Source organism: Phreatobacter sp. GW821-FHT04C01 (assembly GCF_059420385.1).
In genome coordinates this window covers 1-55,492 of sequence record NZ_JBWKTP010000019.1, presented here as the reverse complement: position 1 = coordinate 55,492, position 55,492 = coordinate 1, and the positions used below count along the sequence as shown (strand labels likewise).

At 68.4% G+C, this 55,492-nt stretch carries 54 protein-coding genes; 19 read left to right on the top strand and 35 right to left on the bottom strand.

Features of this window, described 5'->3' with window-relative positions; translation table 11 throughout:
* Positions 1-112 precede the first annotated feature (112 nt).
* Positions 113-1,021, bottom strand: coding sequence for an AraC family transcriptional regulator (locus AC07WJ_RS36375; protein WP_494939628.1), 909 nt, complete (start codon positions 1,019-1,021; stop codon positions 113-115).
* 177 nt (positions 1,022-1,198) lie between these two features.
* Here AC07WJ_RS36375 and AC07WJ_RS36370 point away from each other — a divergent pair, with 177 nt between their 5' ends.
* Positions 1,199-1,921, top strand: coding sequence for an SDR family oxidoreductase (locus tag AC07WJ_RS36370; protein WP_494939627.1), 723 nt, complete (start codon positions 1,199-1,201; stop codon positions 1,919-1,921).
* A 145-nt stretch (positions 1,922-2,066) separates the two neighbouring features.
* Here the strand turns inward: AC07WJ_RS36370 and AC07WJ_RS36365 are convergent, their stop codons facing one another.
* The gene (locus AC07WJ_RS36365) at positions 2,067-2,726 is read right to left on the bottom strand and encodes an SdpI family protein (RefSeq protein WP_494939626.1); all 660 of its coding nucleotides are present in this window, start codon (positions 2,724-2,726) and stop codon (positions 2,067-2,069) included.
* Positions 2,723-2,992 carry a metalloregulator ArsR/SmtB family transcription factor gene (locus AC07WJ_RS36360; protein ID WP_494939625.1) on the bottom strand — a complete coding sequence of 90 codons (270 nt, stop codon included), beginning with the start codon at positions 2,990-2,992 and terminating at the stop codon, positions 2,723-2,725. The genes AC07WJ_RS36365 and AC07WJ_RS36360 overlap by 4 nt, the downstream gene beginning before the upstream one ends.
* Positions 2,993-3,192: 200 nt before the next feature.
* Between AC07WJ_RS36360 and AC07WJ_RS36355 the strand changes: the two genes are divergently transcribed.
* The 4 genes from AC07WJ_RS36355 to AC07WJ_RS36340 all read left to right on the top strand — a co-directional run bounded on the left by AC07WJ_RS36355 (position 3,193) and on the right by AC07WJ_RS36340 (position 5,594).
* The gene (locus AC07WJ_RS36355; RefSeq protein ID WP_494939624.1) at positions 3,193-3,516 is read left to right on the top strand and encodes a DUF1330 domain-containing protein; all 324 of its coding nucleotides are present in this window, start codon (positions 3,193-3,195) and stop codon (positions 3,514-3,516) included.
* 110 nt (positions 3,517-3,626) lie between these two features.
* The gene (locus tag AC07WJ_RS36350) at positions 3,627-4,937 is read left to right on the top strand and encodes an SLC13 family permease (RefSeq protein ID WP_494939623.1); all 1,311 of its coding nucleotides are present in this window, start codon (positions 3,627-3,629) and stop codon (positions 4,935-4,937) included.
* 79 nt (positions 4,938-5,016) lie between these two features.
* A complete protein-coding gene (locus AC07WJ_RS36345) occupies positions 5,017-5,325 on the top strand; it encodes a hypothetical protein (protein ID WP_494939622.1) in 309 nt (102 codons plus the stop codon).
* Positions 5,322-5,594 (top strand): hypothetical protein, encoded by a 273-nt coding sequence (locus AC07WJ_RS36340; protein ID WP_494939621.1) that lies wholly within the window; start codon positions 5,322-5,324, stop codon positions 5,592-5,594. Before AC07WJ_RS36345 ends, AC07WJ_RS36340 begins: the two co-directional genes overlap by 4 nt.
* Before the next feature lie 15 nt (positions 5,595-5,609).
* On the opposite strand, the gene AC07WJ_RS36335 is transcribed toward AC07WJ_RS36340, so the two are convergent.
* Together AC07WJ_RS36335 and AC07WJ_RS36330 are read right to left on the bottom strand one after the other, a co-directional pair.
* Positions 5,610-6,236 carry a DedA family protein gene (locus tag AC07WJ_RS36335; RefSeq protein ID WP_494939620.1) on the bottom strand — a complete coding sequence of 209 codons (627 nt, stop codon included), beginning with the start codon at positions 6,234-6,236 and terminating at the stop codon, positions 5,610-5,612.
* Positions 6,237-6,442: 206 nt separating this feature from the next.
* Positions 6,443-6,820: a nuclear transport factor 2 family protein gene (locus AC07WJ_RS36330; RefSeq protein ID WP_494939619.1), complete on the bottom strand. Its 378-nt coding sequence runs from the start codon at positions 6,818-6,820 to the stop codon at positions 6,443-6,445.
* Between the two features lie 130 nt (positions 6,821-6,950).
* Between AC07WJ_RS36330 and AC07WJ_RS36325 the strand changes: the two genes are divergently transcribed.
* Positions 6,951-7,625 carry a DUF4304 domain-containing protein gene (locus AC07WJ_RS36325; protein WP_494939618.1) on the top strand — a complete coding sequence of 225 codons (675 nt, stop codon included), beginning with the start codon at positions 6,951-6,953 and terminating at the stop codon, positions 7,623-7,625.
* A 52-nt stretch (positions 7,626-7,677) separates the two neighbouring features.
* On the opposite strand, the gene AC07WJ_RS36320 is transcribed toward AC07WJ_RS36325, so the two are convergent.
* Positions 7,678-8,163 (bottom strand): DUF2867 domain-containing protein, encoded by a 486-nt coding sequence (locus AC07WJ_RS36320; RefSeq protein WP_494939617.1) that lies wholly within the window; start codon positions 8,161-8,163, stop codon positions 7,678-7,680.
* A 196-nt stretch (positions 8,164-8,359) separates the two neighbouring features.
* Between AC07WJ_RS36320 and AC07WJ_RS36315 the strand changes: the two genes are divergently transcribed.
* Both AC07WJ_RS36315 and AC07WJ_RS36310 read left to right on the top strand, forming a co-directional pair.
* Complete coding sequence (locus tag AC07WJ_RS36315; protein WP_494939616.1) at positions 8,360-9,187, top strand: LssY C-terminal domain-containing protein; 828 nt, start codon at positions 8,360-8,362, stop codon at positions 9,185-9,187.
* Positions 9,188-9,291: 104 nt separating this feature from the next.
* Positions 9,292-10,041, top strand: coding sequence for a hypothetical protein (locus tag AC07WJ_RS36310; RefSeq protein WP_494939615.1), 750 nt, complete (start codon positions 9,292-9,294; stop codon positions 10,039-10,041).
* Between the two features lie 82 nt (positions 10,042-10,123).
* On the opposite strand, the gene AC07WJ_RS36305 is transcribed toward AC07WJ_RS36310, so the two are convergent.
* From AC07WJ_RS36305 to AC07WJ_RS36280, 6 genes are all read right to left on the bottom strand, one after another.
* Complete coding sequence (locus tag AC07WJ_RS36305; protein ID WP_494939614.1) at positions 10,124-11,068, bottom strand: LysR family transcriptional regulator; 945 nt, start codon at positions 11,066-11,068, stop codon at positions 10,124-10,126.
* A 489-nt stretch (positions 11,069-11,557) separates the two neighbouring features.
* On the bottom strand, positions 11,558-12,814 hold the full coding sequence (locus AC07WJ_RS36300; protein WP_494939613.1) for an NAD(P)/FAD-dependent oxidoreductase: 1,257 nt from the start codon (positions 12,812-12,814) through the stop codon (positions 11,558-11,560).
* A gap of 40 nt (positions 12,815-12,854) precedes the next feature.
* The gene (locus AC07WJ_RS36295; RefSeq protein WP_494939612.1) at positions 12,855-13,985 is read right to left on the bottom strand and encodes an enolase C-terminal domain-like protein; all 1,131 of its coding nucleotides are present in this window, start codon (positions 13,983-13,985) and stop codon (positions 12,855-12,857) included.
* A 52-nt stretch (positions 13,986-14,037) separates the two neighbouring features.
* Entirely contained in the window at positions 14,038-14,844 is an 807-nt protein-coding gene (locus AC07WJ_RS36290; RefSeq protein ID WP_494939611.1) for an amino acid ABC transporter ATP-binding protein, read from the bottom strand.
* 8 nt (positions 14,845-14,852) lie between these two features.
* The gene (locus AC07WJ_RS36285; protein WP_494939610.1) at positions 14,853-15,515 is read right to left on the bottom strand and encodes an amino acid ABC transporter permease; all 663 of its coding nucleotides are present in this window, start codon (positions 15,513-15,515) and stop codon (positions 14,853-14,855) included.
* Positions 15,516-15,619: 104 nt separating this feature from the next.
* The gene (locus AC07WJ_RS36280) at positions 15,620-16,465 is read right to left on the bottom strand and encodes a transporter substrate-binding domain-containing protein (RefSeq protein WP_494939631.1); all 846 of its coding nucleotides are present in this window, start codon (positions 16,463-16,465) and stop codon (positions 15,620-15,622) included.
* 573 nt (positions 16,466-17,038) lie between these two features.
* Here AC07WJ_RS36280 and AC07WJ_RS36275 point away from each other — a divergent pair.
* The 3 genes from AC07WJ_RS36275 to AC07WJ_RS36265 all read left to right on the top strand — a co-directional run bounded on the left by AC07WJ_RS36275 (position 17,039) and on the right by AC07WJ_RS36265 (position 21,768).
* A complete protein-coding gene (locus AC07WJ_RS36275) occupies positions 17,039-18,691 on the top strand; it encodes an ABC transporter substrate-binding protein (RefSeq protein WP_494939609.1) in 1,653 nt (550 codons plus the stop codon).
* A gap of 72 nt (positions 18,692-18,763) precedes the next feature.
* Positions 18,764-19,483 (top strand): DUF1028 domain-containing protein, encoded by a 720-nt coding sequence (locus tag AC07WJ_RS36270; protein WP_494939608.1) that lies wholly within the window; start codon positions 18,764-18,766, stop codon positions 19,481-19,483.
* 278 nt (positions 19,484-19,761) lie between these two features.
* Positions 19,762-21,768 (top strand): putative bifunctional diguanylate cyclase/phosphodiesterase, encoded by a 2,007-nt coding sequence (locus AC07WJ_RS36265; protein ID WP_494939607.1) that lies wholly within the window; start codon positions 19,762-19,764, stop codon positions 21,766-21,768.
* Between the two features lie 41 nt (positions 21,769-21,809).
* Here AC07WJ_RS36265 and AC07WJ_RS36260 read toward each other — a convergent pair whose 3' ends face one another.
* The 7 genes from AC07WJ_RS36260 to AC07WJ_RS36230 all read right to left on the bottom strand — a co-directional run bounded on the left by AC07WJ_RS36260 (position 21,810) and on the right by AC07WJ_RS36230 (position 28,980).
* A complete protein-coding gene (locus tag AC07WJ_RS36260) occupies positions 21,810-22,631 on the bottom strand; it encodes an alpha/beta fold hydrolase (protein ID WP_494939606.1) in 822 nt (273 codons plus the stop codon).
* Positions 22,632-22,752: 121 nt separating this feature from the next.
* Entirely contained in the window at positions 22,753-24,396 is a 1,644-nt protein-coding gene (locus AC07WJ_RS36255) for an MFS transporter (protein ID WP_494939605.1), read from the bottom strand.
* Positions 24,393-24,845 (bottom strand): DoxX family protein, encoded by a 453-nt coding sequence (locus AC07WJ_RS36250; RefSeq protein WP_494939604.1) that lies wholly within the window; start codon positions 24,843-24,845, stop codon positions 24,393-24,395. The genes AC07WJ_RS36255 and AC07WJ_RS36250 overlap by 4 nt, the downstream gene beginning before the upstream one ends.
* 12 nt (positions 24,846-24,857) lie before the next feature.
* Positions 24,858-26,822, bottom strand: a complete 1,965-nt coding sequence (locus tag AC07WJ_RS36245) for an amidohydrolase (RefSeq protein ID WP_494939603.1) — start codon at positions 26,820-26,822, stop codon at positions 24,858-24,860.
* Positions 26,822-27,094 (bottom strand): XapX domain-containing protein, encoded by a 273-nt coding sequence (locus tag AC07WJ_RS36240; RefSeq protein ID WP_494939602.1) that lies wholly within the window; start codon positions 27,092-27,094, stop codon positions 26,822-26,824. The genes AC07WJ_RS36245 and AC07WJ_RS36240 overlap by 1 nt, the downstream gene beginning before the upstream one ends.
* 95 nt (positions 27,095-27,189) lie before the next feature.
* Positions 27,190-27,837 (bottom strand): hydrolase, encoded by a 648-nt coding sequence (locus tag AC07WJ_RS36235; protein WP_494939630.1) that lies wholly within the window; start codon positions 27,835-27,837, stop codon positions 27,190-27,192.
* 120 nt (positions 27,838-27,957) lie between these two features.
* A complete protein-coding gene (locus AC07WJ_RS36230; protein WP_494939601.1) occupies positions 27,958-28,980 on the bottom strand; it encodes a LysR family transcriptional regulator in 1,023 nt (340 codons plus the stop codon).
* A 336-nt stretch (positions 28,981-29,316) separates the two neighbouring features.
* Here AC07WJ_RS36230 and AC07WJ_RS36225 point away from each other — a divergent pair, with 336 nt between their 5' ends.
* Entirely contained in the window at positions 29,317-29,928 is a 612-nt protein-coding gene (locus AC07WJ_RS36225) for a TetR/AcrR family transcriptional regulator (RefSeq protein ID WP_494939600.1), read from the top strand.
* Positions 29,929-29,962: 34 nt separating this feature from the next.
* On the opposite strand, the gene AC07WJ_RS36220 is transcribed toward AC07WJ_RS36225, so the two are convergent.
* The 7 genes from AC07WJ_RS36220 to AC07WJ_RS36190 form a co-directional block, all read right to left on the bottom strand.
* The gene (locus AC07WJ_RS36220; RefSeq protein ID WP_494939599.1) at positions 29,963-30,805 is read right to left on the bottom strand and encodes a MipA/OmpV family protein; all 843 of its coding nucleotides are present in this window, start codon (positions 30,803-30,805) and stop codon (positions 29,963-29,965) included.
* Between the two features lie 516 nt (positions 30,806-31,321).
* Complete coding sequence (locus tag AC07WJ_RS36215) at positions 31,322-32,368, bottom strand: tagatose 1,6-diphosphate aldolase (protein WP_494939598.1); 1,047 nt, start codon at positions 32,366-32,368, stop codon at positions 31,322-31,324.
* Entirely contained in the window at positions 32,368-33,288 is a 921-nt protein-coding gene (locus AC07WJ_RS36210; RefSeq protein WP_494939597.1) for a PfkB family carbohydrate kinase, read from the bottom strand. Before AC07WJ_RS36210 ends, AC07WJ_RS36215 begins: the two co-directional genes overlap by 1 nt.
* Positions 33,288-34,805: a tripartite tricarboxylate transporter permease gene (locus tag AC07WJ_RS36205; RefSeq protein WP_494939596.1), complete on the bottom strand. Its 1,518-nt coding sequence runs from the start codon at positions 34,803-34,805 to the stop codon at positions 33,288-33,290. Before AC07WJ_RS36205 ends, AC07WJ_RS36210 begins: the two co-directional genes overlap by 1 nt.
* Before the next feature lie 271 nt (positions 34,806-35,076).
* A complete protein-coding gene (locus AC07WJ_RS36200; RefSeq protein WP_494939595.1) occupies positions 35,077-35,550 on the bottom strand; it encodes a tripartite tricarboxylate transporter TctB family protein in 474 nt (157 codons plus the stop codon).
* On the bottom strand, positions 35,547-36,509 hold the full coding sequence (locus AC07WJ_RS36195) for a Bug family tripartite tricarboxylate transporter substrate binding protein (RefSeq protein ID WP_494939594.1): 963 nt from the start codon (positions 36,507-36,509) through the stop codon (positions 35,547-35,549). The genes AC07WJ_RS36200 and AC07WJ_RS36195 overlap by 4 nt, the downstream gene beginning before the upstream one ends.
* A gap of 300 nt (positions 36,510-36,809) precedes the next feature.
* Positions 36,810-37,727, bottom strand: a complete 918-nt coding sequence (locus AC07WJ_RS36190) for a dihydrodipicolinate synthase family protein (RefSeq protein WP_494939593.1) — start codon at positions 37,725-37,727, stop codon at positions 36,810-36,812.
* Positions 37,728-37,909: 182 nt separating this feature from the next.
* Between AC07WJ_RS36190 and AC07WJ_RS36185 the strand changes: the two genes are divergently transcribed.
* The gene (locus tag AC07WJ_RS36185; protein WP_494939592.1) at positions 37,910-38,743 is read left to right on the top strand and encodes an IclR family transcriptional regulator; all 834 of its coding nucleotides are present in this window, start codon (positions 37,910-37,912) and stop codon (positions 38,741-38,743) included.
* Positions 38,744-38,756: 13 nt separating this feature from the next.
* Here AC07WJ_RS36185 and AC07WJ_RS36180 read toward each other — a convergent pair whose 3' ends face one another.
* Positions 38,757-39,260 carry a hypothetical protein gene (locus AC07WJ_RS36180; RefSeq protein ID WP_494939591.1) on the bottom strand — a complete coding sequence of 168 codons (504 nt, stop codon included), beginning with the start codon at positions 39,258-39,260 and terminating at the stop codon, positions 38,757-38,759.
* A gap of 313 nt (positions 39,261-39,573) precedes the next feature.
* Between AC07WJ_RS36180 and AC07WJ_RS36175 the strand changes: the two genes are divergently transcribed.
* Both AC07WJ_RS36175 and AC07WJ_RS36170 read left to right on the top strand, forming a co-directional pair.
* Positions 39,574-41,262 carry an AMP-binding protein gene (locus tag AC07WJ_RS36175; protein WP_494939590.1) on the top strand — a complete coding sequence of 563 codons (1,689 nt, stop codon included), beginning with the start codon at positions 39,574-39,576 and terminating at the stop codon, positions 41,260-41,262.
* Between the two features lie 106 nt (positions 41,263-41,368).
* Positions 41,369-42,358, top strand: a complete 990-nt coding sequence (locus AC07WJ_RS36170; protein ID WP_494939589.1) for an AraC family transcriptional regulator — start codon at positions 41,369-41,371, stop codon at positions 42,356-42,358.
* A 142-nt stretch (positions 42,359-42,500) separates the two neighbouring features.
* Here AC07WJ_RS36170 and AC07WJ_RS36165 read toward each other — a convergent pair whose 3' ends face one another.
* From AC07WJ_RS36165 to AC07WJ_RS36155, 3 genes are all read right to left on the bottom strand, one after another.
* Positions 42,501-43,997 carry a flavin-containing monooxygenase gene (locus AC07WJ_RS36165; RefSeq protein WP_494939588.1) on the bottom strand — a complete coding sequence of 499 codons (1,497 nt, stop codon included), beginning with the start codon at positions 43,995-43,997 and terminating at the stop codon, positions 42,501-42,503.
* 217 nt (positions 43,998-44,214) lie between these two features.
* Positions 44,215-44,664, bottom strand: coding sequence for a cupin domain-containing protein (locus tag AC07WJ_RS36160; RefSeq protein ID WP_494939587.1), 450 nt, complete (start codon positions 44,662-44,664; stop codon positions 44,215-44,217).
* A 214-nt stretch (positions 44,665-44,878) separates the two neighbouring features.
* A complete protein-coding gene (locus tag AC07WJ_RS36155; protein ID WP_494939586.1) occupies positions 44,879-45,349 on the bottom strand; it encodes an Lrp/AsnC family transcriptional regulator in 471 nt (156 codons plus the stop codon).
* Positions 45,350-45,509: 160 nt separating this feature from the next.
* Between AC07WJ_RS36155 and AC07WJ_RS36150 the strand changes: the two genes are divergently transcribed.
* From AC07WJ_RS36150 to AC07WJ_RS36135, 4 genes are all read left to right on the top strand, one after another.
* Positions 45,510-45,821 carry a hypothetical protein gene (locus AC07WJ_RS36150; RefSeq protein WP_494939585.1) on the top strand — a complete coding sequence of 104 codons (312 nt, stop codon included), beginning with the start codon at positions 45,510-45,512 and terminating at the stop codon, positions 45,819-45,821.
* The gene (locus AC07WJ_RS36145) at positions 45,818-46,366 is read left to right on the top strand and encodes a PPC domain-containing DNA-binding protein (protein WP_494939584.1); all 549 of its coding nucleotides are present in this window, start codon (positions 45,818-45,820) and stop codon (positions 46,364-46,366) included. Before AC07WJ_RS36150 ends, AC07WJ_RS36145 begins: the two co-directional genes overlap by 4 nt.
* Positions 46,359-46,775: a PPC domain-containing DNA-binding protein gene (locus AC07WJ_RS36140; RefSeq protein ID WP_494939583.1), complete on the top strand. Its 417-nt coding sequence runs from the start codon at positions 46,359-46,361 to the stop codon at positions 46,773-46,775. The genes AC07WJ_RS36145 and AC07WJ_RS36140 overlap by 8 nt, the downstream gene beginning before the upstream one ends.
* A 170-nt stretch (positions 46,776-46,945) precedes the next feature.
* Entirely contained in the window at positions 46,946-48,943 is a 1,998-nt protein-coding gene (locus tag AC07WJ_RS36135; protein ID WP_494939582.1) for a metallophosphoesterase family protein, read from the top strand.
* 80 nt (positions 48,944-49,023) lie between these two features.
* On the opposite strand, the gene AC07WJ_RS36130 is transcribed toward AC07WJ_RS36135, so the two are convergent.
* The 5 genes from AC07WJ_RS36130 to AC07WJ_RS36110 all read right to left on the bottom strand — a co-directional run bounded on the left by AC07WJ_RS36130 (position 49,024) and on the right by AC07WJ_RS36110 (position 55,136).
* Positions 49,024-49,911 (bottom strand): dihydrodipicolinate synthase family protein, encoded by an 888-nt coding sequence (locus tag AC07WJ_RS36130; protein WP_494939629.1) that lies wholly within the window; start codon positions 49,909-49,911, stop codon positions 49,024-49,026.
* A gap of 54 nt (positions 49,912-49,965) precedes the next feature.
* Positions 49,966-50,532 carry a peroxiredoxin gene (locus tag AC07WJ_RS36125; protein WP_494939581.1) on the bottom strand — a complete coding sequence of 189 codons (567 nt, stop codon included), beginning with the start codon at positions 50,530-50,532 and terminating at the stop codon, positions 49,966-49,968.
* A 120-nt stretch (positions 50,533-50,652) separates the two neighbouring features.
* On the bottom strand, positions 50,653-52,107 hold the full coding sequence (locus AC07WJ_RS36120; protein WP_494939580.1) for a GntP family permease: 1,455 nt from the start codon (positions 52,105-52,107) through the stop codon (positions 50,653-50,655).
* A gap of 3 nt (positions 52,108-52,110) precedes the next feature.
* Positions 52,111-53,154, bottom strand: coding sequence for a patatin-like phospholipase family protein (locus tag AC07WJ_RS36115; RefSeq protein ID WP_494939579.1), 1,044 nt, complete (start codon positions 53,152-53,154; stop codon positions 52,111-52,113).
* Positions 53,155-53,420: 266 nt separating this feature from the next.
* Positions 53,421-55,136 carry a serine aminopeptidase domain-containing protein gene (locus tag AC07WJ_RS36110; protein ID WP_494939578.1) on the bottom strand — a complete coding sequence of 572 codons (1,716 nt, stop codon included), beginning with the start codon at positions 55,134-55,136 and terminating at the stop codon, positions 53,421-53,423.
* Positions 55,137-55,492 lie beyond the last annotated feature (356 nt).

Below are 55,492 nucleotides of genomic sequence, written 5' to 3'. Positions count from 1 at the left end.
CGCAATGGCCAGCCCCGCCGCACACCCGAGTCAATCCGCCGCACTTCCTCTCCAGAGATATGTGCATGCCGTAGACGTCTTCGTGGGAGAGGGTTTGCGCGCCACTCACCCCCTATAACGACTGTTCCAGTGCGCCCCGGTCGATGGCGGCGCCGCGCAGCCGGGCCGCGTCGCGGGCGGGCGGCGCGCCGAACAGCCGGCGATATTCGCGGTTGAACTGCGACGGGCTCTCGTAACCCACGGCGAAGCCGATGCTGGCGGCGTCCGCTTCATCCGCCAGCACACGCAGGCGCGCCTCCTGCAGCCGGATCCGCTTCTGGAACTGCAGCGGGCTCATTGCCGTCACCGCCTTGAAATGGCGATGCAGCGAGGACGGGCTCATCCGCGCGATCTCGGCCAGGACCTCGATCCGGAGCGGCCGATCATAGTGCTGCTTGATCCAGCCGATGGCGCGGCGGACCTGCGACAGCCGGCTGTCGGCGAGTGCGATCTGGCGCAGCGTGGCGCCCTGCTCGCCGCGCATCAGGCGATAGAGGATCTCCCGCTCGATCAGCGGTGCCAGCATGGCGATGTCGCAGGGCCGATCGATCAGGCGCACCAGCCGCAGCACGGGGTCGATCAGTTCGGCGGTGACCGGACTGACCGTGAGACCCGGGCCCGCGACCGCATCGACGGTTTGCTCGGGCATGTCGATCAGCATGGCCGCGAGCATGGCGGGATCGAGCCTGAGCGCCACGGCGAGATAGGGCGTCGCCTCGCTCGCCTCGGCGATCTCGCCCGATGCCGGCAGGTCGACCGAGGCAATGAGATATTTGGCGGCGTCATAATCGAACAACCGGCTGCCGAAGGTGACGCGTTTGCGCCCCTGCACGACAAAACAGACCAGCGGCTCGTAGAGCCCCTGGGCCGGCGGCGTCGTGACATCGGAACGCATCAGCGACAGGCGCGGAATGATCGTCTGGCTGCGCCCGGCCAGGCAATGGCGCGCCACCAGCGCGCGCAGTTCATGCAAGGGTTCCATCGGATCTCCCAAAGGCGGCGGCCGCGCCTGGCGCGCAAGGCCGCCGCTCCCGCAGATCGGTGCTTTGCGAGGATTGTGCAAGAACCCGCCAGCATTCGGCTCACGCCTTGCGCGCCCACTCTGGCATTGCCTCCGCCCGGCATCGCGCCGTCGAAGCCGGGCATCAGGGGGCAGACCATGGCAAATACCATCAAGACCGCGCTGGTCACCGGCGCCAACAAGGGCATCGGCCGCGCGATCGCCGGACAGCTGGCGGGCCTCGGCTACCGCGTCTGGCTCGGCTGCCGCGACATCGAGCGCGCCGAAGCCGCCGCTCGCGAGATGCGCCAGACCATCGGCGACGTCCGCGTCCTGCGGCTCGACGTCGCCGACGGCGACAGCGTGATGCGCGCGGCCGCGGCGCTCGCCGGCGAAACCCGCCGGCTCGACGTGCTGGTCAATAATGCCGGCATCGCGCTCGACAGCCGGCTGCCACCGAGCGCGGTCGACATGGCGCTGCTGAAATCGACCTACGAGGTCAATGTGTTCGGGCCGGTGCGCGTCACCCAGGCCTTCCTGCCGCTGCTGCGCGCCGCGCCCGCGGCCCGCATCGTGATGATGAGCAGCGGCGCGGGTGCGCTCGCCAAGCTGTCCGACCCGTCCTACGCCACCAATCTGCTCGCCTATAGCTCATCCAAGACGGCATTGAACGCGGTCACCCTGGCTTTCGCCAAGGAGTTCCGCAACACGCCGATCAAGATCAATGCCGCCAATCCCGGCCATGTCGCGACCGACCTCAACGGCCATGCCGGCCCGCTGAGCGCCGCCGAGGGTGCGGCCGTCGCAATCCGGCTGGCGACGCTCGGCGCCGACGGCCCGAGCGGCGGCTTCTTCAACGCCGCCGGGCCGGAGCCGTGGTGAGTGGAATGTGCGAGATCAGGTCGATCCCGTTCGGCCTGACCACGACTTGTTTCGGCCGAAGACATGCGCGGTTCCGCTGACCATGAAGGGCCGGCCCTCTTCAAGCCCTCACCCGCGAGCGGGCGAGGGTTTGCGGCTCGTCGCATCATGCCCCATTCGCCGGCCGGCGTCCGCCGAGGCTGCCGCGAACGGTGCCTGCAATGGCCGGCACGAGAACCGCCGCGACCAAGGCCAGCGCCAGCCATCGCGGGTCACGGACGATCAGCCCGCACAGCACGAGGCCGACGCCGCCGAGCATCATCAGGATGCCGGTCAGCCGCTGCGTGGCTCGCCAATGGGCCGGGTCTGCGCTCATCCAGGGCAGGCGCAGGCCAGCCAGCCGGTTGGGCTGGGTCTTCGGCAGCACATTGCCCAGCAGGATCAGCATGACGCCAATGCCCAGGCTGATGATGCGCACCATCAGGTCGGGATAGCCGATCCCGATCAGCACGATTCCGGCCTGGATCGCCATGGCGAGCCCCGAGACGGCCGGCACGGCGATGGCCAGGACATGCTTGCCGGCAGCCAGTTGTTCAGGTGGCGCGAAACGGCCGGCGATGCCGAAGATCGCCGCGTTGACAATGACCATGGCGGGCGCGACGGCCAGCGCCGCGCTACGCGGCCAGAACGCGTCGGGCTGGCCGTTCAGTCCCCAATGCACCGGCAGGGCGGCGTCCGCCGGCACCAGGACATGGCCGGCGAGCGTCACCAGCGCCAGCGCGGCCCAGAGCGCGAGGTTGAGGCGCGAGAACAGCATTCGGCTCATTGATCCTGATCCTTCAGGCTGAGAAGCCCGGCCAGGGCCTCTTCGAGAATGGAGGCGCTGAGGTGATAGATCAGGCTGGTCCCCTGCCGCTCCACGACGACGAGTTCCGCCTGTTTCAGCTTGTTGAAATGAACCGACAATGTCGGCTTGCTCAGCTCGAAGTGACCGGCGAGGTCGCCGGCGCTCATCGGGCCGGCCTTCAGCAAGGCCAGCACCTTGCGTCTCACCGGATGCGACAAGGCTTCGAAAACTGCGTTGATACCCATGGATCTCCGGTTGGCGCTGGTGAGATCCATATTTAGCAATTTCTCTAATTAGAGTCACGACGAAATTTTCGAGACGGCTCGACCGATCCCGGCATGGCCCTTCCATGACCTCGGACGTCATCGACCCCGTTCCCTCGAACCGCGATGGTGCACCCACGAACCGGCCGCCCCGGCCCGGTCATCGTCCGAGGAAGACCAACATGTCCGCCTATGCCATCGCCCGCCTGCGCAATGTCCGGATGGGTGCAGAGATCGTCGAATATCTCCAGCGCATCGATGCGACGCTGGCGCCGTTCGGCGGCCGGTTCATCATCCATGGCGGCAAGGTCGAACTGCTCGAAGGCAACTGGTCCGGCGATCTCATCGTCATCGCCTTCCCCGATAGACCGAGCGCTCAGGGCTGGTATCGTTCGCCGGCCTATCAGGACATCCTGGCGCTGCGCACCGGCAACTCCGAAGGCGACACCATCCTGATCGACGGCGTCTCAGAGGACCACCGGGCGACCGACGTCCTGGCCGGCTGACGCCCCGGCGCCTGGCTCGACGAAATATCGAGGCAGCCTCGCGCAATTCCGTATTCTCTTTGCCGCCCCCCTCCGGCAACCTCGCCACGCGGCCTGTCGGGGGACATATCTTGGGTGCATTTTCATTGACCGGCGGCCTGCTGCTGCCGGCGCTGGTGACGGCCGTGGCGATCCTGCTGTGGGCGGCCGCCCTGCTGCCGGAATTCCTCACCGCGCTCCTGTTCTTCACCGCCGCCATGGTGCTGCATCTGGCGCCGGCCGATACTGTGTTCTCCGGCTTCCAGTCGCCGGCCTTCTGGCTGGTGCTGAGCGGTTTCGTGCTGGGCGTCGCCATTCGCAAGGTGGGATTAGCCGAACGCTGCGCCCGCCTGCTCGCCGCCCGCCTCACCGGCACCTGGTGGCGCATGGTGGCCGGCGTCGTCGCCATGACCTATGGCCTCGCCTTCGTCATGCCTTCCAACATGGGCCGCATCGCGCTGCTGATGCCGATCGTCATGGCGCTCGCCGACCAGGCCGGCCTCGGCAAGACCAGCCGTGGCCGCATGGGCCTGGCGCTTGCCGTCGGCTTCGGCACGTTCCAGCTCTCGGCCAGCATCCTGCCGGCCAATGTGCCGAACCTGGTGATGTCGGGCGCCGCCGAGACCGCCTTCGGCGTTCATTTCGGCTACCTGCCTTATCTCCTGCTGCACGCGCCGCTGCTCGGCCTGGCCAAGGGCGCGGCGCTGGCCGGCCTGATCGCGCTGATGTTTCCGGCCACGCCCGCGCCTGCCGCTGCCGCACCGCCCGCCGCGCCGCTCAGTCCCGCCGAACGCCGGCTCGGCCTGCTGCTCGCCGTCACGCTGGTGCTGTGGGCGACCGATTCCCTGCACGGCATCCAGCCGGCCTGGGTCGGGCTCGCCGCCGCCTGCTTCTGCCTGCTGCCGCGCGTCGGTTTCGTCACCGGCGACGAATTCGCCAGCGGCGTCAATATTCGCACCTGCATCTATGTCGCAGCGATCCTGGGATTGGCCGCCGTGGTGACCCAGACCGGGCTCGGCGACACGCTCGGCCGCGCGGTCATCGCCTGGCTGCCGCTCGATCCGGCCCGGCCGGCGCAAAGCTTCGCCTCGCTGGTCGGGCTCACCACGCTGATGAATTTCGTGGTTACCGCCAATGGCGTGCCGGCCCTGTTCACGCCGCTGGCGCGCATGCTGGCGGATGCCACCGGCCTGCCGCTCTCGACCGTGCTGATGACCCAGGTGATCGGTTACGCGACGCCGCTGATGCCCTATCAGGCCGCCCCTATCGTGGTCGCCATGGCCATGGCCGACGTGCCGGCACGCGAGGGCCTGAAGCTCTGCCTGGCGCTCGCCGCCGTCACCTTCCTGGTCCTGCTGCCGCTCGACTATGGCTGGTTCCGGCTCACCGGCTGGCTCGGCTAGCGGCGCCCGCCCGGCGCGGCGGGGAACGATCGGCCTGCCGCTGCGTTGCCCTGCTGCATCGACAGCCGGAGGATAACGCATGATCGATCGTCGCGGCCTGGTCTTCGGGATCCTCGCAGCCGCCGTGGCGGGCCCGGCATTCGCGCAGGTGCCGCCCGCCCAGCGCGACGGCGGCCATGGCGGCGCCAGTTCGGCCGGTGGCGCCATGGGCGGCGGCATGAGCCGCGACGACGAGATCGCGCAAGGCGTCGAGGCCGGCGCCGACGGGCCGACCCGGCCGAGGCGATCCAGCCGGTCAGGCGCCGCCGAACGGCCGAGACGCCCTGCCCGGCGCAACCAACGCCGCAACCGGCAGAGCCGCCCGATGCGTGAGCGCCGCCCATCATGAGCCGCGGCAAACCGGCCAACCCGTTCGGGTCATGGTTCAACCTGGCGATGCTCGCCGTCGAGTCGCAACAGGTCATCGGCCTGCGCATGGTCAGGCTTGCTTTCGGCGGCCCTCGCGCCGATGTCGAATCGCGCCGGATGGTGAGCGAGAAAGTCGCGGCGGCGACCGAGGCCGCCGGGCGGTTGATGCTGGGCGCCTCGCCCGACAGCATCGTCCGAGGCTACCGCACCAAGGTGCGGGCCAATGCGCGACGGCTGCGAAAAGGCTGAGCCGCGACGCGCTGGTCAGGCGCCGCGCCGCCGCAGCCGGTGCCACAACACGAAGCCGATCCCGAGCACGCCGAGCCCGACAATGATGACGTCGGCCTGGTGGAAGATCGCCTTGACCGTCGGATTTGTGTTCCATTCGGCGCCGAGCCGGGCGCCGACATAACCGAGCGCGTAGCACCAGATCCACGAGCCGACGAACGTATAGATCTGGAAGCGCCAGACATTCATCCGGGCGATGCCGGCAGGCAGCGCGATGAAGGTGCGCACGACCGGCAGCAGGCGGCAGACGAAGACGGTGACCGAGCCGTAGCGGGCAAAAAAGCGCTCGGCCATGTCGATATCGGCCGAGGACAGCAGGACATAGCGGCCCCAGCGCTCCACCGCCGGCCGGCCGCCGCGCGCGCCGACCGCATAAGCGACCGTCGAGCCCAGATTGCATCCGATGGCGCCGGCAGTGGCGATGCCGAACAGCGTCAGTTCACCCGTCGAGACGAGATAGCCGGCAAACGGCATGATGATCTCGGACGGCAAGGGAATGCAGGCCGACTCGATCGCCATCAGCAGCGCGACACCGGCATAACCCATGGCGGAAATGGCCGCGACGGTGCCCTTGGCGAGGAATTCGATGATCTGATTCAGCATGAACGGGGACGTCTCTCGAGCAAGGGCGACGGGCCATCGGGGACGGCGCGCATGCGGGCCCGGCCGGCAAAGGCGACGCCCCGGCTGACGACCGGCACGCGGGCGCGCTGAAAAAGCCCGCCTTCGGCCCTCAGGTCAAGAGCGCGGCGATGTGAGCATCGCGCCGCGCCCGTGCCACGGCGGTCCGCCGCCGGCCCGGACGCCGGTCACGCCGGCCGGTCGAGCACCGGCGCGCCCATCTTGAACCAGGCCTTGGCGATCCGGCCGCCTTCGACCTCGTAGATCGCGATAACCTCGACCTGGCCCCGGCCTTCGGGGAAATTGCGGGTGACGACCTCGCGGTCGACCACCATGGTGCCGAGAGACATGCGGCTCATCAGCCGGCCGAACAGATCCGGCTCCTGGAAGCGGGTGACATGGCGCGCGCGGATGTCGGCGGCACCTTCGGCCAGCAAGGTCGCGGGATGAGCAAAGAGCTGGGCGTCGTCATGCCAGCACGCCATGAAGGCCTCGATATCACCAGCATTATAGGCATCGAGCTGGCGGGCGACGACGGTTTCGGCATCGGGCGTGGCGGCGGGCATGGCCAGTCCTGGTTCGAGCGGGACTGCACCATAAGCGAGACGATACCGCCCGCAACACCGCCGCGGCCATCATGCGGACATCCGGTTCCGGCATAAGGGCGGGCGCGGAACCGCCGCCGGTCGAGAGCCCATGCCGAGATCCCCTTTTGCCGACGCGCTGGACACGGTGCAGGCGACGCTCGCCAGCCTGTTGAAGCCCGTCGGGTTTTCAAGGCATGGCCGCAGCTTCAACCGCCGGGCGGAGGACGGCCTCGTCCAGGTCGTCAACCTGGAGACCGGCCGGCCGGCGCTCGGCACGGTTCCACCTCTGCCGGCCGATCTCGGCCATCTCGCCCGCGACCTCTCCGGCCGCTTCACGGTCAATCTCGGCATCCATGTCCGCGAGATCTGGGACAATGACAATCCGGTGCCGCCCGGCGCCGTCATTCAGGATCAGCATTGCCAGATCCGGACGCGGCTCGCCGAGCTTTATCGCCTGCCCGACGCCTGGTGGTCGCTCGACCGGCCGACGCATCCGCTGGCCCTCGACATCGGCCGGCGGATGAGCGCCATGGGCCTGCCCTTCCTCGACCGCTTCGGCACGCGCGCCGCGATCATCCGCGGCTGGGTGGCGTTCAACGACGACGAACTGCTGCTGTCGAGCCGGGCCCGGGTCGACGTCGCCTTGCTGCTCGCAGCGCGCGGCGAGCAGCAAGGCGCGATCCGGCTGCTCGCCGAACAGGCGAAGGCGACACCGCTCAGGGGCCACGCCGACTATGTCCGCGCGCTCGCCCGCAGCCTCGGGCTCGACGAATTGCCGGGGTGAGGGGTGGGATACGGGGTTGCGCTTCTTCCGAAGAACGCCGTCCCCCGGTCCCCTACCGCCTGGCCGGCTGGGCGGCCTGCGCCACCATGGTCCGCACGATCACCCGGTGGAACGGCAAGATCGCCGCGAGATAGGCCCGGCCGAGCAGGTTGTGGGTGAGCACCAGGGTGGTCGCGGTGACGCGCCGGCGGCCGGCGGCTTCGGACACGTCGACGATCACCCGGAAATCCAGGTGCTTGTCGTCGAAGCCGGCGACCAGCCGCTCCGGCGTCTGGCTGAGCACCGGGAAGATGCCGATCATGCCGGAGGCATCGGCCGGCGGCGGGGCGGCCGTCTTGAGCCCGAACGGCGCGACGGCCAGATTGCGCAGGGCCAACAGGCCGGTGACCCAGCGCGGCGAGCGCGTGAACATCCGCTCGGCGGCGGTGCGCGCGTCGATCGCGGCATCGTCGACAAGCGTGCTGAAGGCATCGGCGAATTGCGCACCGGCCAGGAACCGTGTGGTGTCGATGGCGGGCTGCACGGCCTGGACCGTCATGATTGAGACCCTCTCGAGCGGCGGCGCATGTTGCACCGCAAGAGTAGCAGGCCGTGCCCGTTCGGGCCAAGGCGCAGCAATGTCGCAAGGGATTCGGCAACCGCCGAGACGGCATCTTGGCCACCAGGCGCCGGCCCGCTAGACTCGGCGCGGGCCGGACGGCGACATTGGCGCCGGAGCGGCGGGATGGCGAGTCATGCTGACAGTGCGTCGGGTCCTCAGGTTGCAATTCTGGGCCACCACGGTTGCCGTTCTCGCCCTGCTCTACGCGGTGCTCGCCTATCTCGCCTTGCCCGAGGTCTGGTCGCATTATGAGCACCAGCCGGGCCTTGCCGGCCGGCCGATGCTGACCACCACCCCCACGGGCATTCCCGGCGACCCGATCAATGTCGGGCTGGTCGGCACGCGCGGCGAGCTGGTCCAGGCCCTGGTCACGGCCGGCTGGACGCCGGCCGACGCCATCACCTTGCGCTCGAGCCTCGGCATCGGCCTCAGCGTGCTATTCGCCCGGCCCTATCCGCAAGCTCCCGTCAGCACCCTGATGTTCGACGGCCGGAGGCAGGATCTCGCCTTCGAGAAACCCGAGGGCGGCAGCGCCGACCGCCGTCACCATGTGCGCTTCTGGCAGGCGCTGGACCGGGGCACCGAGGGCCGGCCGGTCTGGCTCGGCGCCGCCAGCTTCGACCGCGGCGTCGGCTTTAGCCATTTCACCGGCCAGGTGACCCATCACATCGCGCCCGACATCGATGCCGAACGCGATTTCGTCATCGCCGGGCTGACCGCGGCCGGCATGCTCGACGCGACCTACCAGGTCTCCGGCATCGGGCCGACGCTTGCCGGTATCAATGGCGGCGGCGACCGCTATTTCACCGATGGCGAGGTGACCATCGGCGTGCTGAGCCTCAATGCCGCGAAGGTGGCGGAGGCCCCGCGGGAACTCGCCAATCCGCCGGCGGTGGAGGTAAAGCAGGGCGCCTGGCAGGCGGTGGCGCGGCTGTTCAGGTGGTTCTCCGGCGGACGCTAGTGCGAGGGCGATGCCGTGGCCAAGACAACTGACAGCAAGCCGGTGCAATGACGCTATCCCCGCCGCCATGGTATCCCTCGCCTGTGAATCCAGAGATATCAGTCATGCCCCGGCTCATTCAGGCCCTGCTCATTGCCCTGTCGGCCCTGGTCCTGCCCACCGCCACCCAGGCCCACAGCCCCTATTTCACGGAGAGCGTGGAGATCACGCTGCCCGACGGCCGGACCGGCCAGTTGCGCGTGCTGAAGGGCGACGGGATCCTCGGCGCCGACCCAGCCCGCGCGGTCATCCTCGATGCCGAGGGACGCTCGCTCGCGCGCACGCCGAGAACCACCGTGATCCAGCTCGCCTGCGATGCTGCCCGGCGCTGCATCGCGGTCGATCCCGGCAGTTGGACGACCTATGAAATCGACCCCGCGTCATTCCGGGTCGGCGAGGTGATCCGGCCTCGGGAGGACGCGATCTGGGCTCTGGAACATGGACCGGAGACCTGGGGATTCCGCGCCAGGCCGGCATCCCTGCCGGAGCTGATCCGGGCCGAGGTGACACAGGCCCGGGAGCTGGGCACGACGATGCTGCCTTTCGTCGCTATCGGCGCGTTCTTGGGTCTCGCCATGACGATCGGCAACCGGGTACCCGCCTCAAACCGCCCCGGCCGGCGCGTCGCCTTCGTCATCTGGACCATCCTGCGCCTGCTGATATTCATCGCCGCGGCCGGCATCAGCCTGCTCCACGCCTCCATGATCGGCATCACCACCTTGCTCTGGCTCGCGCTGATGGCGTTCGGCGCGGTCATTGCGGCGGCGCCGATCATCGCGCTCTTGCGATGGCGCGACGGCAGGGCCGCAACATAGATCGAAACGCCCGCGCGAACCGGCCGCGCCGGCCGGCGGCAGCGTCACCCGGGCGAATTTCGCCCTGAGCTGGTGGGCCCGATCACCGCGTCTCGTCCAAGGCCCCGTTCATCGCCCGCCGGGCCCGTGCCGAACTCGCCGCCTCCTCGACCAGCCATTTGACGAAGGCGGCGGGCAAGGGTTCGTGGCGCTTGTCGAGCGGCACCACGGCGTAATAGGCGCCGGTGCCCGGCAAGGGCCGGCCGAACAGCACCCGCAACTGGCCTTCGTTCAGCTCGCGCTCGACCAGGAAGGTCGGCACCAGGGCGACACCCATGCCGGCGGCCGCGGCCTCGAGCGTCGAGGCGAACTGGTCCATCAGCGGCCCGCGATAGGGGTGCGGGTGGGCGACGCCGGTCATGGCGAACCAGTGTTCCCAGAGGTTCGGCCGGGTCGCCATCTGCAGCAAGGTGGCGCCCAGGAGGTCGCCGGCCTCTGCGAGGCCGAGGCAGGCGACATAGGCCGGGCTCGCCACCGCCACCACCGCCTCGTCGCAGAGATAGGTCATCTCGGCATGGGGCCAGTTGGGCGCGCCGTAATGGATCGCGACATCGGCCGGCTTCTCGCTGAATTCGAAGGGCTTGGCCTCGGTGGTAATGTTGATGGTGACGCCGGCATGGCTCGCCTGAAACTTCGGCAGGCGCGGGATCAGCCAGCGCGAGGCAAAGGTCGGCAGCACGGCAAGGTTCAACATGTCGCCGGTACCGCTGGAGGCGATGACCGAATAGGTCGCGCCTTCGAACGAGGCCAGCACCTGACGCATCTCGCCGAGATAGGCCTGGCCCGGCTTGGTCAGCACGAGCCGGCCCTTGCTGCGGTCGAACAGCACGACGCCGAGCGTCTCCTCCAGCTTGCTCACCTGCTTGCTGACGGCGCTCTGGGTCAGCGCCAGCTCCTCCGCCGCCTTGGTGAAATTGCCGTGGCGGCCGGCGGCCTCGAAGGCTACCAGCTCCTGCATCGAAGGCATCAGCCGGCGCGACAGCAGCACGCGACACTCCCTGGGGCATTCCAGAATGGCATGGCGTCGGGCTTTAGCATTGTTTGCCGGTGGCGCCCAAGATCTTGGGGGGACCGTTCGAGCCCCGTTCCGGGCAGCCAGCCGCCGCTCGTCGTACCAGGGCTTGCCCCGAGGGACCTTGCACTTGAAGGCGGGGCAAGTCGTGGGTGGCCGGGACAAGCCCGGCCAAGACGCAGTGAGGACGATAGGCGCGCGACCAACGAAAGTGGTCCCTATCGCCTGGCAGATCGGACCGGTTCGTGCTGATTGGGTGCCCCCTATCCTCCTCACCGCCCCCTTTCGTCCTGGCCGGGCTTGTCCCGGCCATCCACGAATTCTCTTGGCCAGAGCGAAACCGAAGATGGCTTGTCCCGGCCAAGGCGACATGAGCCCTTCCTGCAACGCGTTCTCAAACGGACCTTCGGCGCCGCACGCCGCCGCATTCCAGAACGGAATGCGGCGGCCCATACCGCCACACTGTCAGAAACGCGTCGCGGCGAAGGGCTCGAGATCGATGGCGGGTTGGCGGCCGCCAACGAGATCGGCGGCGAGCCGCCCGCTGACCGGGCCCGCGGCCAGGCCGACATGGCCATGGCCGAAGGCATAGACGATGTCGGACGAGGCTGAGGCGAGACCCAGCACCGGCAGGCCGTCGGGGGTGGACGGCCGATGGCCCATCCAGCGTGCCACATCGGGCAAGGGACCTTTGTCGAGCGCGGGATAGGCCGACAGCGCGTGGCGCAGCAGGATGTCGGCGCGCCGCCAGTCGGGTGGCGCATCGACGCTGGCGAGTTCCACCTGGCCCGCCGCGCGCAGACCCTGGCGGGTCATGGTATTGCCCATCTTGCCGTCGCTCGGCATCACCGGGACGCGCGGCCCGGCTGCCGGATCGACAATGACGACGTGATAGCCGCGCTCGCTTTCCAGCGGCAGCCGGTCGCCGGCGGCGCGCGCCAGTGCCTTGGAGCGAATGCCGGCCGCCAGCACCGCGCGGTCGCAGGCGATCGGCCCGGCGCTGGTGGTGACCGCGCGCAGGCGGCCGGCGACGATGTCGAAACCCGTGGCCTCGGCTGCGATCAAGGTCGCGCCCTTGGCGACCGCATGCGCGACGATCGCGGCGACATAGCCGCCGGGATCGACGCAATGGCCGCCGTCCTCGACCAGCACGGCGAAGCGATAGTGCCGGCCAAGCGAAGGCTCGCGCTGGAACAGTTCCTCGGCGCCGATCTCGATCCAGCGCACGCCGTTGTCGCGCCTGAGCCGCCAGGCTAGCGCCTCGGCCTCGAAGGCCGCGCGATCCGGATAGACGTAGAGCAGCCCCTGGCGCTGCACCAGGTCCGGCGCGCCGATCTCGGCGGCGAGCGCGGCGTGGCGGGCGGGAGCATCATGGAGCAGCGACGACAGCCGGCGCGCGGTGGCCTCCACCTTGGGTACCGTCGCGCCGGCGCGCAGGAAGCGGATCAGCCAGGGCGCGAGCCTCGGCAGCATGCGCCAGCGAATGGTCAGCGGCCCGCCGGGATCGAGCAGATAGCCGGGAACCTTCTTCCACAGGCCCGGCATGGACATCGGGATGATCGAGGCCGGGCTCAGCCAGGCGCCATTGCCATAGCTCGCCGCCTGCGGCCCGCCGGGCGCGCCGGGCTCGATGATGGTGACACGATGGCCGTCCCTGAGAAGCTCGATGGCGGTTGAGGCACCGACAATGCCCGATCCGATGACGACGACATGCAGGGGCATCACGAGAACCGATCCGCAATGGATGACATGAGCCGAGGCATCAGGCGCGCTCCGCCAGGATCTTCGCGTTGGCGCGGATCGAGGCCTCGCTGACCTTGATGCCGAGGCCTGGGCCGTCGGGCACCACGACATGGCCGTCGCGGTTCGCCACGCGCTCCTCCAGCACGTCCTCGGTCAGCACGTGATGCGGCATGTAGAATTCGCAGCCGAGCGAGATGCCCGGTGTGGCGGCGATCAGCTGGGTGCCGGCGGCCAGCGCCACGCCGCCCTCCCACAGCGTGCCGCCGTAACCCGGCAGCCCTGCGGTGTCGGCGATCGCCATCAGGCCCTGGGCCTTCAGAAGGCCGCCGCATTTCATCAGCTTGACCGAGATGGCGTCGGCTGCCTGCAGGCGAAGGATATCCATCAGGTCGACGGCGTCGAAACAGCTCTCGTCGGCCAGGATCGGCGTGTCGAGCGCAGCGGCGAAGGAGGCCATGGCGTCGAGATGGCGGCGCGGCACCGGCTGCTCGATGAAGGTCGGCTGGAAGCGGTCGACGTCACGCAGGATCTTCATCGCGCCGAACGGCGCCAGCGCCTGGTTGTAGTCGAGCCGGAGATCGACGCCGTCGCCGAATTCGGAGCGGATCGCCTCGAGATGAGCGAGATCCTCGGCATGCGGCTTGACGCCGGTCTTGACCTTGAAGATGCGGTTGCCGGCCGGCACCATCTGGCGCATCCGGTCGAGATCGGCGGCGAAATCCGGATCGGCGATGGAAAAGGACAGCGGAATGGTGTCGCGCACCCGGCCGCCCAGGAGATCGGCGACCGACAGCCCGGTCGCCTTGCCGAGAATGTCGAACATCGCCATTTCCACGGCGACCTTGGCCTCGGCATGGCCGATCAAGGCCTTGTCCAGGCTTGCCATCAGGGCGCGGATGCGCTTCACCGGCTGGCCGAGGATCAACGGCCGCAGGTAGATGTCGAGCGCCGCGAAAGCCGCCTCGGCCGTACCGGTGAACACCTCCCAAGGCGCCGCCTCGCCCCAGCCGACCAGGCCGTCGCCGGTGGTCAGCTCGACCAGCACGCGCTTCACCGACCCCTTGACGTTGCCGACACCTTGCAGGCGCGCCATCTTGATCGGGCTTTCGATCAGGAACAGCCGCAGACGCTCGATCACCGCTTCAGTCACATCGTTCCTCATCGTCAGGTCGCGCAGGGCCACCGGCCAGACGGCAACAGGTTCAGCGCGGCGCCGCGGCGGTCTCGCCACCACGCTTGTGGAAATGGCTCAGGAAGGCCTGGGTCGAGGGCTCGCGCGGATTGTCGATCACCTCGCGTGCCGGCCCCTCCTCCACCACCTGGCCGTCACGCATGAACACCAGGTGATCGGCGACCTCGCGGGCAAAAGCGATCTCGTGGGTGACGATCACCATGGTCATGCCCTCCTTGGCGAGCGCCCGCATCACCGCGAGCACCTCGCCGACCAGCTCGGGATCGAGCGCCGAGGTCGCCTCGTCGAACAGCATGACCGCCGGCTCCATGGCCAGCGCACGGGCAATGGCGACCCGCTGCTTCTGCCCGCCTGACAGGCGGCTCGGATATTCGCTGGCCTTGTCGGCGAGGCCGACCTTGGCGAGCAGGCCGCGCGCCAGAGCTTCCGCCTCGGGTTTCGACTTGCGGCGCACGGTCAGCGGGCCCTCCATGACGTTCTGCAGCACCGTCATGTGGGGGAACAGGTTGAAGTGCTGGAACACCATGCCGGTATTGGCGCGAAAGCGCGCCAGCGCCCGGGTGCCCGGCAGCCGGGTGCCGGCGCCGAACCGGAACGTGTCGGCGCCCACCCTGACCGCACCGCCATCGGGCACGATCAGCAGGTTGATGCAGCGCAGCAGCGTCGACTTGCCGGAACCGGACGGCCCGATCAGCGCCACCACGCCGCCGGCCGGCACCTTGAAATTGATGTCCTTGAGCACGGTCAGGTCGCCGAACCGCTTCCGCAGCGCGGTGATCTCGATCATGTCCTGCGAAGTCACGTCTTGCGGACTCATGACGCCCCTCAATCGCTGGTCGCCAGCCGCTTCTCGCCCCATTGGACCAGCAGCGTCAACGGCAGCAGCACGACGAAATAGATCAGCGCGACCAGGGTGTAGATTTCCAGCGGCCGGTAGCTGTCATGGGCCGCCACCTGGCCCTGGTAAAGCAGGTCCGGCACCGCCAGCACCGAGACCAGCGAGGTGTTCTTGAACTGGATGATCGACTGGTTCATCAGCGGCGGGATCATACGTTTCAGCGCCTGCGGCAGGATGATCCGGCGCATGGTCTGGATCGGCGTCATGCCGAGCGCCATGCCCGCTTCGCTCTGGCCGCTGTCGATGGAGACGATGCCGCCGCGAATGATCTCGCCGTAGAACGACCCGCCATAGAGCGACAGCGCCAGGATCGAGGCGAGCGTCGCCGAGATCTCGATGCCGGTCAGGATCGGCAGCGCGTAATAGAACCAGACAAGCTGTACCAGCACGGGCGTGCAGCGGAACACCTCGCTGATACCTGTCGTCAGCCAGCGCAACGGCGCGAAACGCGAGAGCTTGGCGAGGCCGAAGATCATGCCGGCGACCAGGCCGAGCACGACGATGGCGATGGTGAAGGCCACCGTCAGGCCCAGGCCGTTGACGAACAGCCAGCGATAGGTCCACAGCGACCCGAAATCCCATTGATACATCGACATTTCCCTTGTGGTCTTGCCGTGTCCCGGAGACCGGAACGCAGGCGCCGTCCCCCGCCGCCGGAAAGACGACGGGAGAGCGGCGCGGCGGGCGCCTGGCCTCAGAGCGTGATGCCGGCGGGGAAGTCGGATTCGGAAATGCCGACCAGCTCCATGTTGGACATGATGACCGAGCGGATCAGTCCGAGTCCGCGATTGAACTCGAGCCAGGTGTTGACGTAGTCGCGCCAGGTCTTGTCGGCCTCGCGACGGAAGCCGGCATTGGAGGTGGTAGCGAAAACCGGGGTCGGCAGCAGGAACTGACCGATCGCCGGGTTCTTCTTCAGCACGGTCAGGGCCAGGATCAGCACCAGGCATTGCACGTCGGCGCGGCCGGTCTGCACCGCAATGGTCGCTTCGTCGGTCGTCTTGAAGCGCGAGATCTGCGCCTTGGGACAGAGGCGCGTCACAACCTGGTCATGCGACGAGCCGACATCCACGGCGATCTTCACGTCGGGGCTGTTCAGCTCGGCCCAGTTGCGCGGCGCGAAGCCCTTCTTGGTGACCATCGAAAAGGCGTTGCTGAACACCGGCACCGAGAAGTCGACGACCAGCGCGCGCTTCGGCGTCGGGTTCAGGCCGAAGAAGATGTCGAGCTTGTTCGACTGCAGGTCGAGCACCGAATTGCCCCAGGTGGTCTCGAGGATTTCCAGCTCGACCTCCAGCTCCTCGGCGAGCGCCTTGGACAGGTCGATATAGAAGCCGCGCCATTGGCCCGACGCGATGTCCTTGTGGTAATAGGGCGCGCCGCCGGCGATCGCGCCGATACGCAGCTTCTTGGTCCGGCGGATGCGGTCCAGGGCGGTTTCCGTGGCCGCCTGTGCCGCGGCCGTGCCGACACCAGCGGCCATCGAGGCGGCCAGCGCACCAATGCCGGCGGCGGCTGCAATGTTCCTGCGCGAGATCATGGTCATTCCCCTCTTTTATGTGGCCGGAGCCAGCGTCGGGCCTGGAGCATTCCTCGCTCTCCGGGCGTGAATTGTGAAGCGCTTGTTTTGCGTTATGTGGCGCGCAGCATTGCAGCAGGCGGGCGAGGATGTCGGGGGATCGGCGGGTGGGTGGGCTGGGCGATGGCTCAAGAGGTCGGGCCGGCGGCGGTTTCGGCACGAAAAGCACCGGCCAGCTAACCCTCTCCCCGAGGGAGAGGGTGGGTCCGTCAGGACCCGGGTGAGGGGCGTAAGCTCTTAGGATTGGTGCCGGCGCACGAGCAGGTTCCGCCCTCTCCGGAGATGGACGCCCCCTCACCCGGCGCCTGCCGGCGCCACCCACTCCCTCTGGGAGAGAGTTGTCTTGCCTGCGTTTTTTCGCTTTGGCGTCGGTCCGGAATACCCCGATGATCTTGCTGTTCCCGACGCTGTCCGCACCTGCCAAAACCGCCCGCTCGCGCAACCCCAATTCCGCATGCCGTTCGCATTGCGCGCCCGGCAACCCATGCTATCGTCGTGGCCTGATTTCCGGGGGGAAATGCCGGCTCCGCTCCCATGCGCAGGCGCGTCGGGCGGAACGGCCTGGTGGGCGAGGCGACGATGGGCATTTTCTGCAAGGCGCGGCTCGCCGCGCGCGGCCTTTGCCGCATGGCCGCGGCGGCGGCCATCCTCACCTTGCCGGGCCTCGCCCTGCGCCCGGCGGCGGCCGAGACCACGCTCAGGGTGGCGTTGCATTCCGACCTCAAGATCATCGACCCGATCTGGACCACGGCGCTGATCTCGACCCATCACGGCTTCATGATCTACGACACGCTGTTCGCGGTCGACGAGAAGATGGCGGTGCAGCCGCAGATGGTCGACAGCTGGACCGTCAGCGACGACAAGCTGACCTTCACCTTCAGGCTGCGCGACGGTCTCGAATGGCATGACGGCCAGCCGGTGACGGCCGAGGATTGCGTCGCCTCGATCCGCCGCTGGGGCGCCCGCGACGGCATGGCGCAGAAGCTGATGGCGGTGACGGCGGAGCTCCGGGCGGTCGACGCCAAGACCTTCGTACTGCGCCTGAAGGAACCCTATGGCCTGGTGCTGTCGACGCTCGGCAAGGCCTCGTCGAACGTGTTGTTCATCATGCCGAAGCGGGTCGCCGAGACCGACCCGAATACGCAGATCACCGAAACCACCGGCTCCGGCCCGTTCATCTTCCTGCGCGACCAATGGAAACCCGGCGAGCGCGCCGTCTATGTCCGCAACCCGCGCTACCGGCCGCGCGCCGAGCCGCCGTCGGGCATGGCCGGCGGCAAGGTGGTGCGGGTCGACCGGGTCGAGTGGATCTGGCTGCCCGATGCCCAGACCCAGGTGAATGCCCTGCTGCAGGGCGAGATCGACCTGGTCGAGGCGCCACCGCACGACCTCCTGCCCCTGGTCGAGAAGGATCCGAACATCGCGCTGGCCGTGCTGGCGCCGATGGGCCGGCAATATGCCTTCCGCTTCAACGTGCTGCACAAGCCGTTCAACGACGCGCGCATCCGCCAGGCCGTGGCCTATGCCTTCAACCAGCAGGATTTCCTGCAGTCGACCATTGGCGACCCGCGCTATTTCCGCGTCTGCCGATCGCTCTACCCGTGCGGTTCGCCGTTCGAGACCGAGGCCGGCTTCGAGGACAAGCTGGAGAGCAATTTCGTCCGCGCCCGCGCGCTGCTGCAGGAGGCCGGCTACGACGGCACGCCGGTCGTGCTGATGCAGTCGACCGATATCGGCTCGCTCGCCAATCTCGCGCCGGTCGCCAAGGCTCTGCTGGAGCGAGCCGGCTTCAAGGTCGACCTGCAGGCGATGGACTGGCAGACCCTCGTGTCCCGGCGGGTGAAGAAGGAGCCGCCTTCTGCCGGCGGCTGGAGCGCCTTCCTGACGTCGTGGGGCTCGATCGACGTGCTCGACCCGGCCTCCACCTCCTTTCTCAACGCCAGCTGCGAGCGGGCCGCCTTCGGCTGGCCCTGCGACGCTGAACTGGAACGCCTGCGCGACGCCTTCGCGCGCGAAACCGACCCCCAGGCGCAGAAGGCGCTGGCCGAAGCCGTGCAGCGCCGGGAGGCGGCCTATCCGACCCATATCCAGCTCGGCCAATATCTCCAGCCGACCGCCTACAGGCGCAACCTGACCGGCGTCTTCGCGGCGTCCAATCTGGCGCTGTGGAATATCGAGAAGAAGTGACCGGACGCCTGTCCGCGCATGGTGCCCAGCATGAAGGCTTTCGCATGAAAGATGTGGCATGAAGGATGTGGCATGACTTGGTCGATCGTCGCCCATGATCCGGCGAGCGGTGCCTTCGGCGTGGCGGTGGCGACCCGCGCCTTCGCGGTCGGGGCGAGTTGTCCCTTCGTGCGATCCGGCATCGGCGCGGTCTCTACCCAGTCGATGACCAATCGCTATCTCGGCCCGGCCGTGCTCGACGGCCTCGCTGCGGGCCTCGCGCCGGCCGAGGCGATCGAACAGGCGCTGCGACACGACGAGGGGCGCGGGCTGCGCCAGGTCCACGCGGTGGACGCCCAGGGACGCAGCGCCGCCTGGACCGGGTGCAACTGCGTCGAATGGTGCGGCGAGCGCACCGGCGCCCATGTCTCGGTGGCCGGCAACATGCTGGCCGGCGCCGAGGTCGTCGGCGGCTCGTTCGACGCCTTCGCCACCGGCGTCGGGCTCGCCCTGCCGGAGCGGATGATGGCGGCGATGCTCGCGGGCGAAGCCGCCGGCGGCGACCGGCGCGGCCGGCAGTCGGCGGCGATGCAGCTGACCACGACGGAGGATTTCCCTGACCTCGACATCCGCGTCGACGATCACGCCGATCCGCTCGGCGAGTTGCGGCGCCTGCTGGCTCTCTGGCGGCAGAACTGGCCGGCCCGCAAGGCCTGGGCACCGAGCAAGGCCAACCCGTCAGGCCAGGCCGACATGGATGCGATCGAAGCCGGTTGGGCCGCGCAGGGTCTGGATCTCAGGTTCCGACGGTAGGCCTTGGAGCGCGCCACCCCTCGCCCAGGTCGGCGCGGGAGAGGGTTTGTGCGAAGCTCGAACCATCGTGCCCCATTCGCCGTCCCCACTCTCCATCCAACTCCCTACCCCCTATCCCCTACTCCGGACTCGCCTCCGGCCTAACCTTTCGGCAGCGTTACGAAATCGGTGACTTCTGTTGGTCTATCCTGACGCGCCGTAGACATGCTTGGCGGGATGCCCGTGCCCATCACCGCCTGTATCGCTCCGGCCATGCGAAGATGTGTCCGAGGTCTGTCGTGCAAGACGTGCTTCTGAACAAGATTCGACAGGTCTTTTCGGGCGACCTGGCCGTTTTCGGCGGCCCCGCCACCGATGCGACGGTCGCCGGCCGATTGCGCGCCGAGCAGCTGGCGGGCGTGCTCCGGCACTCGCGCGGCATCATGATCGCCAATGCCTGCAATGCGCTGATCTTCGTCGCCGCCGAATGGCACACGCCCGATGCCGGCCGCGCCGCGATCTGGGCCGCCCTGGTGATCGCCCTGGTGGCCCTGCTCTATCTCAGGCAGCGGCAACGGCGCGGCCTGCCGCCACCGCCGACCGTGTCGGAACGGGCGGTGCGTCGGGCGGTCCTCTATGCCTTCGTGCTCGGCGCCTTGTGGTCGGCGGTGCCGCTGCTGTTCTTCAACACCGCCCCCATTGGCGTGCAGCTGGTCGTCGCCTGCCTCTGCGCGGGCATGCTGGCCGGCGGCGCCTTTGGGCTCGGCGGCATCCCGATCGCGGCCGTCGCCTTCACCGGTCCGATCTTCGTCAGCTCGGCGATCGCCATCGGCCGGTCCGGCGACATGACCTATATGCTGGTCGCGGCCCTGCTGGTCGTCTACGCGCTGGTGCTGCTGCGCACCGTCTTTTCCTACGCCATCGAGAACGCCAGCCGGCTGGTCGCCCAGTTCGACGCTGAGCAACGGCTGCGGCGGGATCCGCTGACCGAATTGCCCAATCGCGTCGGCTTCACCGAAACCGTCGAAGCGGCTTTCGTCCGCCTGGCCCGGGACCGCCGGCCGTTCACCTTGCTCTGGCTCGACCTGGACAGCTTCAAGGCAATCAACGACCGGTTGGGTCATACCGTCGGCGACGACATCCTGGTCCAGGCGGCGGACCGACTGCGCGCCTGTGTCGGCATCGGCGATGGGCTCGCCCGGCTCGGCGGCGACGAGTTCGCGGTCATCGCCTCCGAGGTCGCGAGCCCCGAGCAGGCCACCGCTTTCGCGCGCCGGATCGTCGACGCCTTCGCCCAGCCGTTCCGCATCGACGGCCAGGAGGTGGTGAACACGATCAGCATCGGCCTGGCGACCGCGCCGGCCGACGGCGACAGCCCGCGCACCCTGCTCAGGAGCGCGGATATCGCGCTCTATCACGCCAAGGGCGCGCGTGGCGGCTCGTTCCGCTTCTTCGACGCCAGTGACCACGCCTTCGCGCGGGAGCGGCGCGCGCTCGAGCACGACCTGGGCAATGCCCTGCACCGCGGCGAGTTTCGCCTCGTCTACCAGCCGATCCTGAACCTCGGCGACAACAGCATCGTCGGTTTCGAGGCGCTGATCCGATGGCATCACCCGACCCGCGGGCTCGTCGCCCCGGTCGACTTCATACCGGTGGCCGAATCGACCGGGCAGATCCGGGCGATCGGCGACTGGGTGGTCGAGGAGGCCTGCCGCGCCGCCAGCGCCTGGCCGGACGGCATTCGCATATCGGTCAATTTCTCGGCGGTGCAGTTCCGCGATCCCGGTATCGCCGCCCGCGTCAAGACGGCGATCGCGGCCAGCGGACTGGCGCCCGGCCGGTTCGAGGTCGAAGTCACGGAGACCGTGCTGCTGTCCGACGACGCGACCGCGCTCGAGATCCTCCTGGCGCTGTCGGCCGAGGGGGTCCGCGTCGCGCTCGATGATTTCGGCACCGGCTATTCATCGCTGAGCTATCTCAGAAAGCTGCCGCTGCACCGGGTCAAGATCGACCGGTCCTTCGTGCAGGACCTGCAGACCGACCAGCAGAGCGCGGCGATCGTCAAGTCGGTGATCGGGCTGGCCGCCGATCTCGGCATCGACACGACCGCCGAAGGGGTCGAGACCGCCGAGCAGCTCGCCTTCCTGCGTGTCCACCACTGCAGCGAGGCGCAGGGCTTTCTGATCGGCCGGCCGATCGATGCCAGCGAAGCCACCGCCCTGCTCGCCCGCCCCCCGCGCACGCCGAAGACCAGGCGGGCGGCCAAGGCTTCCGCCAAGGCCAAACCAAAGGCGCATTGCGGCTGAGCCCCGGCGCGGTCCGTCCCGGACAGCGCCGGCGGCCCGCCTCAGCCCCGGATGAAGGCCAGGAGATCGGCGTTGAACTGATCCTGCTGGGTCAGCGTCAATCCGTGCGAGCCGCCCGGATAGACCTTCAGCGTCGCCTTCGGCACCAGCCTGGCGGTCTTGCGGGAGGACGCGTCGATCGGCACGATCTGGTCGTCATCGCCATGGATGACCAATGCGGGCACGTCGATCTTCTTCAGGTCCTCGGTGAAATCGGTCTCGGAGAACTGCTTGATGCAATCGAGCAAGCCCTTGATGCCACCGCTCATGCCCTGCAGCCAGAAGGCGTCGCGGGCACCTTCCGAAACCTTGGCGCCGGGCCGGTTGAACCCGTAAAAGGCCATGCTCAGGTCCTTGAAGAACTGCGAGCGGTCGTCAAAGGTAGCCTTGCGAATGCCGTCGAACACGGCGATCGGCAGGCCTTCCGGATTGGCCTCGGTCTTCAGCATGATCGGCGGCACCGCACCGACCAGCACCGCCTTGGCGACCCGGCGCGTGCCGTGCCGCCCCATATAGCGCGCCACCTCGCCGCCACCGGTCGAATGGCCGACCAGCACCGCGTCCTTCAGGTCGAGGGCCTCGATCAGGCCGGCCAGATCGTCGGCATAGGTATCCATGTCATTGCCGTCCCAGGGCTGGGACGAGCGGCCATGGCCACGCCGGTCATGGGCGATCACCCGGTGGCCCTGCTGGCCGAGAAAGACCATCTGGCCGTCCCAGGCATCGGCCGAGAGCGGCCAGCCATGGGAGAAGACCACCGGCTGCCCCTTGCCCCAGTCCTTGTAGAAAATGGTCGTGCCGTCCTTGGTGGTGAAGGTGGCCATGATCGGTCTCCAGGGGGTTGAAAGAACAACAGGGAGGCGAGCCTCGCCGCCGATCCGGCAAGCTGGCGAAGGCAGGCGCGAACCGCATGGCCGGGGATGATCCGGGCTGCGGCTGGTCTTCTTATGACGGCCGGCCGTGAGCGCCGGCCGGCGGCGGATCGAGCACCAGGAAGTGTTCGGCGCCGGCATGGGCGGGTTCGGGCCGGTATCGGTCCAGCTCCGCCTGCAGAGTGGCGTCGGCCCTGGACACCCGGCGATGCTGGCGCAGGTGCTCGGCCCAGGATTCGACCATGAACCACTCGACGATGCGTTCGGGATCGGCGGCATCCTCGGCCACCCACCAGGCATAGGCGCCGTCGCGCCGCCGCTGCTCGGAAAACCGGTAGAGCGTGCCGAGGAAGGCCGCACGCTCGGCCAATGGCACGCGATATTCGATGACGATCTTCACCGGCCCGCGGTCGTTCTCCACCGCCTCCGCCAGCAGCGGCTCGGGCCAATGGTTGGAGGGCGTGAGGTCCGCCTCGCCGGCCGGCAGCCGGATGCGTCCGGCGACCAGGCCGACCAGCACCAGCCCGGCACCACCGAGCTGCAGCGCCGCCGGCACGCCGACCCAATGGGCCACCGCGCCCCAGGCGAGGCTTCCTGCCGCCATCGCGCCGTTGAACACGGTGAGGTAGATGGCAAGGCCCCGTCCGCGCACCCAGTTGGGCAGGATCGCCTGGGCGACGCCGTTGAGGGTGGTCAGCGCCGCGATCCAGCCGGCGCCGAGCGCCAGCAACAGCAGCACGGCGAGCCAGCGCGGCGGCCCGACGGACAGGCCGGCCATGACCACCGCGGCGATGAGGGCGGCGCCAAGCATCAGGCCGTCGGACGAGAAGCGCTGGCGCGCCCGCGGCAGCAGGACCGCGCCGACGACCGCGCCGGCGCCGACCGCGCCGAGCAACAGGCCGTAAAAGCCGGCGCCACCGCCCAGCAGGTTGCGCGCGACCAGCGGCAGCAGCGCCCAGATGTTGCTGGCGAAAGCGAAGAACAGCGCCGCGCGCAGCAGCACCACATGCAGTTCGCGGCTGGCGCGGGCATAACGCAGGCCGGCGCGGAAAGCACCGGCGAAACGTTCCGCCAACGCGGTGTCGGCCTCCGGCGCGCGCCGCCACCAGACGAGCGCGGCGATGACGACGAGGTAGCTGACGACATCGGTGCCATAGGTGACGGTGGCGCCGAACGCCGCCAGCATGACGCCGCCCAGCGCCGGGCCGATGGCGCGGGCAATGTTGAAACCGAGCGAATTCAGCGCCACGGCATTCTTCAGCTCGGCCCTGGGCACGAGCTCGGGCACGATCGATTGCCAGGTCGGGCTCATCAGCGCCGCGCCGACGCCGCCGAGAAAGGTCAGTGCGACGATGCCGGTCACGGTGATGGTGCCGGTCGCGGCCAGCAGCATAAGGCAGAAGCTGACGCCAGCGAGAAACACCTGGATGCCGATCAAGAGCTTTCGCCGGTCGACAATGTCGGAGAGCACCCCGGCGGGAATGGCCAGGAAGAAGATCGGCAGGAAGCCGGCCGCCTGGACCAGGGCGACCGCCGCCGGCGCATTGGTCAGCTCGGCGACGATCCAGGCGCTGGCGACGTCGCGGATGAACACGCCGGTATTGCCGAGCACCGTGGCGACCCACAACACCAGGAAAACCTGGTGGCGCAGCGGCGCGAAGCCGCCGGGTGCAGGCTGCGGCGGCGCGGTGGCCGGGGCGTCGTGATCATGCGTCATGCTACCCTTCGACCGTTGACGAACAGGGTCACCATCGCGAGGCCGCCGACGATAGCAAGATTACCGAGGAAGGTCGCCATCTGATGGCCGCGCTCAGGTCCCTCGAAGGTCCAGAACGCATGCGCCAGCAAGGTCGCGACGACGGTGAACCCGGCCAGAATGCCGGCGCCGAGCCAGCAATAGCGCCGTGTCAGGAACAAGAGCGAGCCGCCGAGCTGGGCCAGGATGACGGCGACCGCCAGCAGCGCCGCCCGCCCCGCCCCGATGCCGCCGCCGACGAGGCCGACGACCTCGGCGGTGGCGCCGGAGAAATCGGTCAGCTTCACGATGCCGCTGATCAGGAAGGGCGAGACCACCGCCAGCCGCGCCAGGATGGCGAGCCCCGGCAATGCCAGCAGCCAACGGATCGGTACGGGAACGCCGCTGTCGTCTCTCATGGTCTGGCTCATTCGCCGCTCCCCCTAGAACGCCCAGCAGGAGCAGCCGAGCGCACCCCAGAAGGAGCGCTCGTCCGACACCGGGACATCGGCCGCCCAGGACTGGGCGTGGGCATGACCATGCACGCCGCATTGGCTGGCGCAGCCGCAGGCCGCGGCCGCGAAGGCATGGCCGGTGCCGGTTTCGCGCCCGGCGCGCTTCTGGTAACCGCCGAAGCGGCCGACTGGCGACCAGTCCGGCATGGCCGGCGGCAGGGCTGGCGCCAGGTCCTTGTAGTCGCCGTCGCCATGGACCGGCGCCCCGCCGAGCAAGGTGAGCACCGAGGTGATGTCCTGGATGGCCTCGCCGGGCACCGCGAAATAGTCGTCGGAGAGCACCACCAGGTCGGCGAGCTGGCCCGGCCTGATCTGGCCCTTCTTGCCGGTCTCGGTGGAGAACCAGGTGTTGGACTCGGTCCACAGCCGGAGCGCCGTCTCGCGGTCGATCAGGTTCGCGGCGGGATAGAGCGAAAGCCCGCCGAGCGTCCGGCCGGTGACCAGCCAGGACAGCGAGACCCAGGGGTTGTAGGAAGCGACACGGGTGGCGTCGGTGCCGGCCCCGACCTGGACGCCCATGTCGAGCATGCGGCGGATCGGCGGCGTGCGCTCGGCCGCGCGATGGCCATAGCGCTCGACGAAATATTCGCCCTGATAGGCCATGCGGTGCTGCACGGCGATGCCGCCGCCGAGCCTGGCGATGCGCTCGATATTGCGGTCGTCAATGGTCTCGGCGTGGTCGAACAGCCAGTTGATGCCCTTCAACGACACATCCCGGTCGACCTTCTCGAACACGTCGAGCGCGCGGGTGATGGTCTCGTTATAGGTGGCGTGCAGCCGCCAGGGCCAGCGGTTCTCGGCCAGCAGCCGCACCACCGGCTCTAGCTCGCCTTCCATGCCCGGCGGCAATTCGGGACGCTCGACCTGGAAGTCCTCGAAATCGGCGGCGCTGTAGACCAGCATCTCGCCGGCGCCGTTGTGGCGATAGGTGTCGTCGCCCTGCCCCGGCGTGACCTGCCTCGCCCAGGCCTGGAAGTCGGCGAGCTCCTCCTTCGGCTTCTGGGTGAAAAGGTTATAGGCGATGCGCACCGTCAGCTGCCCTTCGGTATGCAGCTCCTCGATGATCCGGTAGTCGTCGGGATAGTTCTGGAAGCCGCCGCCCGCGTCGATCACGCTGGTGACGCCGAGCCGGTTGACCTCGCGCATGAAATGGCGCGTCGAGTTCTTCTTGTATTCGGCCGGCAGCTTCGGCCCCTTGGCAAGCGTCGCGTAGAGGATGGTGGCGTTCGGCCTGGCGATCAGCAGGCCCGTCGGTTCACCCCGGGCGTCGCGCACGATCTCGCCGGCCGGAAAGTCGGGCGTGTCCCTGGTATAACCGACCGCCCGCAGCGCCGCGCCGTTCAGCAGCGCCCGGTCGTAGAGATGCAGGATGAAGACCGGCGTGTCGGGCGCCGCCGCATTGATCTCTTCGATCGTCGGCAGGCGTTTCTCGGCGAATTGATGAGCGGTGAAGCCGCCGACCACCCGCACCCATTGCGGCGCGGGCGTGCGATCGACCTGTTCCTTCAGCATGCGCATGGCGTCGGCCAGCGAGCGCACGCCGTCCCAGCGCAGCTCCATATTGTAGTTCAGGCCGCCCCTGATGATGTGCATGTGGCTGTCGATCAGCCCGGGAATCGCGCGCCGGCCCTTCAGGTCGATGCGCCGGGTGGCCGGCCCGGCAAGCGCGATGATGTCGCGCTCGTCGCCGACGGCGAGGAAGCGCCCGTCGCGAATGGCGACCGCCGCCGCCTCGGGCCGCTGCCGGTCGAGCGTGGTGATCTTGCCGTTGAACAGGATCAGATCGGGACTGTGAGCCATGGCTTGAGCCTCGGCAGTGCGGGGGCGATTGGCAAGACCTGCGGCGAAGGCGCCCAAGCCGGCGGTGACGAAACGGCGATCGATCGGGTCCATCACAGGTCGCTCCGGGCTGCGGTGCGTGTGGTGGCGGCACGCCCGGGCAGCTCGCCCAGCACGTGCTGCTTACAGTCGGCCAGCACCTCGGCGGCCGACAAGGGCGTGCTCGCCACGAGGTTGCGGACGATGGGGACCAATTGCTCGCCGATCAGGATACCAAGCAGGCCGACCAGCGCGACGACCGGCGGCGCCGGCGAACGCACGCCGACCAGCGCATAGATCGCGCCGACCATGAGGCCGACCCCGAGGGACAGGAGATAGAGCTTCATCCGACGCTCCTCATGCTCATTGCCGCGCTGTCGACCGGGGTCCCTGGCGAAGCGCTTGGCCGTCCTTCGAGGCTCGCAAGCGAAGCCCCGCCCGTTCAACCCTCATGCGCGCCGAACATCGCCTTGGCGTAGATCAGCCCGAGGCCGTAGCCGCCGCCATGCTTGACCGCGATGCCTGTCGTGAGCGCATAGGTCTCGCCACGCGCCCAGTCCCGCTGCAGCTCGAGCAGATATTGCAGGGCGGTCATCGGGCGCGCTCCGGCTTGGACCATGCGGTCCATGGCGCAGCGATGGGCCTCGTCGGAAACGTCACCGCAGGCATCGGCGATCACATGGACCTCGAAGCCCTGGTCGAGCGCCGAAAGCGCCGGTCCGACGATGCAGACGGAGGTCCACAGGCCGGCGAGCACGAGGCGCTGCCGGCCGATCTGATTGACCCGGTCGCAGATCCGGGCGTCCTCCCAGGTGTTCATGGTGCTGCGGTCGATGATCTCGGCGCCCGGGAAAGGTGCCTTGACCTCCTCGAAGATCGGGCCGGAAAAGCTCTTCTCGGCCACGGTGGTCAGAATGGTGGGGACGCCGAAACCGGCGGCGGCGGCAGCGACCATGCCGGCATTGTTGCGCAGCAGGACGGCATCGATCGACTTGGTGGCAAAGGCCATCTGAGGCTGGTGATCGATCATGATCAGCGCATGGTTGGACGGATCCAGCAGCGTCTTGCCGGGATTGGGACGGGCGTTCACGGCCATGGCGAAGTCCTTCCAGGGTGTCAGATTTTCCTTCGAACCGGCGCGGGTCGCTCCCGAGGGCCCGGGCCGGATGGCGGCGAAGCTAGACGCTCTGCCCGTCGAGGAAACCCTGTTTCATTTGTTTCCATGCAAGCCGACCTTGCGGGCCAGTACATCGTCGTTTTCCGCCGGCTGGACCGGCACCTCCGACGGCGGCCGCCCGGGCGGCGGCGAGGACCTGGCCAGTCCGGGCTCGCCGCCTTCGATGAGCGGCCGGAGCTGGGTAAGGCGCGCGGCCAGGAAATCCAGGAAGACGCGCACGCGCGCCGACTGCCTGAGGTCGGGATGGGTCAGGAGCCAGAGGTCGGCGGCATGGTCCGGCACCGGCGGCGCGAGGCGACGCAGCAACGGGCTGGCATCGCCGACATAGGAGGGCAGGTAGCCGATGCCGAGCCCGGCCTCGATCGCCTCGGCCAGGCCCAGCACGCTGTTGACCGTGCAGGCGACATGCCCGACGGGAACCTGGCGCAGCGTTGCCCGCACAGCGGCGGGAGCGCCGCCATCCTCCGACAACATCACCCAGGGCCGCTGCGCCGGCGCCGCGTCATTGGCCGAGGTCGGCGCGGCATCGGCGATCCGGCCGTACAAGGCCCAGGCGACCCGGGCGACGCGCCGGCCGACCAGGTCGTGGGGCGGCGCGTCGATCGCCTGCACCGCCACGTCGGCGTCGCGCCTGGCCAGGTCCAGCGTCCGGTTGCTCAACACGAGGTCGAGCTGGACATCCGGGCATTTGGCGCGGAACGACAGGAACAGCGGCATCAGCAGGCGCGCGTGCAGGGCATCGCTGGTGGTCACCCTGAGTTCGCCGGCGGGCGCCTGGCTCCAGCCGGCGAGCTTGCGCGTCGACGCCGTAAGGTCGGCGTCGATCCGCTCGGCCAGCGCGATCATCTCCTGGCCCGCCGGCGTCGGGACGTAGCCGCTCCTGCGCCGCTCGAACAGGGTGGTGCCGAGCATCGTCTCGATGGCCGCGAGGCGCCGGAACACGGTGGAGTGGTTGACGCCCAGCGCCGCCGCGGCCGACTGCAGTCCGGCACCGTCGGCGATCGCCTTCACCAGGCGAACGTCGTCCCACATGAAGGTCTTGCGGGTGGTGGTCATTGGCTTGCCGATCTTGCGCTGGAGGTAACGGATACAATGTGGGTATTTCACGTTTGCAAATCAAATATGAATTCTGCCGCAGCCACATTGCGCCAACGCAATCAACCGCATGGGCCGGGTCCATGGATCACACTCGGCATGTGTGCCTTGGCGGCGCTCGACCATGGGCAATCGCCTGAAGCGGCCGCTGGCTGAACCCCGCGTCGAAACGCCGCTCCGGCGCCGGCCCGGCCAATGCTGGCGCCGCCACGAAATCGCCCCCGTTGCCAAGGACATGCTGACCTTACCTTGGGTCAGAAACGCGCCTGCGGCGCGGCCATTTCCGGTGTCGTCACAATGCTGAATTCCGCACGCAAATCGCCGCGCCAGGCACGCTCGCGGGCAACCGTCGACGTGATCCTGGACGCAACCGTGCTGGTGCTGGCGGCGGAGGGTTACGCCGCCGCCACCACGACCCGGATCGCCGACCGGGCGGGCGTCAGCGTCGGTTCGCTCTACCAGTATTTCCCGAACCGCGAGGCGCTGGTGAATGCGGTCGCGCACCGGCACGACATGGCGCTGCAACGCGAGGTCGGACTGTCCCTGGCTGCGGTGCGCGGCGCGAGCCTGCGCACCGTGCTCGGCCGCGGCCTGCGGACGGTGATCCAAGCCCATGGCCGAAACCTGGCGTTGCAGCGGGTTCTGGTGGAAGAGGCGCCCCGCCTGGGTGCCAGGTCCTGGGTCATCGACCCCGATGCCTATCGTCACACGACCTCACGCCAGGTCTTCGACCAGCATGAAAGCGAATTGCGGGCGGGCTTCAGCCGCGAGGCCGCGGCCTTCCTGATCCCCAATGTGGTCGGCGCCAGCATCGCCGCCGCCACCCTGTCGCGGCCGGCCGCCTTCGACAGCGGCGAGCTGGAGACGGAGCTGACCGAGATGATCTATTCCTACGTGGCGGGCCGCTGAGCCGAACCGGCTGATGGCGATTGCGCCGCGCGCGTCAGCGCACCCTGATGTCGAAGGAATAGGAGGCGCCGAAGCCGACGGTCACCTGGTCGGCCGAGCCACGCAGCCGGACCAGCGGGCTCGCCGCGCCGCCGCCGAGCAGCCGCGCATATTCGACATAGGAATGCACCGTCCATTGCGGATTGATCCGATAGCGCAGCAGCGCGCCCGCACCGACCGAGCGCGCCCCGCCCTTGGGGTCATGGACCGGCAGGCCCGAGGCAAGCGCCTGGGCCGCATCGATGCCGAAATAGGGCTTGAGCGCGCTGCCGTCGCCGACCGAGAAGCGCGGACCGCCCGACAGCGTGAAACCGTACCAGGACGGCGCGATCAAGTCGGCCGAGAAGTCCGCGACGATGCCCTGATGGCCGCCAAAGCCGCGGCGCAGCTCGACCCGGCCGCGCAACCAGTCGGTCGGGAAATATTCGGCGAAACCACCGATCTCGGCGGTCCATTTGACAGTGTCGAGGCCATGCAGGACGGCATTGCCGCCGACCGAGCGCTCGGGCACGAATTTGCCGACAGGGCCAGCGCGAAAGCCGCCGAAGTCGATGAGTGCGAAGCTGATTCCGTCACGCGGGCTGCGGAACCGTTCCGGCGTGCCGGCACGGCGGATCGAGAAGATCGGCACCGGGTTGAGCAGGAAATCCTTGGAGCCGTCGAAGCGCGGCTTCGCCTCGGCGCCAAGGCCGATCGTCACGGTCCAGTCGCCGAGCGGCGACGGCAGGAACGGCAAGGTGAAGGGCGGCGGCGGCAAGGTGAAAGCGGGCTCCGCCGAAGCGGTCGTCGGCATGGCGAGCGGGCCAGCCAACACGACGAGAAGACCTGGACGGAGCATGAATTTTTCGACCTCGGAGCCGGCGCATGTCGGAAGGCGGCCGGCGCGGGGGGATCTGCCGCGCCGGCCCCGGTTTCGCTCGGAAGGGCTGGACAACGTCCGAGCCCGCTCAAGGTAGTGGGTTGGCGGGCGCGGAGAATTCGCGTTCCGGGAGGGCGAAGGGGTGGCGGGTAAGCTCTTGATATGGCGCGCGTAATCGGCGCCAAAGGGCGACCGAACGGCGTTTTTCGGGGCGTGGTCTCGCATTTGAGCAACGGGCCGCTCACGCGCGCAGCCTGACCAACCCTCGCCCGCTTACGATCGAGGGTGGCGCCGCATGGCGAGTGCGAGCGCAGCTCGCGTTCGCGCGATGTCATGAGGCGTCGGGCAAGGGTTCCACGAGCGCCGGCCCTTCAACTCGAGCCGGAATGCACTGATCGCACCAACGCAGCCACCCTCGCCCGGCCGCTGCCGTCAGGAGAAGCAATTGCTTCAGCCGTGGCCCCCCTGTCTCACGAAGGCGTAGGAGAGGGTTTTCTACCCGCCGAAATCAGCATAGCTCGCCGGAAAATCCTGCCCTGCTCCTGCCAGCGCCGGCTTGCCACCGATCGCCGGCGCGGCGTGCCAGGGCCGGGCCGCCTGGTCGGTCAGCCGGTTGATCTCGGCCATGTAGCCGCGCGCCTCACCGGTGAGGCCGGCATCCATGGCGGCGAGGTCGGGATAGGCGCCGAAGGCCTTCCACCAGATCGCCCGGCCGGCGAGATAGCCATTGGCACCGGCGCGATAGGCAAAGCCGAGCACCCGGCGGAATTCCTCCATGCCGGCACCGGCCGAGAGCATCACCCAGGGCCGGTCGATGATGGCGCCCAGCTTGTCGAACCAGACCTGCGCCACCCGCGTCTCGGCGCTGTCGGCGGCCGGATCCGGCAGGCTCGCCGCGGTCAGCGGGCTCTCGAGCTTGTAGATGTCGACGCTGAACGAGGCGTCGGCGAAGTCGCGCACGCTTTGCAGCACCAGCTCGGGCCGCTTGTCGCGGTCCTCGACATAGTCGGTCGTGTGGTGGGCCGCGCCTGCGAAGGGATAGACCAGCAGTTCCAGCAGCAGCGGAATGTCGCAGCGCGCGCAATCGGCGCCGACCTGGCGCACCAGGGCCTGCTGGTGGCGGATCACGTCGGGGGCGGCATCCGGCCGGTACCAGAGCAGCAGCTTCACGCCGTCGGCGCCGAGCCGCTTGATCTTGTCGACCGACCAGCCTGCCATGATCCGGGTCTTGCGGCCGCCCGGCGTCTCCTCGAAGCGGAAATCCTCCAGCGTGATCAGCAGGCCGCGGTCCGGCCGGATATCCGGCTCGGCGACCGAGAAGCCGTAATCCGGATCGATCAGCACGGCCGAGCCGTCGGCCAGCAACCGGCGGGTGAGCAGCGCCTTGACGGCCGCCAGCTCCTCATAGACGGCCGGCCGACCGGCCTTTTCGCCAATGGCCTTCAACAGCGGCGGCCGCTGGTCGACCGCCACCATCTTGAACCGCCCCCGGGCATCGCAAAGGCGCTTCAGGCCGCGCAGCTTGCCGGCAGATATCAACATCAGAGAACCTCGGTCTGGAAGAGCATGCGGTCAACCTCGGCGCGGGTCGGAATGCCCGCCCGGCCACCGCTGCGGGTGCATTTGAGGGCGGAGGCCGCATTGGCGAAACGCGCGGCGCGCGCGACGGCGTGGCCCTCGGCGACGGCCAGCGCAAAGGCGCCATGGAACACGTCGCCGGCGCCAAGCGTATCGACCGCCTCGATCGGGAAGCCCGGCTCGTGCCTGAACTGGCCTGCCTCGAGCCAGCGATAGCCGTCGGCGCCGAGCGTCACGCCGACATGGCCCGATGTCAGCGCCTGCGCGACCTTCAGGCCGGCGAGCGGATCGGCCTCGGCCGTCAGACGGCGCAGGGCCGGCGCCGAAAACACCGCGTAGTCGGCCAACGGCACCAGGCTGCGGGCAATATCGTCGGTGGTCAGGTCGGCATCGAGCACACTTGGCACGCCGAGGCGCCGCGCCTCCTTCAGCACCAGTTCGGCGGCGCGCGGCCAGCGCAGGTCGGAGAGCACGGCATCGGCGTCCCTGAGCCGCGCCAGCGGCAGCCAGGACGGATCGGTGTCGAGCGCCGGGTCGGCGAAGGCGAAGATCAGTCGCTCGCCCTTGGCGTCGACCGCGATCGACGAGACGCCCGAGCGGCCCTGGCGCGCGTGGCGGATCACCGGCTCGACACCCCACTCACCGATCTCCTCGACGATGCGCCGGCCGACCGGGTCGTCGCCGACGCGCGCCCAGAGTTCGACCTTGCCGCCGAGACGGGCGGCGGTCACCGCGCCGGTGGCCGCCGGACCGCCGCCGATCTCCTGATAGGAGCGCGCGAAGACCTTGGTCGCTTCGGTCGGCATCGCCTCGATGCCGAAGATCTTGTCCATGACCGCGATGCCGACGGCAATGACCCGTTTCGAACCGGTGTCGGGGAGCATCACTTCGCCTCTGCGCCGGCATCGGCCGTGGCGACCTGGCGCGACAGCGCCAGCGACCGGCGCACCGCGCTGACGGCGGCGAGCACCGCCAGGATCAGGATGCAGGCGGCGATCGGCCGGCTGACGAAGATCATCAGATCGCCTTGGCTCATGGCGAGCGAACGGCGGAAGTTGGATTCCGCCATGGCGCCGAGGATCTGCGCCAGCACCATGGGCGAGACCGGGAAGTCGTAGCGCTGCATGAGATAGCCGAGAAAGCCGAACAGCAGGCAGACCCAGACATCCGACGGATTGTTGTTCAACGCATAGGCGCCGATCAGGCTGAACAGAAAAATGGCGGGCACCAGCAGGCGCCGGTCGACATTCAGCACCTTGGCGAAATAGCGCGCCCCCAGGAGGCCGATGAACAGGAAGGACAGGTTGGCCACGATCATGCCGGCAAAGATCTGGTGCACCACGTCGGGATGGTCGCGGAACAGGAGCGGCCCGGGCTCGAGACTGTGAATGGTCAGCGCGCCCATCAGCACGGCGGTGGCGGCGTCGCCCGGCACGCCGAGCGTGATCATCGGCAGCACGTCGCCGCCGGTCGAGGCGTTCTCGGCGGTCTGCGCCGCGACCACGCCGGCCGGCTCGCCCTTGCCGAAGTCCTCCGGATTCTCGGCGGTGCGCTTGGTTTCGGAATAGGACATGAAGGCCGCGGTTTCCGGCCCCATGGAGGGCATGACGCCGACCGTCATGCCGATCAGGCAGGCGCGCAGCAGCACCCATTTGTGCACGACGATCTCGGCGATGCGCGGCACCACCCGGCCGATCTTCGCCGTCACCTGCTCGGCCTTGCCGATAATTTCGACCTGGCGGAAGGCTTCCGACAGCGAGAACAGGCCGATCAGCATGGGCACGAAGCTGATGCCGCCGACCAGTTCGGTGGAGCCGAAGGTGAAACGTGGGAAACCGCCGATCGGGTCGAGCCCGACCATGGCGATGAGCAGGCCGCCAGTCGCGGAGACGGCCCCCTTCAGCGGCGAGCGGCCGGTCATGGTGACCGTGACGGCGAGGCCGAGAATGGCCAGGGCGCAATATTCCGGCGCGCTGAAGCGCAGCGCGAAGGTCGCCAGGATCGGCGCGAACAAGGCGAGGCAAATGGCCGAGAACAGCCCGCCTATACCGGAGCCGACGGTGGCGAGCCCCAGCGCCTGGCCGGCCAGGCCTTTCTGCGCCATGGGATAGCCATCGAGCACGGTGACGACGGCCGCCGGCGTGCCGGGCGTGCGGATCAGGATGGAGGCGATGCCGCCGCCATAGATGCCGGCGGTATAGACCGCCAGCAGCATGCAGATGCCGGTCGTCGGCCCCATCGAGAAGGTGAAGGGAATGAGCAGCGCGATCGCCATGGTGGCGGTCAGCCCCGGCAGCGCGCCGACGATGATGCCGCCGATCGTGCCGAGCACGATGGCGAGCAGGTTCGGCCCGGACAGGACGGTCGCGAAGCCGTGGAACAGCAAGGTCAGGTCAAGCATGGGCGGATCCGCGCGGGTGGGAGATTGCGCCGGGAAAATGACCCTCTCCCTCCGGGAGAGGATGCCCGCGTCAGCGGGCGGGTGAGGGGCGTGACCGTCGCGAAGAATGGCGGCGTGCGAAGCTCGCGCAGCGCACCGTACGATCCGGAAATAGACGTCCCCTCACCCGGCGCCTGACGGCGCCACCGTCTCCCTCTGGGAGAGGGTTGGTCGCGCGGTCCCTTTTGCGCATCTGCTTCGAGATTCGGACCACTCCCCATCCCCATTCCCCTCAGAACGGCCAGGCCGCCGGCGGCAGTGGCACTTTCAGCACGGTGCTGAAGACGAGATGGAAGGCGGCGGGCAGGCCCACCGCGTAGCCTGCGATCGTCGGCCAGCGGCGCATGCCGAGCACCAGCGCGAAGACCGCGAGATAGACCATGGTCGCCGGCAGGAAGCCGAAGGGCTCGAGCGCCGCGGCATAGGCCCCGGTCACCACCAGCATGAGGCCGAGGCGCTGCTTCTTGGCCCCGTCGAGCGGCTCCTCGATCACCTCGGAGCGGCCTTTCAGCGCGTTCCAGCCGAGGACCGCGGCGGCGACGAACAGGACGACCGCGATGACCCGTGGCACCACCGCCGGCCCGCCGATGAATTCGGGCGCCGGCCATCGGCCTGACTCGATCACCGCCCAGGCCGCCGCCGCGAAGGCGAGGCCGGCGGCGACCAGGTCCGGCACGGTCATCCGCTTGAGACGGGTGCCGCTCATGTCTTGAGCAGCCCGACTTCCGCCAGGGCCGGCTGCAGGGCAGTCTCCATGCCGGCGAGGAATGTGCCGAAATCGGCGCCGTTCATATAGACGCGCGGCAGTGCCACCTGGTCCATCAGGGCGATGAAGTCGGGGTCGTTGGCCATCTTGGCGAAACCGTCGTTCAGGGCCTTGGCGATGTCCGCCGGCAGGCTCTTCGGGCCGGCGATGCCGCGCCAGTCATAGATGACGTTCTGGATCGGGAAGCCGGCCTCTGCCACCGTCGGCACGTCGGGAAAGCTCGGATGGCGCTGCTCGCCGACCATGGCGAGGAAACGGACCTGCCCGGTCTTGACATATTGCAGCACCTCGTCCGGTCCGGAGACCAGCGCCGAGACATGGCCGCCGACCATGGCGGTGCGGGCCGGCGCGCCGCCGTCGAAGGGCACGAAGCTCAGCCGGATGCCGGTGTTCTTGGCCAGCACCGCGGCCGACAGGTGGGTGTTGGCGCCGGCGCCGCTATTGGCCACGGTCACCACGCCGGGATTGGCCTTGGCGTAGTCGACCAGGTCCTTCAGCGTCTTGAACGGCGAATCCGCCTTGACGCTGAAGGCTGCCGGCGTGCGGTTCAACAGCGCCAGCGGCTGGAAGTCGCGATAGCTGAGCTGGCTCAGCCCCATCAGCCGGTAGGCCGAGAGGTGGAAGGTGACGAGCCCGACCGTATAGCCGTCGGGCCGCGCCGCCGCGACCGATTGCATGCCGACCGCCCCGGTGCCGCCGGTGCGGTTCACGACGTTGACGTTGACGCCAATATGCTGCTTGGCGTTCTTCACCAGCGTGCGGGCGAGCGTGTCGGTGCCGCCGCCGGCGGCCCAGGGCACCACCAGCGTGATATCGCGCTGGAAGGTCTGGGCCAGCGCCGGCGCGGAGAGGCCCGCCAGCGCGGCACCGGCCGTGAATGTCCGTCTCGTGAGCGTCATCGCTCCCTCCCTGATTCCGTTTCGTCCCATAAACCCCTGTTTTCAGGGGCTATTTTTCATTGTCTTGAAGAGGGGCCGGAGGATGGCTCGACCCACCGGTATTGCACGTGGGGCAGCCGTTCTTCGGAATGCGCTGTTCGGTTTCGAAGGCTCAACTTTCACCTCTCCCCGGCGGGGCGCGCAGGATATGCGCAAACCCCTGCCCGCCTGCGGGAGAGAGTGGCGGCGCATAGCGAGTGCGAACGCATCTCGCCTTCGCTCGATGCTATGAGCTGCCGGGCGAGGGTTGACGCTTCCGCCTCAGGCCGCGCCCTTCAGCGCGTCCGTGCGCAGATCCTTGATCCCCAATCCCTGCAACGCCTTGGTCACCGCCGCCTGCTGCGCGGCGGAGGCCACCGGCATGGGCTGGCGCGGCAGCATGGCCGGCACGCCTTGCAGCGTTTGCGCGAACTTGGTGCAGGCCGGCAGGTTGTCGGCGATCATGGCGTTCCACAGCACCAGCAGCTTGCGGTGCAGGTCGTGCGCCGTGGCATGGTCGCCGGCCTTGACCGCGTCCCAGAGATCGACGGAAGCCTTTGGCGCCGCCGACAGGATGGCGGCGATCGAGCCGGCCGCTCCCAGCGTGTAGGACGAATACATCAGCGCATCGACGGCCGAGAAGATCAGCTTGTCCTTCGGCGCGTTGAGCATCAGGTCGGCGAACAGCTTGAGGTCGCCGGCGCTCTGCTTGACGCCAATGACCAGCGGCACCTCGGTCATGATGCGGATCAAGAGCGCCGGCGACAGATAGCTCCAGGGCACGACGTTGTAGATGATGATCGGCATGCCGGTCTCATCAGCCATGGTGCGGAAATGGCGGACCATGGCGTCGTCGTCGGGTTTGAACAGGTAGTGCACCGGGGTGACCTGCAGCGCCGCGACGCCGAGATCGCGCACCGCCTTGCCGCGGCGGACCGCGTCGCGGGTGGAATCGACGATGATGCCGGCGATGACGGGGATGCGGCCGGCGGTGGCGCTCACCGTCTCGGCCATCAGGTCGCGATATTCCTCGTGATCGAGGGCATGGCCCTCGCCGGTCGAGCCGCCGGCCGCCAGGCCGTGCGAGCCGGCCTCGACCAGGAAGTCGACCTGCGCCTTGACCGCGCTCAGCACCATGTCTCCATCCGCACGGAAGGGCGTGGTCATGGGCGGAATGACGCCATAGAGTTTCGAAGTCATCGGAGAGGTTCCTTGGGTTTCCACAGGTCCGATTGGGACTCTTATTCCGGATAGCAGAACTCAACAGCCGAAATGGACATTGGTCAAGGGCCAATTCCGATTTTCCTAGCCTGCAATATCGGCTATGAAGGCTGTGCATGGCCGGGGAGCGGCCCCATGACCAGATGGCCGAGAGGGCAGACGTGAGCGGCGGAACGGCGAGCGGATCTTCGGCCAAGGACCAGGTGCAGTCGCTCACCAAGATGGCGCGCATCCTGCAGTGCTTCTCGGTGCAGCACCGCACGCTGGGGCTGGCCGACATTCACGCCCGCACCGGCTTTCCCAAGGCGACCACGCATCGCCTGCTCGCCAGCATGAAGGAGATCGGCTTCATCGAGCAGGCGCGCGGCCGCGACCGTTACCGGCTCGGCCTCAAGCTGTTCGAGCTCGGCAGCATGTTCCTGGCCAATCTCGACCTGCACCGCGAGGCGCAGCCTTATGTCGACGGGCTCGCCAAGCTCTCCGGCGAAGTGGTGCATCTCTGCCTGTTCGACGGACTGCACGCCGTCTATGTCGACCGCAAGGAGCTGGAATCCGGTCCGAGCTCGCTGATCATGACCATCGAAGGCGCGCCCTGCTATTGCACCGGCGTCGGCAAGGCGATCCTGGCCTTCCGCGATCTCGCCACCTTCGACCAGGTGGTCGCCGCCGGCCTCAAACGCTACACGCCATCGACCATCACCGAGCCGGAGGCGCTGCGCCGCGATCTCGCGGAGACCCGGGCGCGCGGCTATTCGATCGACCGCAGCGAGCACCAGCCCAACCTGCAATGCGTGGGCGCGCCGATCCGCGACGCCGGCGGCTCGGTCTTCGCCTCCATCAGCGTCTCCGGCCCGCGCGAACGCATCACCGATGCCCGCGTGCCGGTGCTGGGCCCGCTGGTCGCCGAAACCGCCGAGACCATTTCGCGCGCGCTGGGCTGGACGCCCGAGGTCGAGGCGCCGGTGAAGCGGGCGAGCCCCGCCGTGGGCAGCTAGCGCGGCGGCCCGCTCAATTGGCGTCTCGGCTCCGGCCAGGATCTGGCGATTGAGGCAAAGGCGGGGTCCAGTGGTTCGGCGCCCACAAGACCTCGCCCGATTCCGCAGCGGGTACAGGCTTCCGGACGAGCATTGTCTCGGGTCGGTCGGCCCGTGGAGACATCGGGATATTGAGAACCGAGGGCATCGCGATGTTCATCCCGAACAGAACGATATAGAGCGCGGCCAAGACGCCGAAAACCATCCCGTCTTGTCTTGCCGCCGGCGTTCCAAACTGCGCGGAATACTTGGCGTTCCGCCACTCTTTTCGGATCAAGGGGATGTCCATCAAGAGCGACGCGGACATCGCCGCGCAGGCCAGAGCCAGCCCCAGTTGGCCGAAGGGAAAGGTCAGCGGCAACCTCGCCTCCGGAGACAACAGGCGGACTGTCAGCGGCCAACTGGCGATGATCACACCGATGCAGAGCGTCGTGACCAAGATGGAAGCGAGGTGTCGCTTGGCGTGATTGTCCTGCATGAAGGGCCGCTGCAATGATATCGACAACGACAATTAGACGCGCTCGAGCGGCCATTTCAACCGGAAGGCGCATAGACACTTAATGTGCCCTTGTCCCGGCCGGCCGTCGATAGCCGCGGCCGACCTCTCCAGCATCCAGTCGCAGCCCCCTGCCCCATGGCCAGCTCCCCGGCCGGTGGTTCATGAGGCAAGATCAGCGTGAGGTCGCGGTCGCCGGGGTCATCACATTCCGGGCCGTTGCGGTATAGTCGAGCAACCAGGCTCCGGCGCGGCGACGCGTCTCAAGAGAGCGAAAGAACCGGGAGAGAACGACATGGTACACGCGCTCGACAAGACCGGTGCCGAAGCCCTGCCCGACTACGCACAGGCGGCCGCGGCCTTCGATTTCGATGCCCTCGCCACCGCACTCGACGGCAGTCTGTCGGATGGCCTCAACGCCTGCGTCGAATGCTGCGATCGCCACGCCGGGACCGGCCGCGTCGCACTCTACTGGGAGGCCCAGGACGGCCGCAGCGCCAGCTTCACCTTCGCCGAGCTCCAGGCGCTCTCCGCCCGCTTCGCCAATTTGCTCGTCGGCCGCGGCATCAAACCTGGCGACGTGGTCGCAGGCCTGCTGCCCCGCACACCCGAACTCATCGTCACCATTCTCGGCACCTGGCGCGCCGGCGCGGTCTACCAGCCGCTGTTCACCGCCTTCGGGCCGAAAGCCATCGAGCACCGGCTGAAAACCAGCCGCGCCCGGCTGGTGGTCACCGACGCGGCGAACCGGGCCAAGCTCGATGGGATCGAAGGCCTGCGCTTCGACACCGCCGTGGTGCGTCACGGCGACGCGCCGCTGCGCGCCGGCGACATCGACTTCCGCGCCGAGCTCGACCGGCAGTCCGCCAGCTTCGCGCCGATCATGCGACGCGGCGACGACCTGTTCCTGATGATGTCGACCTCCGGCACCACCGGCTTGCCCAAGGGTGTGCCGGTGCCGCTGCGCGCACTCGTCAGCTTCTCCGCCTATATGCGCGAAGCGGTGGACCTGCGCGCCGAGGACCAGTTCTGGAACATCGCTGATCCCGGCTGGGCCTATGGCCTCTATTACGCCGTTACCGGCCCGCTCATGCTCGGCCATGCCACGCTGTTCTATGACGGCCCCTTCACCGTGCAGGACACTTACCGCGTCATCGCCAAATACGGCATCACCAATCTCGCCGGTGCCCCCACCGCCTATCGCCTGCTGATCGCGGCGGGACCGGCGGCCGCGGCCGCTGCGAAGGGCCGGATGCGGGTCGTCAGCAGTGCCGGCGAGCCGCTCAACCCGGAGGTGATCCGCTGGTTCGCCGAGCACCTCGCCGTGCCGATCTTCGACCATTACGGCCAGACCGAGACCGGTATGGTGGTGTGCAATCATCACCGGCTGCGCCACGAGATGCGGCCCGGCGCGGCCGGCCTGCCCTTGCCCGGCTATCGCGTGGCGATCCTGGACGATGCCGGCCGCGAGCTGCCGGCCCATCAGCCGGGCGTGCTCGCGGTCGACATCGCCCGTTCACCGCTGATGTGGTTCACCGGCTACTGGCAGCAGGAAACGCCGGCGATCGCTGGCGGCTATTACCGCACCGGCGACGTCATGGAGATGGGCCCCGACGGCGGCGTCGCCTTTGTCGGCCGCTCGGACGATGTCATCACTTCGTCGGGCTATCGCATCGGCCCCTTCGACGTGGAGAGCGCGCTGATCGAGCATCCCGCCGTGGTGGAGGTCGCGGTGATCGGCAAGCCGGACCCGGAGCGCACCGAGCTGGTCAAGGCCTTCGTCGTGCTGGCGAAGGGCGTCGCGCCCTCGGATGCGCTGGCCGAAGAGCTCAGCCACTATGTCAAGCAGCGCCTGTCGGCCCATGCCTATCCGCGCGAGATCGCGTTCGTGACCGAGCTGCCCAAGACGCCGAGCGGCAAGCTGCAGCGCTTCATCCTGCGCAACCAGGAGATCGCCAAGGCGGCGGAAGCCGGCAAGGGCTGAGGCCGCGCCGCCGCGACCGAGGCGGCGGCCCGCTTCCCCCCGCCGGTATTTCACCGCATAGTTCCGCCCCGTGCCCGGGCTTGCCGGTGCCAGGAGATGTCAGGCCATGCCGGCTGATGCGTCCGCACATGCCCCTCTGGCGCGGTTCGCGGCGGTCGACACGCGCTCACCCGACGAGGCCCGCGACGCGATCGGGCGGATCTTCTGCCCGCATTTCCTCACCCCCACGGCGCGCAGCCCCGGCCATTTCCACGCCCGCCACCACAGCGCGCCCCAGGCCGGCTATTCGATGAACTTCGTCGCCTATGGCGCGGAGGTCGAGATCGACCCGGGTGAGCTCTCCGGCTTCTTCCTGCTGCAGGTGCCGGTGAAGGGTGCGGCGCGGGTGCGTTGCGGCAGCCGGCTGACCGAGGTGATGGCCGGCTGCTCCGCCTCGATCCTGTCGCCGACGCTGCCGACGCGCATGACCTGGCGGGACGGCTGCGAGAAGATCATCGTGCTGATCCGCCGCGACGAGGTGGAGCGGCTCGCCGGCGCCATGGTCGGCCGCCCCTGCGAGCGGGTCGAGTTCGATGCCGGCGTCGACCTCACCGGTCCGGTCGGCCGGGCGCTGGCCCGCCATGTCCAGGTCATGCTCGATGCCGCCGACGGACCGGCACCTGTGCCCGAGCCCTATCAGGTGCTGCTGCGCGACGGCCTGGCGACGCTGATGCTGACCGGGCTCCGGCACGACCGCTCGGACCTGCTGGCACAACCCGCGGCTCTGCCCGGCCCGGCGGTGCTCCGGCGGGCCGAAGCCTTCCTGATCGAGCATGCCGCGCAGCCGATCGCCATGGCCGACGTGGCGCTTGCTGCCGGCGCCAGCCTGCGTGCACTGCAGGAGACCTTCCGTCACCACCGCGGCGAGACGCTGACCGAAAGGCTGCAGGCGATCCGGCTGGAGCGGCTGCGCGCGGCGCTGATGGTTTCAGGCGAAGAGGCAAGCGTCACCGAATTGATGGTCCAGGCGGGCCTCGGCCATGCCGGTCGCGCGGCAGCGGCCTATGCGGCGCGTTACGGCGAAGCGCCGTCGCAGACGCGGCGGAGGGTGCGGTAGGGGCGACCGGCTGATGGCGGGTGGGGAGTGGGAGATGGGGATGAAGCGAAACCCGCCGCGCGCGTAAACCCTCGCCACCTTCTCCCGCGAGCCGGCGAGGGTTTGCACGCAGCGTTTCGCATCATGCCTTATTCGCCACTCGCTATTCGCCATTCGCCCGATATTGCGGCGCGGAGGCCAGATAGTGGCCGAAGGCATCGGCATCGGGTGGCGAAAACTTCTCCACCAGCGGGCTGCGCCGGCGGGTCGTCGCACCGATATCCTCGAGCAATTCGTCGAAATGCCTGAAATGGAAGGGCGCGACGCAGAGCCCGCCATAGACGCCCGCCGCCGGCCGCTCCTCGCGTTTCCAGCGCAGCATCATGTCGATATTCTCGCGCATCTCGGCGGCGCCCGGCTGGCGGGCGAGCTGGCCGTCGGCATAGCGCACCAGCCAGTTGGCGCCCATTTCCGCGCAAAGCACGGTGGCGAAGGACGAATTGAAGCCGACGAACCCCATGTCGGGCAGATCGGGATTGGCGATCAGCCGGTAGAGCCGGTACTGGCCGTCGGGCTCGACCAGCCTCGCCCGGTACTCATCGGGCAGGAAGGGCACCCCGAGCTTCCAGCCGGTTGCCTGGACGACGACGTCGGTGTCGAGCCGCTGGCCGTCGCTGAGCACCACGGTGCGGCCGTCGTAACGCAGGATCGTGCCCAGAACCGTATGAACGCGCCCGTCCGCCGCCATCGGGTAATAGTCCGGAGTGGCGATCGGGATCGAGCAATTGATCGCGGTCTCGATCGGCGTCGCCGGCACCATGCGGCATTTCTTCAGCTTCAGCTGGATCTTCAGCAGGCTCTCCAGCGCCCGCCAATTGGCCCAGACGAAAGGCTTGGCGAGACTGTGGTTGAAACGCGTCCGGCGCGTCTGCGCCCAGCCGCCGAACATGTCCTCCTGGGCCCTGACATAAAGGATACGCTTGAAGTTGATCAGCCCCCCGATGAAATAGGGGATGCGCCAGAGCGGCTCGCGCATGACGTTGGTGACCGAGGCGGCCCCCGCCTTGACCGCGTTGACCGCGATGTCGGTGGCCGATTTCGACCCGCCCAGCACGATGACGCGCTTGCCTTTGACGGTTGCCGGATCGGTATAGTCCGAGGAGTGCATGATGGCGCCGCCGGCCGCGGCGAAATCCTGGTCGCCGGGATGGTCGACGATGTTCTTGTCGGAGAACTGGCCGGTGCAGACCACGACGAAATCGAACGCTTCCGCCATCACGGGACCATTGCCGGCCTGAATCTCCAGCGTCCAGCCCGGATGACCGGCCGGCCGCCGCGCCATCGCGACGACCTTGCTGTTCAGCCTGAGATGGGGTGTCAGGTCGTGATCCCCGGCGAACTCCGTCAGGTATTGGTGGACCTGCGGCCCCCTGGGCCATTCCGGATAGGAGGACGGCATGGCCTTGCTGGTATAGCGATAGAGCTCCTTCGGGCTCTGGGTCTGGACATCGGGATAGGAGCGGCTGGGCTCCCAGACGCCGCCGATATCGCCGCCGCGTTCCAGAATGGTGATCCGGTGGCCGCGTTCCTTGAACACCTTGGCCGCGACCAGGCCGGAAATACCGGCGCCGATGATGCAGACGTTCTTCTGCGCAACCATGATCCGACCCTCGTTCGAGCGGGTTTGGGAAAAGGCACTTCAATCAGGGGAATCGGAGCCCGTCGCCGCGCCGCTGCGCGGCGCGCCGGGCGCAGCCGAGTGGGGCGTCCGGCAGCCGGCCGGTCCATTGCGGCTGCCGTCGCTCGCCCCGCCGGGGCGAGATGGCGCGGTGGTTCAGGAGAAAATCTCGAAGGGCGGCCGACGGAGGGCCAGGCCCTCAGGCGTTGGCCTCGGGCGGCAGGAAATTGACCTCGTGGCGCGCCGAGATCTTCACCACCTCTTCCGGGTCGGCGACATTGTGGAGGTTGTTGAACAGTTCCTCCAGCATGCGCGAGGGCGACACCCAGAACAGCGCGCGGGCCGGCTTGTCCGACTTGTTGAAATAACCGTGCGGAATGCCGCGCGGCAGGCGCACGAGATCGCCGGCCTTGGCCTTGACCCATTGGCCATCGAGCTTCAGGTCGAGCACGCCCTCCTGCACCAGGATGAACTCCTCCTGGGTCGGGTGGATATGCACCGGCACGAACTGGCCGGGCTCGCTATTGGTCTCGAAGGCGAAAGTGGATTCGCAGACCGCCTTCGGGAAATAGACTTGGCCCAGAATGTTCCAGGTCTTGCCGGCATAGCCGGTGCCGCCCTCGGTAATGCCTTTTTCGAGTTCCGCCATCCGATCCTCCCCAGGATGAGGCCGCCTTGCGCGACCGTTGATGGCGTCACGAGAGCGCAGATGGGCGACGCGCGCAATCCGGATCGCGCAAGAGACATCCGGATCGCGCGGATTTTTGGGGCGCATGCGGAAGCGCCGAGCCGCGCGAACGAAGGGCACCGGCAGACCCTCTGCCTTTGCGGAAGCCTTGATCCAGCGGCACCTTGGCCTCTCCTCACCCTTCCGGCACCACCGACAGGCTCCGCTTCAGGCATTTCAGCGCGAAGCAGGAGCGTGAATGGCGCACGCCCGGGATCTTGTAGAGTTTCTTCCTGAGAAACTCTTCGTAGCCGGCGGTGCCGCTGACCGCGACCTTGATGAAGTAATCGTATTCGCCCGTGGTCAGATAGGCCTCGAGCACCTCGGGCAGCGCCGCCATGGCGGCGCCGAAACGCTCCAGCACCTCATCGTCATGGCGCTCCAGCGTCACCTCGATGATGACGGTCTCGGTCAGGCCCAGGCGCTGCTGGTCGAGGATCGCCGCATAACCCTGGATCGTGCCGTCCTCCTCCAGCCGCTTGACCCGCTGCCAGCACGGGCTGGTCGACAGGCCGACCCGGCCGGCCAGCTCGCTCATCGACAGGCGGCCGTCGGCCAGCAACTCTCTCAGGATCTTGCGGTCGATGGCGTCGAGCGGTCTGGACAAGGCGACCTCAATCTGTTGCGGCGCAATATGGCGGTCAAGTTTACCGTCGAATATCGACATCGCCAAACGATCGTTCCGGTATGGCTCTCTGAAGCCGCAAATTCGGTAAGTCTTGCTGCGGCAGCTCCGCTAACCTCCCGTCGGCTCCGGAGAGACCGCCATGCACAGGATCGATTTTCGCACCGACACGCCGCTCGACGACCTGCCGCGCGCCTTCGACATCCTGCGCAGGCTGAACTACCGGCTGGGCACAGCGACCGTGACGACAGACGACGGTCGCCCGGCACGGATCTCGATCTCGTTCGGACCGAACGGTCTCCTGTCGGTCGAGACCTTCGTGGCGCTGGTCCAGCGGCTGCCCGGGGCGGCCGACGTCAGGCATATGCCGCCGGCCGCCGCCGAACCGGCGCGGCATGGCGAAAGCGCCGCGCGGGAACGAGAAGGCGTCGTTCGGGAAGGAGCCCTGGCGTGATCGCGGCGGCGCCCTTCCCGCGGCCGCGCACGCTGATCCATCCCGGCCGGTTCAACCCGGTGCGCATCCAGAGCCTCGCCTCGGCTTCGGCGCGCCACCTGCGCCTGGCGCTTCAGCCCGGCCTCAGCCTTCACGACGCGCTGGTCGGCCCGCTCGCGGACCACGGCATCACCTCGGCTTCGACCACCATTCTCGGCGGCTTCTTCGACGATCTTCTCTACTGTGTCGCGCCACCCGACCCCACGGGAAGGGCGGTGATCGCCTATACCAGCCCGATCGCCGCCGGCCGTGCCTTCATGGTGTTCGGCAACGCGACCATCGGCCGGAGCCTGAAGGGCAGCCCGCTGGTGCATTGCCACGCCGCCATCCGCACCGAGGCCGGCGCCATGGTGGGCGGCCATATCCTGACCGAGAGCTGCATCGTCGGGCCCGAACCGATTCCGGTGCTGGTCACCTCGCTCGACGATTTCGAGTTGAGGCAGGCTTATGACGCCGAAACCAACATCCCCCTGCTGCAGCCCCTGAAGGTCGCGATCCATGCCTGACGTGACGGTCGAAACCGGCCGGATGGGCCGCGTCGCCTATGCCCGCATCGCGCCGAACGAAGACCTGGTGCAGGGCGTCGAGAAGCTCTGCCTCGCGGAGGGCTTCCGCAATGCCTTTGTGCGCGGCGCGCTGGGCAGCCTGGTCGACGCGTGCCTGGCCACCCGCGACGGCGGCTTCGTCGCGGTGAAGGGCCCGGCAGTCGAAATCGTCAGCCTCGCCGGCGAGGTGCGCGAGAAATCCGACGGGTCGCTGCGCGCGGCGCTCTCGGGCGTGGTGGCCGGCACCGACGGCGCCATTCACGGCGGGCCCTTCGTGGCCGGCGCCAATCCGATCTGCATGACCTTCGAGGTGACGCTGGAGGAATGGCTGCCGGAGGAGCGGGATGGGCGAATAGCGAATAGCGAATAGCGAATAGAGATGAAGCGAAAAGCGCCCTGCGCGTAAACCCTCGTCCGCTTGCGGGAGAGGGTTCGCGCGTGCCACTCGCCACTCGCCCCATCATGTTGACGCAATGCTGAGCGCCGAGGCTCCGGTCGCCGCGCGGATGTGCCGCGCCCACCGGAGCGTCCGCGCCAGCCATGCCGCCGACCACGACGATCCTGGATATCGTCAAGGCCCTGCGATCCGTCGCACCCGCCGGCGCGGGGCCGCGGCGGCGGCTCGTCGAGATCGTCCTTGCGCTGCGGCACGGCGATGGGGTCAAATCGCGCCGTCATGGTTTTGCCGCCGCCCCACCTCACCTGCCGTCCGGCCCGCCGATGACCGCGCCCGGATCGCGCCCCGCTGCGCCGCCTGACGCTGCCGTCCAGGACCGGCAGGTGCGCCGGCCGCGGACGATGCGACCGATCGTCGATCCGCGCCGCGGCGATGTCGAGGACGACGCGCTCTCCACCAAGCGGCGCTCGCTGCTCGCGCTGGCCGGCACGCTGGTCGCCGAGATCAGCCTGCCCAAGCTGATCACCGCCTGGTTCATCCTGATCATCGGCCCGGGCATCGTGCTCGGCCTGGCACCCCAGGTGGCGCTCGGCTGGGCCTCCACCTTGCAGGACAAGATCACCTCGCCCTATGCCGGGCTCGGCGCGCTGGCACTGTTCCTGGTGGTGGTCGGCATCGGCTGGTTCGCCGGCCGGCCCCTGCTCCGCGCGGCGGAAAGCAATTTCTGGCAGCTGAATTCGCTCGCCGTGCAGCCGTTTTATGTCGCCTGCCGCGAGACGCTCAGGCACTTCGTCGAGAAGCTGCTGCCGGCCGATGCCAGCGAAGCGGCGCGCGCGACACTGCGCTCGACGACCTCGGCGGCGGCCGGCCTGGTGCTCTGCGGCCTGTCGCTCGCCGCCGTGCTGTCGGCCTGGCCGAGCTCGTCCTGGGTCGGCGAGATCGCCGATCTCGCCTCGCCCTATCGCCTCGCCATGAACGCACTGGCCAATTCGGTGGTGCTGATCGGCGCCTATCTCGCCGCCGCGGCACTGGTCTGGTCGATCGCCGATACCACGATGCCGCAACCCCGCGCGCTGGGCGATTTCGCCGCCGATGCCGCGCCCGGGCATCGTTGGCGTATCGCCCATCTCTCCGATCTCCACGCGGTCGGCGAGCCCTATGGCCTGCGCATCGAAAGCGGCCGTTCCGGCCCGCGCGGCAATGGCCGGATCGCGGCGCTGCTGCAGCGGCTGGAACTGGTCCACGCGGCCGAGCCGCTGGACCGGATCGTGCTGACCGGCGACATTACCGACGCCGGCCGTTCGGCCGAATGGGCGGCCTTTTTCGACCTGCTGCAGCAGCATCCCCGGCTGGCCGAACTGATGCTCATCCTGCCGGGCAATCACGACGTCAATGTCGTCGACCGGGCCAATCCCGCCCGGCTCGACCTGCCGACCAGTCCCAACAAGCGGCTACGCCTGTTGCGCGCACTGTCGGCCATGGCCGCGATCCAGGGCGACCGCATGCGGGTGGTCGAGCGCGACAAGGGCGCGCTCGGCGCGACGCTGAACACAGCGCTGAAACCACATCTCGCCAGCCTGACGCGTTTCGCCGATACCGGTTCCTGGCGGCATGCGCGGTCGCTGAGCGATCTGTGGCTCGACGTGTTTCCCCTGGTGCTGCCGCCGGCGACCGAGGACGGCCTCGGCGTCATCCTGCTCAACTCCAATGCCGACACCCATTTTTCCTTCACCAACGCGCTCGGCATGGTCTCGGCCGAAGATGTCGCGGCGGTCGAGATCGCGCTCGCACGCTATCCCGCCGCGCGCTGGATCCTGGGCCTGCACCACCACCTGGTCGAATATCCCATGCCCGCCCGGGCCCTGTCGGAACGCATCGGCACGGCGCTGATCAACGGCAGTTGGTTCGTCCGGCGGCTGCGCCGCTTCGCCGACCGGATCGTGGTCATGCACGGCCACCGGCATCTCGACTGGATCGGCGAATGCGCGGGCCTCACCATCGTCTCGGCGCCCTCGCCCGTCATGGAGGCGAGCGATGCCTGCGAGACCTATTTCTACGTCCACACTCTGGTTGCCGACGAGACGGGAGTTCGGCTGAAGCAGCCGGAACGGGTGGTGGTGAAGGGAGCGAATGGGGAGTAGCGAATGGCGAATGGGGCACGATGCGACGCGCGAAGCCTCTCGCATCATGCTCTATTCGCCATTCGCCACCCACCATTCGCCTACCGCAGCCGCAGCCGTTCCACGACCGCGCGCACCTGACGTTCGGCATCGGCTTCGAGCGGCAGGATCGGCAGCGGCGGGGCGGCCTTGGCCAGTCCGAGCGCATTGGCGGCGGCATAGACGACGCGCAGGCCCGAATGGGCGATGAACAGGTCCCAGAGCGGCTGCAGCTCGGCATTGAGCCTGCGCGCCTCGGCCGGCTTGCCGGCACGCACCGCCCGGACGATCGCCATGCAGGGTTCCGGGAACAGGCCGCCGGCCACGCTGTACCAGGCGTCCGCCCCGGCGATCAGCGTTTCCGTCACCTTCCAGTCGCCGGAAAAGCCGAGCGAGAAATCGCGGCCGACACGCGCGCGCAGATCCTCGAGCTGGGCGAAGACATGACCGGCATCGGGCGCGGGGTTCTTCACCGCCGCGATCGTGCCGATCCGGCTCAGCCGGGCGATCAGTCCGGCGGAAAAGGTGAAATGGGTGGTGCCGGGATTGTTATAGATGCAGACCGGCAGCTTCACCGCCGCCGCCACCGCCTCGAAATGCGCAAAGACCTCGCGGTCGGTCAGCGGCGTGTAGGACACCGGGGCCAGCAGCAGCGCATCGGCGCCGGCTTCCTCGGCATCACGCGCCAGCGCCACCGCCTCGTCGGTGCGCAACGCTCCCGAGCCGACCAGGATCGGCGCCTTGCCCTTGGCCACGGCGACCGCCGCCACGATCGCGCGGCGGCGTTCGGCGCGGCTCAGATAGGGATAGGTGCCGGTGCTGCCGAGCAGGCCGATGGAATCGACCTTGGCGTCGGTCAGCCGCCTGACCAGCCGCTGCAGGGCCTCGGCATCGACCCGGCCATCCGCGTCGGCGGGCGTGATCGGGAAAGCGGAGAGACCGCGGAACATCGCATTCACGGGAGAAGTCCTTGTTCGGGAGGCGGATTTAGCGGCATCAGGGCGTCAGGCCTTGTGCTTCAGCCAGGCGATGACATCGGCGGCGTTCCGGTCGGGCGGAAACACGGGATAAAAGACATGTTCGACGCGGCCGTCGCGGATGACCAGGGTGAAACGCTTCAGCAGCGTCAGGCCCGAAGTCGTGAAGGTCGGCAGCGCCATGGCCATGGTGAGCGCCAGATGCTCGTCGGACAGGATGGCGAAGGGCAGATGCAGGCGTATCGCGGCCTCGCGCTGATAGGCCGGATCTTGCGTCGACAGGCCGTAGAGATGGTCGACGCCGAGCGCCTTCAGCTCGCCGAAATGATCGCGGAAGGCGCAGGATTGCGGCGTGCAGCCGCGCGCGCCGGGGATCATGTCCCAGCCCTCAGGATTGTCCGTGCCGGGCCGGCCGGTGCGCGGGTAGGCGTAGACCACCGTCAGGCCGTTCTGAGCCGAGAGGTCGACGCGCGCACCATCGGTTGCGGCAAGCGCGACCGGTGGAACCGGGCTGCCGGGAAGGTGGCGCGCCGCGCCGTCGTCAGGCGGCGCGGGAATGGTGGACCAATCGGGGGCATCGACCGAGCCGGCCATGGACGGTTTCCTTCCGGTGAGGCGGCGCTCCTTAGGCGATAATTGGCCTTGGCGACAGCACCAGTAGGCCCTGCCCGACAAGACCACTTTACGACCACCGATCCGATTCCAGAGGCCCGATCAGAACGAGCCGAAGGCCGAGCCGAGCGCGATGACGGCGACCAAGGCGATGATCGCCCCGACAATCCCGACCATGACGATGTCGAAATAGCTTTCGCGATGGGTCGCGCCGCAGACGGCAAGCAGAGTGACCACGGCGCCGTTATGCGGCAGGCTGTCCAAGGTGCCGGAGCCGATGACGGCGACGCGGTGCAGCAACGCCGGGTTCAGGCCGATCTCGGCCGCCCGTGCCATATAGGTGCTGCCGAGCGCGTCGAGCGCGATGGTCAGGCCACCCGACGCCGAACCGGTGAGCGCGGCCAGAATGTTGGTCGCCACGGCCAGCGAGACGAGCGGCCCGCCGCCGATGCCCAGCACCCAGTCGCGCACGACGCTGAAGGCTGGCATCGCCGCGACCACGGCGCCGAAGCCGACGAGGCTCGCGACGCTGACGACCGGCAGCACCGAAGCGTTGGCGCCGGCATCCATCGTTTCGCGCAAGGTCGGCAGCCGGCGGAAATTGACGGCGACGACGGTGACGATCGCACAGGCAAGCGCGGTCACCACCGCCCAGACACCCCCGACGGCGGCCATGGATGTCCCGCCGAAACGCGGATCGGCCAGAAAGCCCACATCCATCGCCGGCAGGATGATGAGCGACATGGTGAGATTGACCAGGATCACCACGACCAGCGGCAGCGCCGCCAGCCCGATCGGCGGCGCGGTTTCGGCATGCTGGCCGTGGCCGATCTCGGCAGGGTCGAACTCGCGCGCGGCGGTGGCGCGCTCACGCAGCTTCTGGTCGCCGGCAAGCCTTTCGGCCGAGGTCGGGACGCCTTCACCGAAACCTTCGCCGGCCTTGCGCGCCGCGGCCTCGCTGCGTTGCAGCCACCACAGGCCGAAGCCAAGCATGATCAGCGAGGCTATGACGCCAAGGCCGGGCGCGGCAAAGGGTGTGGTGCCGAAGAACGGCATGGGAATGGCGTTCTGGATCGACGGCGTTCCCGGCAGCGCCGACATGGTGAAGGTCGATGTCCCCAGCACGATCGCAGCCGGCATCAGGCGTCTGGGGATGCCGGCTGAGCGAAACAGCTCTTGTGCCATCGGCGCCAGCACGAAGAAGGCGACGAACAGGCTGACGCCGCCATAGGTGACCAGCGCGCCGGCCAGCACGACGGCGAGAACGGCGCGTGCCTGGCCAAGTCGCTGCACCATGAAATCGGCAATGGCCGACACCGAGCCACTGTCCTCCATCAGTTTGCCGAAGAGGGCGCCGAGCAGGAACAGTGGAAAGAACTGCGCCAGGAAACGCGCGGCGCTCCCCATGAAGGTCTGCGTCCAATGCGCCAGAAGCGGCTCGCCGCCGAACAGCGCGGTAAGGAGAGCCGCGGCCGGCGCCAGCAACACCACACTCCAGCCGCGGAACGCCAGCCAGATCAACAGGCCGAGCCCGATCAGAATGCCCGCCAGCCCCATGCGTCAGACCCCTTGCAGCAGGATGTCGAGATCCAGCGACGAGCGGCGGCCGAGGTCGTCGCTCTTGGTCGCGAGGAAAGCCTCGGCCGCCTTGATCCCCTGGTCGCGCAGCATCTCCAGGAAAGCCCATTCGGCATTGAGCTTGGAGGAAGCGCCGAGATCGGCCAGCGCCTCGCTGTCGACCTTGTGGATGCGCATCGCCGCCCAGCGCGCGCCCTCGTCATCGCCGGGATCGGCGACCTTGCGCAGCAAAGCGATCATCCTGAGTTCCTTCAGCAGCACGGCGTTGAAGGAGACTTCGTTGAGACGATCAAGGATGTCGCGCGCGGAGCGCGGGGTGCCCGCACGCACCACCGGATTTATCGGAACCAGGATCGTGTCCCGGGAGTCACATTCGCGCACCAGCGGCGTAATCGTCGGATTGCCGGAATAGCCGCCGTCCCAATAGCCTTCGCCGTCGATATCAATGGCCTGGAACATGGTCGGCAGGCAGGCCGAGGCCAAAAGCACGTCCGGCGTCAGTTCGTCATTGCGAAACACCCGGCCCCGGCCGGTGCGAACATTGGTGGCGGTGACGAAGAGCTTGATCGAACCAGCCGAAAGCCTGGGGAAATCGATAGTTTCGGTCAGGATGTCGCGCAGCGGATTGGTGCCCCGCGGGTTCAGGTCATAGGGCGAGAAGACCCGCGCCATCATATCCATGGTCAGAAACAGCGGCGAATTGTCGAGCGTCCAGCGGCCGAGCATCACGTCGATCGGGCTGCGCTGGAAGGGGCTGAAGCGCGCGGCCTGCGAGACCTTGCGCCAGAACGCCTCCAGCGCCGCGCGCGCGCCCGCCGCGCCGTCTCCGGCATAGCCATGCGCAAGCACCGCCGCGTTCATGGCGCCGGCCGAAGTGCCGGAAATACCCTCGATCCTGAGCCAGGGCTCCTGCAGCAACCTGTCGAGTACGCCCCAGGTGAAGGCGCCATGCGAGCCGCCGCCCTGCAGGGCGAGATCGATCAGAACCGAGTCACGTCTTGCTGGCATCGGCGCGGCGGCGGACATGGCCGATCTCCGTATTGGCAGGCAAGAGGGAGCGCCACTCGCTGCGTCAATACTATTCGATGCTGCCCGATGATATCGCTACAGTTTGACCGTCGTTTTCCGGGCCGTATTCCTCGGTTCGCCCTCGGCATTCTCCCGCAGGACAGTCTCGTGGTTATTCCGGAGATCGCGATCTGCGATCGGCGATGATGACGGCAAGACTGCACATATGCGCGGGAAGCGGCGAGGCGGCGGGAGACCATGGCGTCATGATCGGACGGCGCGCCTCACGCCGCCCTGGCTTCGTCCCGGTCGGCCATGAAGTCCCGCATCAAAGCCAGCAACTCCGCCCGCGCGTGGCCCTGTGTCATCGGATGGTCGGCGCCGGCGATGATCCGTTTCCCGACGCCGGCCAGCCGGGTCGCCTCGATACCATCCGGACCCATGTAGAGTGCCAGTTCCTCAAGGCCGGGATCGGCTTCGCTATAGGCGAGCAGGATGCGCGTGCCGCGCCGCGACAGCGCCTCGAAACCGGCCGCCACCGGGTTCTCGGCATCGCCGGTCGCCTCATGCCGGCTGAGCCGGGCGGCAAGTTGCTGCAAGGCATGGACCGCCGGCTTGGCGTAACGCTTGGCCAGCGCGACGGTCTGCTCCTTCCAGCGCGCCATCTGGCGCGCCGCCTCGCTGAGGTCCTCGTCCTCCTGACGCTTCCTGAGGTCGATGCTCACCGGCAGGGCGGCCATCCAGGCGCCGAGCGGCAGCTTGTAGCGCGGTCCCCAGACAAAGCATTGTAGGTTGGTCAGCACCAGCGCCTGGATGCGCGGGTCGCCGAGCGCGGCGTGAAAGGCATGGTGGGCACCGCTGCAATTGCCGGCGACCGTGGCGGGTCCGAGGCCACGCGCCACCAGGAGATCGACCGCGGCGCGGATATCGGCCGGCGTCGCCGTGTCGTAATAAAACGGCGTCGGCGCTTCGGTTTCGGCGCGGCTGTCGCCGAGGCCCGCGAAATCCAGGCGCAGCGAGGCGATGCCCTCAGCAGCCAGCGCCCGGGCGAAGGTCACGGTCATGCGCGCCCAGCCGATATGCGGCACGCCGCCGGAATTGGTCAGGACGATCACGCGGCCGTCGCCCTCGCGCGGCCGGCAGAGCACGCCGGCCAGCCGGCCGGCGGGGCCGAAGGTCACGCCCTCCTCGGTGAAGGTCTCGGTGCGCAGCATATCCGGTACGGTCGCCGCGGCCCGCGCTCCACGTCCGGCCGGCGCGGCCTCCACGCTCCAGGCGACCACGGCGTCGATGACGGCGAAGGGCGCTTCCGAGGCCGTCGGATCGCAAATCATCCGCTCGTAACCGGCGAAGACAAGCTGCTGCAGCGCGATGCCGGGACCGGTGAAGCGCTCGACCAGGGGCTTCGCCGAGCCACCGGGCGACACCAGCAACAGGCGTGGGCAAGGCGCGGCCGCCGGCCAGTCGAAGCCCTTCAGCGCCGCGACGGTCGGTTCGGTCAGGCGAAAGCCCGCGACCGTGATGCCACCGGCCGGATCGGCCGGCTGCGGTGCGATGATGCGCGAGAGCGCCGCGGTTTCGCGGGCATAGGCCTTGCCCGAGGCCGGCGGCGCCAGCAAGCCGAGGCCGGCGATGTCGCCGCGTTCGGCGGCGACGGAAGCGGCGATCAGCGCGCCGAGGCGCAGGCCGACCAGCACGACCTCGTCGACGCCCGTGTCCTGCTTGAGGCGCTCGATCGCCCGATGGGTGTCGGCGGTCCAGCGGGCAAGCCGGTCCGGCGCCGTCTCATCGCCGAGCGAATCCGCCGTGCCGTGCAGGTCGAAGCGCAAGGCCGGCAGGCCGGCCCGGGCCAGCCGGTCGGCCATGATCGCCAGGGTGCGGCGTGCGCAGAGCTCCTCGAAACCGAGCGCCGGCACCAGCACCACGCCGCGACCGGACCTCGCCGGTCCGGCCGGCTGGTGCAGCCAGGCCGCACAATCCTCGATGGCCATCGCGATCATCATTCGCCTCCAGGCGGGCAATGATGACAGAGGCGGGTTAGCGCAAAGGAAATTGGGGCGAACGGCGAATTGCGAATGGCGAATAGGTCATGATGCACGAAACCACGCGTGAACCATCGCCCGCTTGCGGGCTAGCGTCCGCACACATCTTTCAGATGAGTGTGAATGCGTCGCCCGTCGAAATCTCAGCCCGGAACCACCATCCTCACCGCTCCCCGGCGGGTGTATGGACGGGAGACATCGTGGACATTCGTTCGGAGACATCGTGGACACTGTTGAGATCTCGAAAGGAGATCTGCGATGCCGTTCACGGGGGTCTCGGTGATGGATCTGAAGCGCGAGTTCATTCGCCTGGC

Coding starts and splice junctions, on each gene's coding strand:
- AC07WJ_RS36375 (WP_494939628.1), bottom strand. CDS start 1,021: ATGGAACCCTTGCATGAACTGCGCGCGCTGGTGGCGCGCCATTGCCTG.
- AC07WJ_RS36370 (WP_494939627.1), top strand. CDS start 1,199: ATGGCAAATACCATCAAGACCGCGCTGGTCACCGGCGCCAACAAGGGC.
- AC07WJ_RS36365 (WP_494939626.1), bottom strand. CDS start 2,726: ATGAGCCGAATGCTGTTCTCGCGCCTCAACCTCGCGCTCTGGGCCGCG.
- AC07WJ_RS36360 (WP_494939625.1), bottom strand. CDS start 2,992: ATGGGTATCAACGCAGTTTTCGAAGCCTTGTCGCATCCGGTGAGACGC.
- AC07WJ_RS36355 (WP_494939624.1), top strand. CDS start 3,193: ATGTCCGCCTATGCCATCGCCCGCCTGCGCAATGTCCGGATGGGTGCA.
- AC07WJ_RS36345 (WP_494939622.1), top strand. CDS start 5,017: ATGATCGATCGTCGCGGCCTGGTCTTCGGGATCCTCGCAGCCGCCGTG.
- AC07WJ_RS36340 (WP_494939621.1), top strand. CDS start 5,322: ATGAGCCGCGGCAAACCGGCCAACCCGTTCGGGTCATGGTTCAACCTG.
- AC07WJ_RS36335 (WP_494939620.1), bottom strand. CDS start 6,236: ATGCTGAATCAGATCATCGAATTCCTCGCCAAGGGCACCGTCGCGGCC.
- AC07WJ_RS36330 (WP_494939619.1), bottom strand. CDS start 6,820: ATGCCCGCCGCCACGCCCGATGCCGAAACCGTCGTCGCCCGCCAGCTC.
- AC07WJ_RS36325 (WP_494939618.1), top strand. CDS start 6,951: ATGCCGAGATCCCCTTTTGCCGACGCGCTGGACACGGTGCAGGCGACG.
- AC07WJ_RS36320 (WP_494939617.1), bottom strand. CDS start 8,163: ATGACGGTCCAGGCCGTGCAGCCCGCCATCGACACCACACGGTTCCTG.
- AC07WJ_RS36315 (WP_494939616.1), top strand. CDS start 8,360: ATGCTGACAGTGCGTCGGGTCCTCAGGTTGCAATTCTGGGCCACCACG.
- AC07WJ_RS36310 (WP_494939615.1), top strand. CDS start 9,292: ATGCCCCGGCTCATTCAGGCCCTGCTCATTGCCCTGTCGGCCCTGGTC.
- AC07WJ_RS36300 (WP_494939613.1), bottom strand. CDS start 12,814: ATGCCCCTGCATGTCGTCGTCATCGGATCGGGCATTGTCGGTGCCTCA.
- AC07WJ_RS36290 (WP_494939611.1), bottom strand. CDS start 14,844: ATGAGTCCGCAAGACGTGACTTCGCAGGACATGATCGAGATCACCGCG.
- AC07WJ_RS36285 (WP_494939610.1), bottom strand. CDS start 15,515: ATGTATCAATGGGATTTCGGGTCGCTGTGGACCTATCGCTGGCTGTTC.
- AC07WJ_RS36280 (WP_494939631.1), bottom strand. CDS start 16,465: ATGATCTCGCGCAGGAACATTGCAGCCGCCGCCGGCATTGGTGCGCTG.
- AC07WJ_RS36275 (WP_494939609.1), top strand. CDS start 17,039: ATGCGCAGGCGCGTCGGGCGGAACGGCCTGGTGGGCGAGGCGACGATG.
- AC07WJ_RS36270 (WP_494939608.1), top strand. CDS start 18,764: ATGACTTGGTCGATCGTCGCCCATGATCCGGCGAGCGGTGCCTTCGGC.
- AC07WJ_RS36260 (WP_494939606.1), bottom strand. CDS start 22,631: ATGGCCACCTTCACCACCAAGGACGGCACGACCATTTTCTACAAGGAC.
- AC07WJ_RS36255 (WP_494939605.1), bottom strand. CDS start 24,396: ATGACGCATGATCACGACGCCCCGGCCACCGCGCCGCCGCAGCCTGCA.
- AC07WJ_RS36250 (WP_494939604.1), bottom strand. CDS start 24,845: ATGAGCCAGACCATGAGAGACGACAGCGGCGTTCCCGTACCGATCCGT.
- AC07WJ_RS36245 (WP_494939603.1), bottom strand. CDS start 26,822: ATGGACCCGATCGATCGCCGTTTCGTCACCGCCGGCTTGGGCGCCTTC.
- AC07WJ_RS36240 (WP_494939602.1), bottom strand. CDS start 27,094: ATGAAGCTCTATCTCCTGTCCCTCGGGGTCGGCCTCATGGTCGGCGCG.
- AC07WJ_RS36230 (WP_494939601.1), bottom strand. CDS start 28,980: ATGACCACCACCCGCAAGACCTTCATGTGGGACGACGTTCGCCTGGTG.
- AC07WJ_RS36225 (WP_494939600.1), top strand. CDS start 29,317: ATGCTGAATTCCGCACGCAAATCGCCGCGCCAGGCACGCTCGCGGGCA.
- AC07WJ_RS36220 (WP_494939599.1), bottom strand. CDS start 30,805: ATGCTCCGTCCAGGTCTTCTCGTCGTGTTGGCTGGCCCGCTCGCCATG.
- AC07WJ_RS36215 (WP_494939598.1), bottom strand. CDS start 32,368: ATGTTGATATCTGCCGGCAAGCTGCGCGGCCTGAAGCGCCTTTGCGAT.
- AC07WJ_RS36210 (WP_494939597.1), bottom strand. CDS start 33,288: ATGCTCCCCGACACCGGTTCGAAACGGGTCATTGCCGTCGGCATCGCG.
- AC07WJ_RS36205 (WP_494939596.1), bottom strand. CDS start 34,805: ATGCTTGACCTGACCTTGCTGTTCCACGGCTTCGCGACCGTCCTGTCC.
- AC07WJ_RS36200 (WP_494939595.1), bottom strand. CDS start 35,550: ATGAGCGGCACCCGTCTCAAGCGGATGACCGTGCCGGACCTGGTCGCC.
- AC07WJ_RS36195 (WP_494939594.1), bottom strand. CDS start 36,509: ATGACGCTCACGAGACGGACATTCACGGCCGGTGCCGCGCTGGCGGGC.
- AC07WJ_RS36190 (WP_494939593.1), bottom strand. CDS start 37,727: ATGACTTCGAAACTCTATGGCGTCATTCCGCCCATGACCACGCCCTTC.
- AC07WJ_RS36180 (WP_494939591.1), bottom strand. CDS start 39,260: ATGCAGGACAATCACGCCAAGCGACACCTCGCTTCCATCTTGGTCACG.
- AC07WJ_RS36175 (WP_494939590.1), top strand. CDS start 39,574: ATGGTACACGCGCTCGACAAGACCGGTGCCGAAGCCCTGCCCGACTAC.
- AC07WJ_RS36170 (WP_494939589.1), top strand. CDS start 41,369: ATGCCGGCTGATGCGTCCGCACATGCCCCTCTGGCGCGGTTCGCGGCG.
- AC07WJ_RS36165 (WP_494939588.1), bottom strand. CDS start 43,997: ATGGTTGCGCAGAAGAACGTCTGCATCATCGGCGCCGGTATTTCCGGC.
- AC07WJ_RS36160 (WP_494939587.1), bottom strand. CDS start 44,664: ATGGCGGAACTCGAAAAAGGCATTACCGAGGGCGGCACCGGCTATGCC.
- AC07WJ_RS36150 (WP_494939585.1), top strand. CDS start 45,510: ATGCACAGGATCGATTTTCGCACCGACACGCCGCTCGACGACCTGCCG.
- AC07WJ_RS36140 (WP_494939583.1), top strand. CDS start 46,359: ATGCCTGACGTGACGGTCGAAACCGGCCGGATGGGCCGCGTCGCCTAT.
- AC07WJ_RS36135 (WP_494939582.1), top strand. CDS start 46,946: ATGCCGCCGACCACGACGATCCTGGATATCGTCAAGGCCCTGCGATCC.
- AC07WJ_RS36130 (WP_494939629.1), bottom strand. CDS start 49,911: ATGTTCCGCGGTCTCTCCGCTTTCCCGATCACGCCCGCCGACGCGGAT.
- AC07WJ_RS36125 (WP_494939581.1), bottom strand. CDS start 50,532: ATGGCCGGCTCGGTCGATGCCCCCGATTGGTCCACCATTCCCGCGCCG.
- AC07WJ_RS36120 (WP_494939580.1), bottom strand. CDS start 52,107: ATGGGGCTGGCGGGCATTCTGATCGGGCTCGGCCTGTTGATCTGGCTG.
- AC07WJ_RS36115 (WP_494939579.1), bottom strand. CDS start 53,154: ATGTCCGCCGCCGCGCCGATGCCAGCAAGACGTGACTCGGTTCTGATC.
- AC07WJ_RS36110 (WP_494939578.1), bottom strand. CDS start 55,136: ATGATCGCGATGGCCATCGAGGATTGTGCGGCCTGGCTGCACCAGCCG.